Consider the following 57152-nt stretch of genomic DNA (forward strand, 5'->3'; position numbering starts at 1 on the left):
CGATCTCCGGCGCGCTCCCCAGCAGCCCGGCCACCAGCTCGTAGGGGGTGGTCCGGGTCTCGGGGGTGGCGCGGGCCCGCAGGAGCAGGGCGAAGTGCTCGCGCTGTCCGTCGAGGAAGGCCTGCATCAGGCGGGACTTGCCGCTGCCCGGATCCCCCTCGATCACGATCGCCCGGGGGCTCTCCTCCTGGCGGCAGGTCGTGAAGGCGGCGTTCACCGCGGCGAGCTCGGCGCGCCGGGAGACCAGCTCGGTGCGCTGGCCCAGGACCTCGGTGGCGACCTCGGTCTCCATCGGCGGGCGGGTCTCGACCAGGAAGGGGGTGACCAGCTCCTGCCGGCCGCGCAGCTTCACCGCCGGGAGGCGGCGGCCGGAGAAGCGGCCCTCGAGGTAGCGCCAGGTCTCCGAGGAGATGAGCACGCCCCCCGGAGGGCAGGCGGACTCGAGCCGCGCCGCGATGTTCACGGTGTCGCCGTAGACCGAGGTCTCGCGCTCGCCCTCCCGGCCGACCTGCGCCACCGCCACCCGGCCGGTGTTGATGCCGATGCGCAGCTCGACCCGCGGGATCTTCTCCGCGACCAGGGCCGTGTTCAGCTCGACCAGCCGGTTCTGGATCTCGAGGGCGGCGCGGACGGCGTTCTCCGGGTCGCGCTCGGTGGCCACCGGCACGCCGAAGAGGGCCAGGACCGCGTCGCCCATGTGCTTCTCGACCCGCCCGCCGCAGGCGTCGATGGCGTCGTCGGTGATCAGGAAGAGCCGGCGCACGACGTCGTGGACGTCATCGGGCTCGAGGGTCTCGGCCAGGGTCGTGTAGCCCTTCACGTCGGCGAAGAGCACCGTCACCGTCCGCAGCTCACCGCCCGCGGGGCGGCGCGCCTGGCGCATCACCGGCGTGCCGCACTCGTCGCAGAACTTCGCCTCGCTGCGGAGCTCACGGTGACAACGTGAGCAGCTGATCGTGTCCCCCACGAGCTCGACCGCTCTCGTCTAGAAGTGCGCCTGGACGCCGGCGTGGATGTCGAGGCGGCCGTTGGGCGCCTGAGACTTCTGACTTCTGCTGTCGTTCACGTCGCCGGTGATCCAGTAGGTGTAGTCGACGCCCAGCACGAAGTAGGTGTTCCGCACCAGCTTCTGGCGGTAGCCGACGCCCGCGAGCACGCCGGCGTCGAATTGCGGCAGGAAGACGATGGGCACGCCCGCCCGGACGTAGATCTGGGGGATGGGGTAGTAGCGCAGCCCCGGCGTGAGCCCCAGTTGGTCAATCCCGGCATCGGGCGAGAACTGGAAGCGCAGGTCCAGGTCGAGGTCGAGGGAGAGGTTGTTCACCATGAAGTAGCCGAAGCCGACGTTCCCCCGTCCGCCGATCGGCGTCCCCCCGGTGTTGGTGCCCCCGAGGTTGATCGTCCGGTTGATGTCGACCGCGGCGTTCCCGCGGACCACGAAGCGGCCCTTCTTCACCGAGTCCTCCTCGGAGACCTCTTCGGCGTGAGCGGGCGCGGCGGCCAGGACGGCCAGGGTGGCGGCCAGCAGGAAGGCCAGGTGCTTGATGTGGGTCATTCTTTCCCCCTCCTTTTCGTGACGCTTACGGGAGCGGCGCTCCCCGGGATATACCCCGAGCGAGTCTCACGGCAAGCCGATATCCAAACTCACCGCAGGGAAGCGAACGATGCACGAGATCCTCCTCGACGCCCCGGGCAAGAACGCCATCTCGACCGCAGTCCTGGAGGGTCTCGAGCAGCAGCTCGAGCAGGCCGCCGGTGAACCGGTTCTGTTGACCGGCGCCGGGGACGCCTTCAGCGCGGGCCTCAACCTGGTCGAGGTCGCCGGCTTCGACCCTTCCGGCCTCGACGGCTTCCTCTCCCTCCTCGACCGGGTCTGCGCGAAGCTCTTCGACTATCCGGGCGTCACCGTGGCCTGGGTGAACGGCCACGCCATCGCCGGCGGCTCGGTGCTCGCCCTCTGCTGCGACCACCGGGTGGGCACCGAGAACCCGAAGGTGAAGCTGGGCCTGAACGAGACCGCCCTGGGGGTGACCTTCCCGCCGCTGATCCAGCGGATCTGCGAGCACCGCCTCGGTCCCCGCCTGGCCCCGGAGGTGATGCTGGGCGCCGGGCTCTTCGGCCCCGAGAAGGCCATCGAGCTGGGCATCCTCCATCGCCTGGGCACCCGCGAGGACGCCGAGGCCGAGGTGGCGCGCCGCGCCGGTCACCCCGCCGGCGCCTACGCCGCCACCAAGGCGATCCTGCAGCGGGGGGTCACCGGGATGTCCGATGGGGACCTGGCGAAGGCCCGGGCCGACTCGATGACGCTCTGGACCGGCGACGACTTCCGGGCCCGGATCGAGGCCGCCCTGGGGCGCTAGCCGGCGCCTTGACACCCGGCCCCCTCCCCCGTACTCGATCAACCGACGAAAGGGGGTGGTAGCGACCGTTCTCATCGATTTCCAGACCGCCTTCCCGGTGGGAGTGCTGCTCGTGCTCTTCGCCCGGCGGCAGATCGAGTCGGAGCAGGTCGCTGGCTTCACCCGCTACGTGCGCGCCGGGGCGATCTTCGGCCTGATCTACGGCCTGGCCGTGGGCTACTGGTGCTTCGCCTACCCCGACTGGATGTGGGGCTACGCGGTGGACGCCGCGGCCTGGCCCACCCTCTGGTGGTACCCGGGCTTCGTCCTCGCGCTCGGCATCGTCGGCGGCGCGGGCTCGTGGATGGCTCAGGCCCTGATCGCCCGCGGTCGCTTCTGGTGGGCGCTGGGCGTCGGGCTCTTCGGCGCCTGGCTCCTGATCTCGGTCTGGGCCATGACCTTCGACGAGTACATGAACCTGTCGACCTACGCCGACTGGCACGCCATCCCCCGCGGCCCGACGATGCCGACCAACGAGGCCAGCGACTGGGCGATCGGCTCGGTGGTGGTGACGATCGCCATGCTCCTCTACGCGATCCCGACCATGGCGGGCTTCTTCCTGGAGGGGCGGCGCCTGCCGCGCCACTAGATGCGCACCGTCAACCCGGCCACCGGTGAGCCCGGCCCCGAGCTCGCCGCCTCCACCCCCCAGCAGGTGAGCGAGGCGATCGCCCGGGCCCGGAGCGCGCAGGGCGCCTGGGCCGCCCGGCCGATCGCCGAGCGCATCGCGCTGCTGAAGAAGGTCCGGCAGGCCTTCCTCGAGCAGGCGGAGGCCCTCGTCGAGGTGCTGGGTGAAGAGACCGGCCGCCCGGCGGGCGAGTCCTGGCTCTCGGAGGTGGTCCCCAACGGCGATCTCTTCGACTGGTGGCTCTCCGCCGGCGCCCGCCACCTGCGGCGCGAGCGGGTCTCGCTCAACCCGATCAACTTCCCGAAGAAGGTCGCCTTCATCGAGCACCTCCCCCGGGGCGTGGTCACCCTGATCACCCCCTGGAACCTCCCAGTGGCGATCCCCCTGCGCACCCTGGTGCCGGCGCTGCTGGCCGGGAACGCGGTGGTCTTCAAGCCCAGCGAGCACGCCCCCCGCTGCGGGGCCTTCCTGGCCCGGCTCTTCACCGAGGTCCTCGGCGAGGGCCTGGTCGAGTGCGTGCAGGGCGAGGGCGACACCGGCGCGGCGCTGGTCGAGGGCGAGGTGGACCTCGTCGTCTTCACCGGCTCGGTGAAGACCGGCAAGGTGGTCTCGGCGGCCTGCGCGACGCGCCTCGTCCCCTGCTCCCTGGAGCTGGGCGGCAACGACGCCGCCATCGTGCTGGCCGACGCGCAGCTCGAGCGGGCGGCCGAGGGCATCGCCTGGGGCGCCTGCTTCAACGCCGGCCAGAACTGCGCCGCCGTCGAGCGGGTCTACGTCGAGCGCGCGATCGCCGAGGACTTCCTGGCCAAGCTCCAGGCGGTCTTCGAGCGCCTGCGCCCCCGCGACGACGTGGGGCCCCTGACCACGGACTTCCAGCTCGAGACCGTCGAGCGCCACCTCGGCGAGGCCCGGGAGAAGGGCGCGATCGTTCGCTGCGGCGGCGCCCGCCCCGAGGGGCCCGGCCGCTACCACCTCCCCACCCTGGTGGTGGTCGAGAGCGACGACCTCTCCCTGATGCGCGAGGAGACCTTCGGCCCGGTGCTGGCGGTGCGGATCGTCGACACGGCCGAGGAGGCCGTCCGGCTGGCCGACGACTCACCCTACGGGCTGACCGCCAGCATCTGGACCGCGGACGTCTACCGGGGCTGGGCGCTGGGCAAGGATCTGCAGGTCGGGGTGCTGACGGTGAACAACCACTCCTTCACCGGCGGCGTCCCCTCGCTGCCCTGGAGTGGCCCCAAGGAGACCGGGGGCGGCATCACCAACAGCCACCTGGCGCTGGAGAAGCTCACCCGCCCCCGCACCGTGCTCCTCGATCGCAGCAAGGCCGCGCGCGAGCTGTGGTGGTATCCCTACAACGACACCCTGGTCGAGATCGCCGTGGCCCTGCGTGACGGCGCCCTCGGGAAGCTGGGATCGATGCTGAAGCTGCCGGGCCTCCTGGGCAAGCGCTTCCGCTAGTCGAAGATGCGCGAGTCCGAGCTGCACCGGGAGCTCTCCATCAGCGCCCGGGTGCTCGAGGCCTCCCTGGCGCTCGGGCAGGCCGTCTCCACCGAGCTGCAGATGGAGTCCCTCTGCGACCTGGTGGTCGAGCACCTGCAGGAGGTCTTCCAGGCGGTGAGCGTGGCCCTCCTCTTCCTCGACGAGGAGAGCGGCGAGCTGCACGAGAAGCGGGTCCGCGGACCCCGCCGCGACTGGCGGGCCCTGGTGGAGGGGAAGGCCGAGGAGATGGCCTTCCACTCCCAGCGCCTGGTCGCCGAGAGCAAGGTGAAGGGCGTGGTGGTGCTCACCTGGAGCCCCGAGAGCGGCCGCCCCACCGCGGAGGACACCCGGATGGTCGAGGTCCTCGGCGCCCAGGTGGCGGCGGCCATCGACAACGCCTGGCTCTACGGGCGGATCCACCAGCTCAACGAGAGCCTGGAGGAGAAGGTCCGGGAGCGGACCCACGAGCTCGAGCAGGCCCAGCTCCAGCTGGTGCAGTCCGAGAAGATGGCCTCCCTCGGCCAGCTCACCGCCGGCATCGCCCACGAGATCAACAACCCCCTGGCCTACGTGATCAACAACGTGGCCCTGGCGAAGGAGCGCGCCGCCCTCCTCGAGCGCTACGGAGAGATCCTGCGCACCCAGCTCGAGCTGGCCCGCACGCGCGACCCCGCCGACCGCCTCGCGCGGGTCAAGGCGCTCGCCTACCCTCTGCAAGAGGACCGGCGCTGGCGCGAGGACGTCACCGCCTTTCGCTCGGAGCTCGAGGCGCTGGAGGCGAGCGATCCGGCGGCCGCGGCGGCGCTGGGCGAGGAGTTCCTCCAGTACCTGCGGCTCTGCCACGAGGAGTCCGCCGGCGTGGGCAAGGAGAGGAAGGGCGTGGTGGGCCTCCTGGAGCGCGGCCACCAGGGCCTCGAGCGGGTCAAGCAGATCGTCCTCGACCTGCGCAGCTTCTCCCGCCTCGACGAGGCCCAGTACCAGGAGGTCGAGCTCGACAGCTCCATCGCCGGCACCCTCTCGATCGTCGAGCACCTGGCCAAGGACCGGCAGGTGCGGCTGGTGCAGGAGCGGGGCCTCGGCGGGCCCTACGCCTGCTTCCCGGCCAAGCTCAACCAGGTGGTGCTCAACCTGGTGACCAACGCCCTGCAGGCCACGCCCCCCGGGGGCACGGTGACCGTGCGCACCTCGGACGCCGGCGAGGGGCCCCTCATCGAGGTGCAGGACACGGGCAAGGGCATCCCCCCCGAGGCCCTCACCAAGATCTTCGACCCCTTCTTCACCACCAAGCCCGTGGGTCAGGGGACCGGCCTCGGGCTCTCCATCAGCTACAAGATCATCGAGGAGCACGGCGGGACCATTCGCGTGACGAGCAAGATCGGCGAAGGTACCCGCTTCTCGGTCCAGCTGCCGGCCCGGGCCGGCGCTTCGGCAGAACAGAGGTGAGCATGCCCGCGTACATCCCCTTCCGCGCCAAGGTCGTGGAGCCCATCCGCCTGCTGCCCCGTGAGGAGCGCAGCCAGAAGATCGAGGCCGCGGGCCTCAACCTCTTCAACCTCAAGGCCGAGGACGTCTACGTCGACCTGCTCACCGACAGCGGCACCGGCGCCATCAGCGCGGCGCAGCTCTCGGCGATGATGCTCGGCGACGAGTCCTACGCCGGCTCGCGCTCCTTCCTGAAGATGCAGGAGAGCTTCACCGAGCTGACCGGCGTGCCCTACCTCATCCCCTCGCACCAGGGGCGGGGCGCCGAGAAGGTGCTCAACTCGGTGCTGATCCAGAAGAACGCGATCGTGCCGGGCAACTCGCACTTCGACACCACCAAGGCCCACATCGAGTTCGCCGGCGGCCGCTGCGTCGACTGCACCATCGCCGCGAGCAAGGACAGCCAGGCGCAGCACCCCTTCAAGGGAAACCTCGACCTCTCCCTGCTCGAGCAGACGATCGAGAAGTACGGCGCGCGCCACGTCGCCTACGTGCTGATCACCGTCACCTGCAACTCGGGCGGCGGCCAGCCGGTCTCGATGGAGAACATCCGGGCGGTGAGCGAGCTGGCCCACGGCAGGTCGATCCCGGTCTTCTTCGACGCCGCGCGCTTCGCCGAGAACGCCTACTTCATCAAGGAGCGGGAGGAGGGCTACGCCGACAAGAGCGTCAAGGCGATCGTCGCGGAGATGTTCTCCCACGTCGACGGCTGCACCATGAGCTCGAAGAAGGACGCCATCGTGCCGATGGGCGGCCTCATCGGCGTCCGCGACCAGGGCCTCTACGAGCGCCTGAAGACCCCGACCATCCTCTTCGAGGGCTTCTTCACCTACGGCGGCATGAGCGGCCTGGCCATGGAGGGCCTCGCCCAGGGCCTGCGCGAGGTGGTCGAGGAGGACTACCTCGCCCACCGCATCGGGCAGGTGCGGCAGCTGGGGCAGTGGCTGGTCGAGGCGGGCATCCCCATCGTCGAGCCGGTGGGCGGCCACGCGGTCTTCATCGACGGCCGCCTCCTCTTCCCGCAGGTGCCCGAGGATCAGTTCCCGGCGCAGCTGCTCTGCGTCGAGATGTACCGCGAGGGCGGCGTGCGGCCGGTCGAGGTCGGCTCGAACCTGATCGGCCGGGATCCCGACACGGGCGAGAACATCCGGCCGGCGCTGGATCTCTGCCGCCTGGCGATCCCGCGAAGGGTCTACTTCAAGGAGCACCTCGAGCACGTCGTCGAGACGGCGAAGCGCGTCGCCGAGCTCCACCACGGACGGGACCGGGGCCTGGTCTTCCTCGAGGAGGCCCCCGGCATCCGTCACTTCGCTTCGACCTTCAAGGCACTCTAGGGGCAGGGGGAGAGGATCATGGCACCGAGCTGGACGCAGTATCGCAAGGAAGGAAAGCTCTCCGAGGACGCGCAGCTGAAGAAGCTGGGTCTGCTGGTCGTCGACGACGAGGCGGAGATCGTCGGCTCGCTGGGCGAGATGTTCGCCGAGCACTTCGAGCTCCACCGCTGCACCTCGGGGCGCGAGGCCCTGGAGGTCTTCAAGGAGCACTCGCCGAAGATCATCCTCTCGGATCAGCGGATGCCCGAGATGAGCGGCCTCGAGCTCTTCAAGGAGCTCAAGGAGATCGATCCGTCGACGGTGCGGATCCTGGTCACCGGTTACAGCGACATCAACGTGGTGATCGAGGCGCTGAACGAGGGCCTGATCTGGAAGTACGTGACCAAGCCCTGGGACCACGAGGAGTTCCGCCAGCTGGTGCTGCAGAGCGCGCGGCACTACCTGAAGGAGAATGGCCTCCCCGAGGATCAGTTCGCGCTCAAGGGCTTCATGGGCTTCTGACCGATGACAGAGCCCTCCGCCGGTCGCCGGGTGAGCTGCAGCAGCTGCGGCGCGCCGGCGACCTGGAGCCCCGGCGACGGGGCCCTCGCCTGCGAGCACTGCGGGGCCACCACGATGGTGGACGCCCCGGAGGGGGAGCTGCCCGAGCACGCCATCGAGGAGGCCCTGCACAAGGCGCGCCGGGGCTTCGACCGGGAGGTCCAGCGGCTGCGCTGCGCCGAGTGCGGGGCGGTCTCGGACACGGATCCCGGGATGCTCTCCTCGATCTGCTCCTTCTGCGGCGCCCACGGGGTGGTGGAACTGAAGGAGACCACCGATCACGTCGTGCCCGGCGCCGTCCTCCCCTTCACCTTCTCCCGGGAGGCGACCCTCGCCGCCTACCGGGAGTGGCTCGAGGGGCTCTGGTTCCGACCCGACGACCTGCGGCGCCGGGCGCGGCTGGAGGAGCTGCACGGCATCTACCTCCCCTTCTGGGCCTACGACGCCGACGTCCACTCCTGGTGGAAGGCCATCGAGCCCTTCGACACCGAGAAGGCCGTGCCCTACGACCCTGCCTACCGGCGCTTCCGGAATCCGTGTGGGTAGCAGCGTAGCATGAAGGTGGTCGCGGGAGCCTGCGGGGTCGGCTACGGTCGAGCCATGAGAGACCGAGACCTGTACGCGAGGATGCTGGGAATCGAGGCCCCCTGGAAGGTCGAGGACGTCGAGCTCGACGTCGGCGGTGGGGAGGTCGTGGTGCACCTCGTCCACCAGGGGAAGCTGACCTGCGCCGAGTGTGGCGCGGTAGCCCCTGGCTACGACACCCGCGAGCGTCGATGGCGGCACCTGGACACCATGCAGTTTCGGACGATCCTGGCTGCCAAGGTGCCTCGGACGAAGTGCGAGACCCACGGCGTGCTCCAGATGCCCGTGCCGTGGTCGGAGCCGGGGTCCGGCTTCACCGCGCTCTACGAGGCGCTGATCATCGATCTGCTCGGCGAGATGAGCTTCTCCGCGGTCACCCGGCTGACGGGGATGTCGTGGAGCCAGGTCGACGGGGTCCACGAGCGAGCGGTGCGACGCGGCCTCGCTCGGCGAGAAGCGCGACTGCCCAAGAAGCTCGGCGTCGACGAGACCTCGTTCCAGAAGCGCCACGAGTACGTGACCGTCGTCAGCGACGACCAGGGACAGGTGGTGCACGTCGCCGATGGGCGAGGCCGGGATGCCCTCGACGTCTTCTGCGAGCAGTTCGACGAGGAGGCCCTCGCAAAGGTCGAGGTCGTCGCCATGGACATGCACGCACCGTACATCCGGTCGACCGAGGACCACGTGCCCGGGGCGAAGGAGAAGATCGCCTTCGACAAGTTTCACGTGGCGAAGCACCTGGGCGACGCGGTGGACAAGGTGCGCAGGAAAGAGCACCGAGAGCTGATGGCCTGGGGAGACGACACCCTCAAGGGCACGCGCTACGACTGGCTCAAGCATCCGAAGAACGTGAGCGACGAGGCGTGGAAGGGGTACTTCGCTGAGCTCCGGCAGACGACGCTCCGGACCGCCAGGGCGTGGGGCTACAAGGAGTGGGGAATGTCGCTGTGGGACTACCAGAGCCGGGGCTGGGCACGCCGAGGCTGGCAGAAGTGGTACGCGTCGGCGATCCGATGTCGCCTCGAGCCGGTGAAGAGGGTGGCTCGGACGGTGAAGGCCCACCTCGCCGGGATCATCACCGCAGTCGTGAAGCGAGTGACGAACGCGAGGGCCGAAGGGATCAACTCGGTGATCCAGAAACTGAAGGGACGCGCGAGGGGCTACCGAAACCGGACCCGCTTCCGCAACGCGATCTACTTCCATCTCGGCGGCCTTGAGCTCTACCCAGAGAGCGTCAGGCGGTGAGCCTCAACCCACACGATTTCCCGAAGAGCCCTTTTGGGAGAGGGCTTTTGACGGAAGTTGCGTTATCAGACCCTGCGGTCGGGTCGTTCGAGACTCCAGTCTACCGTAGAATGGTGGCCTCGGGGCCTCACCAGGGGACCTGGAGCGGTGAAGTGGGTGAAGGTCTGGCAGAAGGCCGTCGAAGAGCTCCTGCCCCGCAAGACGAGAGGCTGGAGACCGCCGAGGATCACGTGGCGAGACCTCGCGAAGCGCGCCATGGACCCGAACCGAAACCGCCCTCCGATCCGCTCGAGACTGGCTCTGGAGCTGGTGCCGGCGAGGTGACAATGGGGCTTGACCGATCACGAATGCGATTGACCGCTGTGATGGCCCTCTCGGGCACGAACCAGGTTTCAGACACCTGGCTCGTGCTACCTGATCGGGCTTTCAGGTTGGAGCTCTGCCGGGATCAGGAACTAGATCCCCAGCATCCGGTCACACCGTAACCGGGAGGGTCACGGTGGGGGCCGGCCAAGTCCCTGAAATCACGGGGGCCGGCGAGGCGCGGGGCTTGCAAAGGGAAGGCGGTCGATGCGCGTCCCCCTTCGACTCCTGCTGATCGTCTCCCTCCTCTCTCCCCTCTCCCTCGCCCGGGCCGAGGCCCCCGTCGAGCGCGAGGTGCTGCTGCCCGAGGCCGATGCCCTCGCCCGCGCGGTGCTCGCGGCCAACCCCGAGCTCTCGGCCCTGGAGAGCGAGGTGGCCGCCGCCCGCTCGATGGCCGGCGGCGCCGGGCTCTGGATGGACCCGATGGTGGGCGCGGAGTACTCGAACATGGCCTTCGCCCGCCCCTACCCCGGCGGCCACGCCATGAGCGGGGTGCAGCTCAAGCTGCAGCAGACCCTCCCCTTCCCCGGCAAGCTCGCCGCCCGGCGCGCCGCCGCGGACGCGAAGATCGAGGTCGCGGCCGCCAGCCTCCCGGAGCGCCAGAACCTCCTGGTGGGTGAGGTGCGCGCCCTCTGGGTGCGCCTCGGGCTCGTCCGGCAGCTGCGGAAGATCACCCGCTCGCACATCGAGCTCCTCGCGCAGCTCACCGAGATCGCCTCGGTGCGCGCGGAGGTCGGGCAGGCCAGCCCGATCGAGCTGCAGCGCCTCACCCTCCTCGGCGACCGCCTCGAGGACGACCTGGAGGACTTCGATCGCGACGAGGCCCTGCTGCTGGCGCGCCTCGATGCCCTCCTCCACCGGGCGCCGGGCGAGGCCGTCTGGTCCCTCTCCGAGTATCCCGCCCTCCCCTCGCCTCCGGCCCTGGAGGCGCTGGTCGAGGAGGCGATCGCGCGCGACCCCACCCTGCGGCGCCTGGCGGCCGCCGCCGCTTCCGAGCAGGCCGAGCGCCGGGCGGCGAGGACCGAGCGCAAGCCGGACGTGACCGCCTGGGCGGGCTACCGCTTCCGCGCTCCGGTCAGCGGCGGCGACCCCGGCGAGGATTTCTTCTCGGTGGGCGCCTCGATACCCCTGCCCTGGCTCTGGAACGATCGCCGGCACGGCGCCCGCGAGGCCCGGCACGCCGCGAACGCCCGGAGCCTCGGCGCGCGGCTCGAGAGCCGGCAGGACCAGCTGCGGGGCGCCCTGGCGAACGCCCACGCCCGCCTGGTGCGTGCCGCGACCAAGGCCACGCGCTACCGCGAGAAGCTGGTGCCCGAGGCCCACGCGGTCCTCGACGCCACCCTCGCCGTCTACCCCACCGGGAAGGTCGGCTTCGAGTCGGTCTTCCAGGCCGAGCTCCAGCTCCTCGAGTTCGAGCGCACCCTGCGCCGCACCGAGGCCGAGGGCTGGCTGGCCCAGACCGAGCTCGAGACCCTCACCGCCGAGAACCTCCGGCTCGTGGAGACGAAGTGATGACGTTCCTCAAGGTCCTCGGCGCCGTGGGTGCCCTCTCGCTGGTGATCGCTCTTGGTGCTGTCCCCCTCGGTCAGCGTGACGCGCACGCGCTCGAGCACGCGCACGGAAGTTCCCCGGTCACCTGGACCTGCTCGATGCACCCCCAGGTCTCCGAGGACGCGCCGGGGGAGTGCTGGATCTGTGGGATGGACCTGGTGCCCCAGGGAAAAGACGGTGACGGTGACGGGGACGCCGTCGAGAAGCGGACCACCAAGACGGTTCATGTGTGTCCGATGCATCCGCAGATCGTGGAGGAGGAGGCGGGCACCTGCTCCATCTGCGGGATGGACCTGGTCGAGAAGGAGATCGAGGTCGAGGGAGAGCCCGAGGATCCGGCGCCGCCGGCCCGGGAGATCCTCTACTGGGTCGCCCCGATGGACCCGAATTACCGCTCGGACTCGCCGGGCAAGTCCCCCATGGGCATGGACCTGGTCCCGGTCTACGCCGGCGCCGAGAAGACGGCCGGCCTGGTCGAGATCGATCCGGTGGTGGTGCAGAACATGGGCGTGCGGATCGCCACCGCCCGGCGGATGACCCTCACCCGCTCGGTGCGCACGGTCGGCCAGGTGATCCCCGCCGAGGACCGCCTCTCGGTGGTGAACCTGCGCTTCTCGGGCTGGATCGAGAAGATCTTCGTCGATGAGACCGGGGGGAAGATCGCCGCCGGCGATCCCCTCTTCGCCGTCTACAGCCCGGAGCTGCTCGCGGCGCAGGACGAGCTGCTGGTGGCCCTGCGCACCTCCGGGCCCGCCTCGGGCCTGGCGCGGGCGGCGCGGCGGCGCCTCGAGCTGCTGGGGCTGCGCGGCTGGCAGATCGACATGATCGTGAAGGAGGGCAAGAGCCGGCCCACCCTCACCGTGCCCGCGCCCCGGGACGGCCACGTCCTCCACAAGAACGTCCTCGAGGGCGCCCACGTGAAGGCCGGCACCGACCTCTACCGGATCGCCGACCTCTCGACGGTCTGGGTCGAGGCCGAGGTCTACGAGCACGCCGCCGGGCTGATCGAGGTGGGCGCGAAGGTGGAGCTGCAGCTCACCTTCCAGCCCGGCGAGGTCCGCACCGGCGAGGTGGCCTACGTCTACCCCACCCTGAACGAGCGCACCCGGACCCTGCGGGTGCGCATCGAGCTGTCCAACGAGGACCTCTCCCTCAAGCCCGGCGGCTTCGCCACGGTCTCCATCGCCACCCCCGGTCAGCCGGAGACGGTGGTGGTGCCCACCGAGGCGGTGATCCACTCCGGCCGGCGCGAGCTGGTCTTCGTCGCCCTCTCCCTGGGCCGCTACGAGGCGCGCACTGTGCGCACCGGCCTCTCGGGGGACGGCTACCAGACCGAGATCCTCGAGGGCCTGCGCGAGGGCGAGCGGGTCGTGGTCAGCGGGCAGTTCCTCCTCGACTCCGAGAGCCAGCTCAAGGAGGCGGTCCAGAAGATGCTGGCCGCCCGCCTCCACGCCCGCTCCCCGGAAGGCCAGGTGCAGGGCATCGCCGACGATGACGGCTCGAAGAGCGGCGGAGGCGGCTACTGGACCTGCGGGATGCACCCCGAGGTGGTCCAGGAGGAGCCGGGCACCTGCCCGATCTGCGGTATGGACCTGACCTTCGAAGAGAACTGAGGCGCTCGATGGTAACCAAGCTCATCGAGGCCTGCATCCGAAACCGCCTCTTCGTCCTCATCGTCGCCGCCGCGGTCTCCTTCGGCGGCGCCTGGGCGCTCATGAGGACGCCGGTGGACGCGATCCCCGACCTCTCGGACGTCCAGGTGATCGTCTACACCGAGTACTCCGGCCAGGCCCCGCAGGTGGTCGAGGATCAGGTCACCTATCCCCTGACCACCGCCATGCTGGCCGTGCCCCACGCCAAGACCGTGCGGGGCTACTCCTTCTTCGGCTTCTCGATGGTCTACGTGATCTTCGAGGACGGCACCGATCTCTACTGGGCTCGCTCGCGGGTCCTCGAGTACCTGAACTTCGCCCGGGGCCGCCTGCCCGCCGGCCTCTCGCCCCAGCTCGGCCCCGACGCCACCGGCGTGGGCTGGATCTACGAGTACACCCTCTCCGACTTCAGCCCCCGGACCGGGGTGCTCAAGGCGCAGCTCGACGCCGACGGCAACGGGATGGTCGATGAGGCCGAGCTGCCGGCGATCCCCGCCGCCGAGCTCGCCGCGGCCGACCGCGAGCAGCGCGCGGCGGTCTATCCCGAGAAGACCCTGCTGGAGCTCTTCGCCGTCGCGGAGCATCCGGGGATCGGCAGCACCCTGGCCTTCGCCGAGGAGTCGGTGCGCTACCTGAAGAAGGGCTTCGACGAGGACCGCGACGAGGGCATCTCGAAGCAGGAGCTCTACCTGGCGGCGAACTTCGCCGGCATCGATCTGGCCAACCTGCGCAGCCTGCAGGACTGGTACCTGCGCTACGAGCTGATGGCGATCCCGGGCGTCTCCGAGGTCGCCAGCGCCGGCGGCTACGTGCGGCAGTACCAGATCGAGGTCGACCCGGAGAAGCTGCGCGCGCACGGGCTCACCCTGGGCAAGATCAAGCAGGCCGTGCAGCGCTCGAACCTCGACGTGGGCGGCCGCCTGGTCGAGCTGGGCGAGACCGAGTTCATGGTGCGGGGCAAGGGCTACATCTCCAGCCTGGACGACCTGAAGGTGGTCCCGGTGGGGATGGACCCGGCGACCCACACGCCGATCTACCTCTCGCAGGTCGCCGACATCCACCTGGGTCCCGAGCTGCGCCGCGGCATCATGGAGATGAACGGCCAGGGCGAGGTCGTCAGCGGCATCGTGCTGGTGCGCTTCGGTGAGAACGCCCTCGAGGTCATCGAGCGGGTGAAGACCCGGATGGCCGAGCTGGAGCCCGGCCTGCCGGCGGGCGTCGAGGTCCACGTCTCCTACGATCGCTCGGCCCTGATCCACCGCGCCGTCGACACCCTCACGACGAAGCTGCTCGAGGAGATGCTGGTGGTGGCCCTCATCTGCATCCTCTTCCTCCTGCACTTCCGCTCGGCCTTCGTCGCGATCATCACCCTGCCGGTGGGCATCCTGATGAGCTTCATCGTGATGAACCTGCTGGGGATCAGCGCCAACATCATGAGCCTGGGAGGCATCGCCATCGCCATCGGGGTGATGGTCGACGCCTCGGTGGTGATGGTGGAGAACCTCCACAAGCACAAGGAGAGGAACGACGGCCGCAGCCACCTGCAGACCGTGATCGACGCCAGCGTCGAGGTGGGCCCGGCCCTCTTCTTCTCCCTGCTCATCGTCACGGTGAGCTTCCTGCCGGTCTTCGCCCTCGAGGCGCAGGAAGGAAGGATGTTCCGGCCCCTGGCCTACACCAAGACCTTCGCCATGGCCTCCTCGGCCATCGTGGCGGTGACCCTGATCCCCGTGCTGATGGTCTTCTTCGTGCGCGGGAAGATCCGCACCGAGGCGCAGAACCCCATCTCCCGCTTCTTCATCGCCGCCTACCGGCCGATCATCCGCGCGGTCCTGCGCTTCCCCGCGGCGACGATCGCGATCTCCCTCCTGCTGCTCGGCCTCACCCTCTGGCCCTACTCGAGGCTGGGCTCGGAGTTCATGCCGCCGCTGAACGAGGGCGACATCCTCTACATGCCCACCACGCCGCCGGGGATCTCGATCACCAAGGCGAAGGAGTTGCTGCAGCAGACCGACAAGCTGATCGCGACCCACCCCCAGGTCGCCCACGTCCTGGGCAAGATCGGCCGCGCCGAGACCGCCACCGATCCGGCGCCCCTCTCGATGATCGAGACCACGATCCTCCTGACGCCGAAGGAGACCTGGCCCGAGGGCAAGACCATCGAGGACATCGCCGCCGAGTTGGATCAGCGGGTGAAGATCCCGGGCCTGACCAACGCCTGGACCATGCCGATCAAGACCCGGATCGACATGCTGGCCACGGGCATCAAGACGCCGGTGGGCGTGAAGCTGCTCGGCGACGACCTGACCCAGCTCTCCGCCATCGGCACCGAGATCGAGGGGCTCCTGCGGGGCCTGCCCGACACCCGCAGCGTCTACTCGGAGCGGGTGGTCGGCGGGAACTACCTCGACGTCGACATCGACCGAGAGAAGGCGGCTCGCTTCGGCCTCACCGTCGCCGACGTGCAGGAGGTCGTCGCCTCGGCCATCGGCGGGATGAACGTCACCTACACCGTCGAGGGCCTCGAGCGATACCCGGTGAACCTGCGCTACCCCCGAGAGCTGCGCAGCGACCTCTCGGCCCTGCGCGAGCTGGCCGTGCCCACCCCGATGGGGCACGCCGTCCCCCTGGGCTCGGTCGCGACCCTCTCCACCCGGAAGGGGCCGCCGGCGATCAAGAGCGAGAATGCCCGGCGCACCGCCTGGATCTTCGTCGATCTGAAGACCTCGGACGTCGGCGGCTACGTGAAGGAGGCCCGGGAGCTCGTCCGCAAGGAGATCGATCTCCCCGACGGGGTCTCGATCCAGTGGTCGGGGCAGTTCGAGTACATGGAGCACGCGAAGGAGACCCTCTCCGGGGTCATCCCCCTCACCCTCGCGATCATCTTCCTCTTGCTCTACCTGCACTTCCGCTCGATCACCGAGTCGCTGATCGTCATGGCCACCCTGCCCTTCGCGCTGATCGGCGGCATCTGGCTGATGTGGCTGCTGGACTTCAACCTCTCGGTCGCCGTCGGGGTCGGCTTCATCGCCCTGGCCGGCCTCGCCGCCGAGACCGGGGTGGTCATGCTGGTCTACCTCGACGAGGCCTTCACCCGCTGGAAGCGCGAGGGGCGCCTGAAGACCCTGGCCGATCTCTCCGGCCCCATCCTCGAGGGCGCCGTCGACCGGGTCCGCCCCAAGCTGATGACCGTCGCCACCACCCTCATCGGCCTCTTGCCGGTGATGTTCGGCACCGAGACCGGCACCCGGGTGATGAAGCGCATCGCCGCCCCCATGGTGGGCGGCCTCGTCTCCTCCACCATCCTGACCCTGATCATCCTTCCGGCCATCTACCTCCTCTGGAAGCGCCTCACCGAGCGCAAGGAGCTCTCATGAAGACCCTGAAGACCCTCTCCCTCTCCCTCTTCGCCACCACCCTCCTCCTCGCCTGCTCGAGCCCGGCCCTCGCCGGCGGCTCGAAGTTCGACGAGGGGATGAAGCCCATCCTCGAGCACTACCTGAAGGCCCAGGAGGCCCTCGCCGGCGACACCACCGAGGGCGTCCAGGACGCCGGGAAGAAGATCGCGAAGCTGGCGAAGAAGCTCGACGCCAAGAGCGTCACCGGCGAGCACAAGGAGCACTTCGCCAAGCTGCCGGAGAAGATCCTCGCCGGCGCCGAGGCCCTCACCGGGGCCGACACGATCGAGGCCCAGCGCGACGCCTTCAAGAAGCTCTCCCGGCCGATCTCGATGTGGACCGAGATGGCGAAGCCCGCGGGGGTCTCGGTCGTCTTCTGCTCGATGGCCAAGGGCAGCTGGGTCCAGTCGGGCGAGGACATCCGCAACCCCTACTACGGGGCGAAGATGCTGGCCTGCGGCGAGGTGATCTCGGGGGCCCCGGCGAAGGGGCACAGCCACGAGGAGATGAGCAAGAAGAAGTAGCGGTCTTGCATTCGGGGGCCGCTCGGACTTGGGTGGGGGCATGCGGGATCCAGGAAGAGCCGTGGACGTGGACGTGCACGTGCACGTGTACGTGTACGGGGTAGTTCTCCTGCTCGCGCTCGGCTCGGCCCGAGTCGCGCACGCCGCCTACCCGACCCCCGCCCGGGGTGAGGAGGCGATGGTCGTCACGGCCCGCCCCGAGGCGACCCGCGCCGCCCTGCAGATCCTGAAGGCCGGCGGCAACGCGGTGGACGCCGCGGTCTGCGCGGCCCTCGTCCTCGGGGTGGTCGAGCCCTACTCCTCGGGGATCGGGGGGGGCGGCTTCCTGCTCCTCCACCGTCCGGGCGAGGAGGCCACCGTCGCCCTCGACTTCCGGGAGAAGGCGCCCGCCGCGGCCACCCGGGACATGTACCTGAAGGAGGGCGAGGTCGTCCCCGGGCTCTCCCGGGAGGGCTGGCTCTCGGTGGCCACCCCGGGTCAGGTCGCCGGGCTGCTCCTGGCCCTGGAGAAGTGGGGCAAGCTGCCGCGCGCGAAGGTGATGGCGCCGGCGATCCGCCTGGCCCGCCAGGGCTTCCCGGTCTCACCCCGCTACCAGCACCTGGCCGGCAAGTCGCTGGAGAAGCTGCGGAAGGATCCGGAGGCCGCGCGGATCTTCCTGACGCGCGGGGAGGACGGCGCCTGGCAGGTGCCGCCCCTGGGCCACGTGGTGAAGCAGCCCGACCTCGCCCGCACCCTCCAGCGGATCGCGAAGCAGGGGAGCAAGGGCTTCTACGCCGGGCCGGTGGCCCGGGCGATCGAGGCGAGCGCGAAGGAAGGCGGCGGCATCCTGACGGCGAAGGACCTCGCGGCCTACGCGCCCACCGAGCGCGCGCCGGTGGTGGGCCGCTACCGGGGCTTCGAGATCCACTCCATGCCCCCGCCCTCCTCCGGAGGGGTGATCCTGCTGGAGCTCCTCCAGATCCTCGAGGGCCACGACCCGAAGGCCCGGGGCTGGCGCTCGCCCGCCACCCTGCACCTGATGGCCGAGGCCATGCGCCGGGCCTTCGCCGACCGGAACACCCAGCTGGGCGATCCGGCCTTCGTCGAGAACCCGATCGACACCCTCCTCGACCCTTCTTACGCGGCCAGGCAGCGGGCGAGCATCGATCCCGCGAAGGCGAGCCGCTCGGATCAGGTGAAGCCCCTGGCCCCGGAGGGCGCCAGCGGGGAGAGCGGGACCCACACCTCGCACCTCTCGGTCGTCGACGCCACGGGCAACGCCGTCGCGCTGACCACCACGGTGAACTACCTCTTCGGCGCCGGGGTGGTGGCGAAGGGCACCGGCGTGCTGATGAACGACGAGATGGACGACTTCGCGGCGGCGCCCGGCGCCCCCAACGTCTTCGGCCTGGTGCAGGGCGAGGCGAACGCCGTGGCGCCGAACAAGATCCCCCTCTCCTCGATGAGCCCCACCCTGGTCTTCGAGCCCGGCGAGGGCGGTCGTCGCCTGCGCTGGGTGGTGGGCTCGCCCGGCGGCCCCCGGATCATCACCACCGTCCTGCAGGTGCTGATCGAGGTGATCGACCACGGCAAGGACATCCAGGAGGCGGTGAGCCTGCCGCGCCTGCATCACCAGTGGTACCCGGACCGGATCTTCGTCGAGCCGGGCTTCGAGGCCGCCACCCTCGAGGGGCTGAAGGCCCTGGGCCACACCCTGGAGGAGGGCGAGCCCTGGTCGGCCGCCAACTGCATCGAGGTCGACGAGGCCGGCGTCCGCCACGGCGGCACCGATCCGAGACAGGAGGGCCTCGCCGAGGGCTACTGAGGATCGGGCTTCGAGGGCGCCTCGTCGTAGCCGGGGTGGGCCTCCCGGATCTGCTCGATCAGCGGCTCGTAGCCCCCGGCGGTCGCCACCGCCTGGCGCAGCCGCACGAAGGTGTCGAAGGGCCAGTTCTTGCTGGTGAGGTTGACGATCCAGGCGGGCAGCCAGCCGCCGGTGTCCATCTGCAGCTCGACCTCCACCCAGGTGTTCTCGGCGTCGATCACCCGCGCCTTGAAGGTCGAGAGCAGGAACTTCGCCCGCACCACGCCGTCTCGCTCGGGCTCCTTCGGGTGGACCACCGAGCGCATGATGTCGGTGACCTCCTTCTTCTCGAGGTCGAAGACGTAGGTGTCGGAGAAGACCAGGTCCCGGTTCTGGAAGGGCCATGGCAGGTGGGTCTGGTTGTAGGTGATCTGGTGCTCGAGGTCCTTCTTCTCGACGAAGTGGTTGTCGACGCAGTCGGCCAGCCAGTCGCAGGAGCGCTCGCTGTCCATGTAGACGGCGACCACCCGGTAGAAGTTGCCCTTCACCACCCCGTGGCCCCGCCAGGCCGCGAAGTTCGAGCCCGGCGTGATCCGCCGGAAGCCGGAGATGCCCTCCTTGACGTAGAGCTTCTCCCAGCCGGCCTCCTCCTCCGAGCGGGCGGGCGCAGGCAGCAGGAGGGAGGCGAGCAGCAGCGCCGCCGCCAGAAGGCCAGTGATCTCCCCGATGCGTCGAACCCCCATGGTGCCCATGGTGCGAGCAAGCCCGTCACCATTGCAAGACCCCGGACGCTGTGCTGTTGATCAGGGGTCCGTGGAGCCGCCGCAAGAAGGCCCACTTCCAAGGGGGAATCGATGCACCTCGCGCTTCGCCGCCTGCTCTCCTGCGCTGCCCTCACCTCGGCCCTCGCGCTGACCGGCTGCCCGAAGGGGCCGGTCGAGGTGCTCTTCGAGCAGCCCCTGGGCTCCCCGAGCCACTCGACGCCCGCGCTGGGCAAGAAGGCCATCGCCTTCGGCACCGAGTCGGGGAACGTCTTCTACTACGGGCGCGACGGCCGCTTCCTGGCGAAGTTCCAGGCCATCAAGGAGGTGGTGGGCGCCCCGGCCTACGACGAGGAGACCGACACCTTCGTCTTCGGCTCGACCTCCTACGTCTTCTACGCCACCTCGGGGCTGGGCAAGCAGCGCTGGAGCGTGGCGACCCGGGACCGGATCAAGGGCGATCCGATCATCGACTCGGGGAGGGTCTACTTCGGCTCCTACGACGACCACTTCTACTGCGTGGACCTCAAGTCCTCCCGCAAGCACTGGATCTTCCCGACCCGGGGTCTGCCGGCCGAGGCCGAGCCCGAGGCCGAGGCGGCCGAGGGAGAGGAGGCCGCCGAGGGGGCCGAGGCCCCGGCGGCGCCCGCCCCGAAGATCGACACCGGCGACTTCAGCTACTCCAAGCCCTTCCTGCACGAGGGCGTCCTCTACGTCGGCAACATGGACGGGCACCTCTACGCCCTCGACGCCAAGAGCGGCGAGATGAAGTGGCGCTACAAGACCGGGGGCGCGGTGACCTCCTCCCCCTGGGTCGAGGGCGACGTCGTCTACTTCGGCAGCAACGACAACCTGCTGCACGCCATCAAGACCGACGGCAAGACCAAGGTCTTCGAGCACAAGACCGGCGGCTGGGTGAACGCCTCCCCCGTCGTGCACGAGGGCGTCCTCTACTGCGGCAGCGACGACGGCAAGCTCTACGCCCTCGATCCCGCCACCGGCGCGCAGAAGTGGGCCTTCGACACCGGCGGCGAGATCAAGAGCCGGCCCGCCTTCCACGGCGACAAGGTGATCATCACCTCCGGCGCCCGCGCCTCGGGCGCGTGGATCATCAACCGCGCCGACGGCACCCTCTTCCACCGGCACGAGACCGCCGGGAAGGTCGAGTCGGATCCGGTGGTCGAGAACGGGGTGCTCTTCCTCACCACCGGCGACGGCACCTTCCTCGGCCTGAAGCTCCCGGCCGCGGGCTAGAGGGCTACCAGGTGATCGGCGGAGGCTCGGCGGCCTCCGCGAAGGGGCCGGTCGAGAGCTCGTCCCAGAGCGCGTTGTCGGCCAGGTAGGGGTAGGCGAAGAGCACGACCCCCTGGCTGCCGACGCTGCGGGCGTACTCGATGTTGCGGATCATCTCGGCGCCGGTGGGGTCGGCCTCGGAGGAGCGGCCCAGGACGTGGACCCCCATGTAGACGTGGCGGCTCCCCACGTGGGCCAGGTGATCGTCGGCCAGGGTGGCGAAGGAGGGGTCGGAGTCGATGCGCATGTAGTTCATCGGCACGATCGCGTCGACGATCCCCTCGGCCAGCCAGGCGTGGCTGTCCTGGTAGTAGTCGCGGCGGCCCCGCGAGCCGGTGACGGCCAGGTCGTTGTTGTGCCAGACGGCGGCGGTGAGCTTCACGCCGGGGTGGCCGCGGGTGATGGCCCAGGCGCCCCGGACGATCTCGGCGACCTGATCGCGCTGCCAGTCCTCCCAGGTCAGGGAGGCGTCGGCGGCCTGCGCGGTGGCGAAGGCCTGCTCGCTCGCGGCGTCGTGGGAGAAGGTCCGGCCGTAGTAGCGGATGTAGTCGAGGTGGAGGCCGTCCACGTCGTAGGAGGAGAGGAGGTCCTCCATCACCGCGAGGAGGTGAGCCCGGGCGGCGGGGATGCCGGGGGAGAGGCAGAGGTAGCCGGTGTCGCCCAGGGTCTGGGCCCGCCCGCCCTCGTCGACCATCAGCCAGTCGGGGTGGTCGAGGAGGACGTGACGGGGCGTGCTCTCGGGGGGCGCGGTCGCGCCGGTCCAGACCGGGACGGTGTTGATCCAGGCGTGCAGCTCGAGGCCGTGGGTGCGCGCCGCCGCCAGCGCGGTGGCCAGGGGATCCCAGCCCGGATCCTGGCCCAGGGTGCCGGAGAGCTCGGAGGCCCAGGGCTCGACGTTGGAGTGGTAGTAGGCGTCGGCCCGGCCCCGCACCTGGAAGAAGATCGTGTTGAAGCCCGCGTCCTTCGCCTCGCCCATGATGCGCTCGACGTCGGCGGCGCTCCCGTAGTTCCAGCGGGTGACCCAGAGGCCCCGCAGCTCCTTGGGCAGGCCGGCGGTGACGGTCAGGGGCGCGCTGCCCACCACCGTGCCCACGGTGGCGGTGACGGTGGCCGCGCCGGCGCGGGCGGCGGTGAGGCTGCCGCTGCTGGTGATGCCGCCGATCTCACCGGGCTGGACGGCCCAGTCGACCGAGGTGGAGATCACCAGATCCTCGCCGCTGGAGAAGTGACCGGTCGCGGTCAGGGCCACGCTCTGGCCCACCTCGAGCACGATCGGCGAGGGCGTGAGGGCGATGGACTCGAGGATCGTGGTGGGCGAGAGGGGCTGGCAGCGGCAGGCGGCCTCGTCGTAGGTGCCCCGCTCGCAGGTGGCGTCGTCCGCCGCGCAGGCGGGGGAGCAGGGCAGCGCCGGCGGCGCACAGACGCAGGTGCTCCCCTCGCAGATCCGGCCCTCACCACAGCCGCCGCAGGCGTCGGGGGGGCCGACCACCCCACCGTCACAGGCGGCGCCGGCGAGGAGGGCGAGGGTGAAGCCGAGGAGGGAGGCCTTCAGGATCGATCGCGTCATCGAGGGGCAGCTTGCCCTCTCGCGACGCGGAGCGCTACTCGACGGTCAAGGTGGTGAAGGTCGAGCCGTCGACGGTCACCTCGTAGCTGCCCGCGGCCAGACCCTCGGGGAAGGCCAGGGAGGCGACGAAGCTCATCCCCGCCGCGTTGCAGTCCCGGGCGCAGTTGGCGCTCTCGGTGCGCAGGGCCAGCACGCTGCCGCTCACCTCACCGAAGAGGCTCGGCGGGTCCCAGCACCCCTGCGGCAGGGAGCCGTAGACCGAGACGTCGAGGGGCTGACCGGCCAGGGCATCGACGTAGGCGAGGTCGGTGGTGATCAGCACCTGCTCCACCGAGCCGGCCGGGAGGGGCACCGGGGCGCAGGTTCCCGCCGCCACCACCTCGAGGGGCCAGGTGCGGGGGTCGCCCGCCACGGTGAGGGTCCAGCTGCCCACCGGCAGGCCCTCGACGAGGGTCTCCGCCCGCACCGGCGCGCTGGTCTGCAGCGGGGCGCAGGTGGCGCTGCACTCGCGCACCACCGGATCGATGACGATGGTCACCGAGGAGGCGTCGACGGCGATGGTGTCCACCGCGGCGCACTCGCTGGGCAGGGCGCCCTCGAGCGCGACGGCGAAGGTGGTGTGCTCCTCCACCCGGGCGGGGGCCTCGAGGGAGAGGACCTCCAGGGTGGAGAGGCGGCAGCTGGAGGTGGGGACCACCTCGACGGTGCCGAAGCTCTGTCCGTTGATCACCACCCGCCAGGAGCCCTCGGCGGGGAAGGTCAGCGGGATGCGCTGGAAGAAGGGCTGGGGTCCCTCGGGGCAGGCTGCCGGGTCGTAGGCGGTGAGCACGCAGCCCTCGGCGGCGATCTCGACCTGCACGACGTCGCCGGTGACGCCGATCGTGGGGGAGAGCAGCTGATCGCACCAGGAGGGCAGGCTGCCGGAGACGGTCAGCTCGGCGCCACCGAGGAGGTGGGTCGCCGGCGGGAGGGTGACGGTGCCGAGGGTGACCTGCGGGCTCTCCTGGCAGAGCGGCGGACCGGAGCCCGCGCCGATCACCGCGACGGTCTCCTCGAGGCGGTCGTTCACCCGCACGGTGTAGAGGCCGGGCTCGAGCGCGGCCAGGGTGGTCTGAGCCTCGAAGGAGCTCGGGGGCAGGTCGCAGTCGCCCAGAGGGCGGAAGGACCAGGCGGTGAGGTCGATCCGCGTGGAGGCGTAAGCGGTCTCGAAGCGCTCGAAGGTGGTGCAGCCGTCGGGGTGCTCACCGCGCACGGTGACGGTGAAGGACTCCCCGGGCTGGACCTGGGGGGGCACCGAGAGCTCGGTGACGCCGGCCAGGATCAGCTCGCCCAGCCCGCCGCCGCCCCGGTTCAGGGAGGCCTCGTCGGAGGCCGCCAGCCAGCACCCGGAGAGCGGGAGCAGGAGGCAGAGGGCCAGGCTGGCGAAGGTGGGTCGAGACATCATCACCTCGTCTCTAGATAGCAAGCGCCGTACCGGCCGGCCGCGCTAGCGGCATGGGCTTCAAGCCCCCGGGATCCGGAGGTTTTCTTCGAGGGGTCGGGAAAGGTGGGAGGCATCGGGATCACGAAAATCCGTCGGATCGCTCTAGAAGCGAGAGGCCAGGCCGGCCTGGAGGAGGAGGCGGCGGAAGGGGAGGACCTCGCCGGAGAGCTCGTTGGCGTAGAGCTGGGCCTTGAAGACCAGGGAGAAGGTCTTCCCCAGCATCTGGGAGAAGCGCAGGGTGAGGGCGTTCTGCTGCTCGGACTCGTCCCCCTGGAGGGAGAGCCCCCGCAGGACGTTCCCCTCGGGGTAGTGGGAGCTCTGCACCGCCACGTTGAGCACCAGGTTGGTGCCCGGCCGGAGGTTCCAGGCCAGGGAGGCGTCGAGGCGCAGGCGCCAGGCGTCGAGGCCGTAGCTGTTGTTGAAGGTGCGGGAGACGGCGCCGTTCACCGAGACCATCACCCGGCTGCGGTAGCTCCAGCCCAGGCGCAGGGTGGGCGCCCACTCCCGGCGCGGGGTGTCGGGGTCGGCCAGCACCACGGTGCCCGAGCCCGAGGGCACCAGCTGCCAGGTCACCGAGTCGGGGTGGTAGAGCCGGTAGGCCAGATCGGCGTGGGCCGCCAGGGCGTGGCGCAGGGAGATCCGCCAGCGCAGGTCGAGGGAGGTGCGCGGCGCGAGGAAGGAGAACTGCCGGCTGGGCTTGTAGTCCAAGGCCATGGCGCCGAGCCGCCAGCTCGAGCTGACGGCCTCGCTGGCGCGCAGGTCGAGGCCGGCCTCCAGGTTGGCGGCCCGGTAGTCCCGGGCGTTGCAGCGGGTGGTCTCGGTGGCGATCGAGCCCTGGGTGGTGCAGGCCAGCTCGGTGCCGAGGACGTCGTCGGGATCGTCTCCGCGCTGCAGCTTGTCCTGGTAGCTGCCGCTCACCGCCAGAACCGTGCGGCGGGAGAGCAGGTGGTCGTGAGAGAGGCGCAGCCGGCCGGCGAGCATGTTCTCCGCCGGCGTCAGCCAGAAGAGCTTGCCGCCGATCTCCAGCTCGGCGCGCAGCAGGTGACCGGGCCGGGCCATCGCCCACTCACTCGAGCCGAAGAGGTAGGCCATCAGATCCGGCGAGAGCAGGAGCGTGGCCGTGTCGGAGGACGCCCGCCGGGCGTTCGAGTCGAAGCCCAGCTCGAAGTTCAAGGCGCTCTTGCGGCTCGTCTTCCAGGAGGGCGCCTTCGCCTCCCCTGCAGCCTCACCCTCTGCCGGCGCGGCCTGGCTCGCGCCCGGCACGAGCGCGAGCGCGAGGAGCAGCACCACCAGGTGGAGAGCCGCCCGCTGCACCTAACCCGCCAGGAGCCCGTCGAGTGCCTGGACCAGGTCACCCTCACCGAGGTCGATGCGCAACACCCGCTTCCCGCGGTCGGCCAGCGCCTGGAAGTCGCCCCGCGCCTGGGCCGCGAAGAGGGTGCCGAAGTCGTAGGCGGCGCCGGGCACCGCGAAGCTCGCCGCGGGGGTGTGGGTGAGCTGGAGGAAGAGCCCGGTGTCGGGGCCGCCCTTGTGGAGCTGCCCGGAGGAGTGGAGGAAGCGCGGGCCGAAGCCCGAGGTGGTGGCGAGCCCCGAGCGCCGGGCCAGCCGCGCGCGCAGGCGAGCGAGGGCGGCCTCGGTCTCCTCGCGCATGGGCAGGAAGGCCTGGAGGCAGAGGTAGTCGCCCGCCTTGCCCCGCTCGAGGTGAGCGGCGAGGACCTGATCGACGGTCGTGACCTCGCCGGGCTCGAAGGCGGCGTCGGCGTCCAGGCGCAGGCCCTCGACGAGGTGCTCGGTCCGGCTCGCCGGCAGCGCCCCCTCGGCCTCGAAGACCTCGAGGAGCTCGCCGGTGCGGCTCTTGGCCTCCTTCACGTTCGGCTCGTCGAAGGGGTTCACCTCGAGGAGCGCCCCGGTCAGGGCCGTGGCCATCTCCCAGAGGAAGAAGGCGCCCCCGATCGACTCGAGCTCGGGCAGGTGGATCCGCAGCAGGGGCGCGCCCTCGGGCACGCCCTCCAGGGCAGCGCGGCGGGTCGTGCCCACGTCGAGGTGGACGTAGAGGCGATCGTCGCCCCGGGGGAGGCCCGCCGGCTCGAGGTCGACGGGGACGACGCCCTTGCCCTCCTTGCCGGTGGACTCGGCGACGAGCTGCTCGATCCACGCGCCGAGGCTCGTCAGCGGCTCCTCGGTCAGGAGGGTGAGCTTGTCCCTCCCCTCGGCGACGGCCGCGGCCATCGCGGCGGCGAGGCGGGCGGCGGGGCTCTCCTCGGGATCGACGCCGGGGCCGTCGGCCTCGGCCTGCGCTCGGGCGCCGGCCAGCAGCGCGTCGAGGGGGAGGCCGAGGAGCGCGGCCGGCAGGAGGCCGAAGTGCGAGAGGGCCGAGAAGCGCCCGCCGATGTCGGCGGGGTTCAGCAGGGTCGCGGCGAAGCCCTCCTCCCGCGCCCACCCCTCGAGCTGCGAGCCGGGATCGGTGATGGCCACGAAGGCCTCACCCTTCCCGACGCGCTCGAGGAAGAAGCGGTAGAGGGAGAGGGTCTCGATGGTGCCGCCGGACTTCGAGGCGACCAGGAAGCGCGTGCGCGCCGGATCGATCTGCTCGAGGAGCGCCGCGATGGCGTCCGGGTCGGTGCTGTCGAGGACGTGGAGCGGCTTCCCCTGCGCTTGATGACCGAAGCTGCGGGCGAGCACCTCCGGGCAGAGGGACGAGCCGCCCATCCCCAGGAGCACCACCCGATCGACCCCCTCGAGGAGGCGGGCGGTGACCTCGGCGAGCTCGCCCATCCTCTCCGAGAACCCGGCCGGCGCGTCGAGCCAGCCCAGCCGGCTGTCGATCGAGGCCTTGGCCGCAGGATCGCCCTCCTTCCAGAGGGTGCTGTCGCGCCCCCAGACGCGCTCGAGCGCCCGCTTCGAGCGCAAGGTCCCCAGCACCGACCCCAGGGTCGGCAGCCCCTCCACCTCGACCGTGACCGTCATCGCCTACCTCGTGCGCTGCGTGATCTCGTCGCGCCTCACGTAGCCCTTCTCCTCGAGGAGCTCCATGATGGCCCGCAGGATGATCTGACTCTTCTCGACGTTGCCCTGCACCTTCTCCACCCGCTCCCGCTCGGCCGGCGAGAGCGCCCGGATGGCGAAGAGATCGTCGATGCTGGTGGAGGCCGAGCCGAAGTCGGCGACGGGCGGCGGCGGCCGCTGCGGCGGGCCGGGCAGGGGCGGCCCCGGGGGTCCGCCTCCCTGCGCGGCGACCTGCGCGTCGTGCTGCGCCTTCAGGTCCTTCAGGCTGGTCATCACCGTGTTGCCCGACATGTCGGTGATCTTGAACTCGTCGCCGGAGGCCTGGCCCATCGAGGGATCGGTCTCGAGGTCACCCTCGGGGATCCACTCCCCGCGGTAGTGCCGCCGGATGGCCCGCCGGATCTCCTCCACGCCGGCCACCAGGGTCTTCACCCGGCAGCCGCACTGCCGGATCAGTCCGTCGATGAAGATGATGTCGGTGGGATCGGTGACGGCCACCGTCACCGTCCGGCTGTGCTCGTCGTACTCGGTGGGGAAGCAGATGTTCTCCCAGCAGAAGGCGTCCGGCAGGCGCGCCAGGGCGGTGCCGTCGGGGTTCGCCTTGTCGAGGTTGGCCACCGGCAGCTGGGTCACGCGGGCGATGGCGGCCACCAGGGTCCGCTCGGGGATCATCCGGGTCTCGATCAGGATGTGCTCCACCCGGCCGCCGTGGAGCTGCTGCTGGCCCCTCGCGCTCTCGATCTGGTCGAACTCGAGGTCCCCGGACTTCAGGAGGAGGTCGACGAGATCGCTCATGCTTCTCTCCCTTCTCGAACCAGACGCAGCCGCTCGCCCCCGGACTCGGGCTCCTCGTGGTCGATGAGGTAGTTCCCGGTGAAGCAGCCGTCGCAGTACATCTCACCCGAGTCCTGCGCCGCCTCGTGCAGCCCCTGCTGGGAGAGGTAGCCGAGGGTGTCGGCGGTGACGTAGCGGGCGATCTCCTCCACGCTGTGGGAGGCGGCGATCAGCTCCTGCTTGGTCGGGGTGTCGATGCCGAAGTAGCAGGGATCGGTCGTCGGCGGGCTGGCGATGCGCAGGTGCACCTCGCGGGCGCCGGCGTTCCGCAGCATCGCGACGATCTTCCGGCTGGTGGTGCCCCGCACCACCGAGTCGTCCACGACCACCACCCGCTTGCCGGCGAGGGCGGCGCGCACCGGGGAGAGCTTGAGCTTCACCCCGAAGTTGCGGATCGACTGCGCCGGCTCGATGAAGGTGCGGCCGACGTAGTGGGAGCGGACCAGCCCCAGGTCGAAGGGCACCCCCGACTCCTCGCTGTAGCCGATCGCCGCCGGGACCCCCGAGTCGGGGACCGGGATGACCAGGTCCGCCTCGACGGGGTGCTCGCGGGCGAGGCTGCGGCCCATGGCCTTGCGGGCCTGCCAGACGCTGCGGCCGAAGATCATGGAGTCGGGCCGGGAGAAGTAGACCAGCTCGAAGATGCAGTGGCCCTTGCGCGTCGCCCGCAGGTGGTCGGGCCGGATCGAGCGCAGCCCCCCCCTGTCGATGACCACGATCTCGCCGGGCTGCACCTCGCGGATCAGCTCGGCCTCGATCAGGTCGAGGGCGCAGGTCTCGCTGGCCAGGACGTAAGTGCCCCCCACCCGGCCGAGCACGAGGGGCCGGAAGCCGAGGGGGTCGCGGGCGCCGATGAGGACCTCCCGGGAGAGGAAGAGGAGGGAGTAGGCCCCCTCGACCTGCCGCAGGGCCTCCTCGACACGCTCCTCCAGGCTGCCGGCCCGGGAGCGGGCGATGAGGTGCATCAGCACCTCGGTGTCCATGGTCGACTGGAAGATCGAGCCCTGGGTCTCCAGGTCCCGCCGCAGCTTCCGGGCGTTGACCAGGTTGCCGTTGTGGGCCACCGCCAGCGCGCCGCCGGAGTAGTCCACCATGAAGGGCTGGGCGTTCTTCAGCTGCGACTCGCCCGCCGTGCTGTAGCGCACGTGCCCGATCGCCGCCTCGCCCTTGAGCCGGTCGAGGGTCTCGGCGCTGAAGACGTCGGCGACCAGGCCCATCCCCCGGTGGCCCAGGATCTGGCCGTTGCTCGCGGCGACGATGCCGGCGGACTCCTGCCCCCGGTGCTGGAGGGCGTGGATGCCCAGGTAGGTGAGCTTCGAGGCCTCGGGGTTGCCGAAGACGCCGAAGACGCCGCAGCGATCGCGGAAGGCGGCGCCCTCGTCCCAGTTCTCGCTCGGGCCCCGCTCACGCACGTCGACTGGCTTGCCGTGGTCGCTCATACCGAAGCCCTCATGTTCCTACTTCTTCCCGCGCTTCGCCAGCAGATCCCCCAGCGAGGTGCCGAAGGAGCCGCCGCCCTGCTTCTGCTGGAAGGTCTGCCACTCGGCGCGATCCTTGGCGCGCTCGAGCTCGTTCACCGAGAGCCGGATCCGCCCCTTGCTCTCGTCGACCTCGATGACCGCGACCTCCAGCTCGGCGCCCACCGGGTAGACCTCCTCGAGGGAGCGCTTCGAGGAGCGGTCGCCGGGCAGCTCCTTGCCGGGGACCAGCCCGCGGTGGCCGGCGAACTTCACCAGCAGGCCGTAGGACTCGATGCGGTCGACCACGGCGGTGAAGGTGTCCCCCACCCGCGGCAGGGCGCCGGGCGCCTGCCTCGCCTCGCGCATGGAGAGCGCGATGCGCCGGCGCTCGGGGTCGACCTCGATGACCCGCACGTCGACCCGCTGCCCCTCCTCGACCACCTCCTTGGGGTGGTTGATCCGCCGGTCGGAGAGCTCGGAGACGTGCACCAGCCCCTCCATGCCGCCGCCGAGGGCGACGAAGGCCCCGAAGGGCTGGAGGCGGGTGACCGTGCCCTGCAGCTCGAGCCCGGGCGGCAGCTGCTCGACGACGCTGTCCCAGGGGTCGGCCTCGAGGGCCTTGAGCGAGAGCCCGATGCGCTCGGCCTCGCGGTCGACGGTGACGACCTGCACCTTCACCGCCTGGCCCACCTTCAGCAGGCTGCCGGGATCTTCGATGCGCTCGTGGGAGAGCTCGGAGACGTGGATCAGGCCGTCGACCCCGCCGAGGTTCACGAAGGCGCCGAAGGCGGCGATGCGGCTGACCTCGCCCTCGAGGATCTGTCCGGGCTCGAGGCGCTCCCAGAGGCCGGCCGCGGCCTCGGCCCGCTCGGCCTCGAGCAGCACCCGGCGCGAGACCAGGATGTCGCGGCCGCTCATCTTGAGGATCCTGAACTCGAGCTTCTGGCCCACGTAGACGGAAGGGTCCTCGCAGTAGTCGAGCTGGATCTGGCTGATCTGGCAGAAGGCCCGCTTGCCAGCGACCTTCACCTCGAGGCCGCCCTTGTTCACGCCGGTGACCACGCCCTCCACCGGCAGGCCCGCCTCGAAGATCTGCCGCAGGGCCTCGTCCGAGCCGGACTCGGGTCGCACCCGCCGGGAGAGGCGCACGCCGTCGTCGACCGCCGAGACGAAGGCGTCGAGCTCGTCGCCGACCTTCACCGTGAGCTGGCCCTCGTCGTCCATCAGCTCGGCGGCCTCGATGACCCCCTCGGTCTTGGCGCCGAGATCGACGATCACCCACTCGGAGGAGATGGAGACCACCATGCCGGTGATCTTCTCTCCCAGGCGGGGTTGCCGGCCGATGGGCCGCTCGGCGAGGGACTGTTCGAGCAGGGCTTCGAAGCTCTCTTCGTGATCGCTCATGAGGCCCGCACTCCTATCACGACGGGCCGAAAAAGGTGCCGGGGGTACCACCCCCAATGGTGGCACCCCCGGCGTGGTGGCCCTGAAGCGGGCCGGTGGAGACGGGTCGGACCTAGCGGCGGCGCCGCGGGCGCAGGAGGCCGATGGCTCCGAAGATCAGGGCCAGCGCCAGGGCGGCGCCGGGGCCGGAGGTCGAGGTGGCGTCGGCGGAGCAGGCCATCACCATGTCGTCGCCCATCCACATGCCGCCCCAGACCCGCTCGTCGGTCCACTCGCAGGCGTAGCGGGCGGTCTCCTCGTTGCCGAGGGCGACGCTGGCGGTGGTCCGGGGCTGGTCGCGGTCGCTGACGTCGAGGCTGCGCAGCTCGAGGTCGGTGAGGGCCAGCAGCTGCCCGCCCGCGGCGAAGCTGCGGCGGATGGCGCCCTCGGCCACGACGGAGCCGCGCACCCGCAGCTGGTCCCCGTTGAGGTCGACCAGGTGGAGGGCCGGCAGGCAGGCCCAGTCCCCGCTGCCCTCGACGTAGGTCTCGGTGGCGGTGGGGATGGCGATGAGGGGCAGGGAGCCCTCTCCCAGCGCGCCCTGCTCCAGGATCTGGGCGCCGCGGAAGTCGCCGATGGCCTCGGACTGGCTCGCGCCGTCTCCGAACTCGACGGTCGCGAGCTGGGCGGGCCGCGAGGGCTCGGTCACGTCGAAGAGGGAGACGGCGATGCCCATCGAGGGGCCGCGTCCCACGGTCAGCAGGCGGCCACCCTCGCGGGGGAAGATGAAGTCGGACCAGCCCGGGATCTCCAGCTCGCCCATGATGCTCGGGCGGGTGGGGTCGGAGAGGTCGATGACCCAGAGGGGATCGACCTGCTGCCAGGTGACGACGTAGGCGCGCTCGCCCACGAAGCGGGTGGCGTGGAGGTTCTCGCCCTCGGCGAGGCCCTCGAGAGTGCCGACGACCTGGAGGTGGTCGGGGCGGCTGGCGTCGATGACGTGCAGGCTGCTGGACCAGGCGGACTCGTCGAAGGTGACGATGCGGAAGGTCTGCTGGTGGGCGTCCATGTGGAAGCGGCCCTGGGGGCTGCCGGGGAGGCGCACCGAGCCCCGCTCGCGGATCTGGCCGTCGAGGCGGGAGATGTCGATGAAGGTCACGAGGGTCTCGGGGGCCCAGCCCGAGTCGTTCTCGGGGGCGGTGGCGCGGGCGACGTAGAGGACCTGGTCGTTCAGGAAGATCTCGCGGCTCTCGCCGGGCAGCTCCACCTGGCCGGCCAGCCGCGGCTCGCGGGGGTCGGCGAGGTCCAGTGAGAAGGCGAAGGTGCGGTCGCGGTCGCTCTCGCCGGTGACGGCGTAGAGGACGTCGCCCCGCAGGCGGGTGTCGGTGAGGCGGCCGGCCAGGCAGGTCCGGCTCTCGACCTCGAGCGCGTCACCGCGGTCGCTGAGCACCACGATCTCGCTGCCCTGGTACGAGGCGGGCATCCCCTCGGGGGCGATGCAGCCGATGCTGGCCTGCTCGAGGACCACCACGAGCTTTCCGTCGTGGGCGTAGAGCTCGCCGGCCGGCCCGAAGATCTCCTGGTGGGCGCGGATCATCGGCACCTGGGGATCGGAGAGGTCGAGGGCGTAGATCCCGGCGGTCTCGTTGTAGACGTAGAGCTGATCCGCCACGAGCCGGTAGAGATCCGACTCCAGGATCTCCTTGATCGGGCGGGTGCCCCGGGGCTCCTCCCCCTCGGAGGGGGTATCCCGGGCGACGCCGGTATCGTTGACGCCGGACTTCGCGTCGGCACAGCCCGTGGTGAGGGCGAAGAGGCTCGCGAGGAGCGGGGTGAGCAGCCGGATCGTCGTGGACTTCATGGTCTTCCTCCTGGTCCCATGGGACATCGTTGTCACTCGGGTCAGCGGAGAGAGCAAACACCGATCCAGATCTGGCTAACAACAAATACATGTACTTACAGACCGTATGTCGCGATACCTGGTGACAACTGTGTCATACCCGCCCTCCGGGACCACGAATTCCCGAGCTGCTCACGGGGCTGTAGCTGAGGGCTGATAGCTGATAGCTGACAGCCTTCGACGATGAAGTCCCTCCCCCGCCGCCTCGGCCTCGGCGCCGGCCTCCTCCTCTTCGCCTACCTGGTGGGCTCCCTCGACTGGCGGGGGGAGGTCCCCGACACGCCACCGGTCCTGGAGCGGGTGGAGAGCCGGAGCCGCCTGCGCGCGGGGGTGGCGAGCGTGGACTTCACCCCGGACCACCCGGTGCCCCTCGGCGGCTTCGCCCGCCGGGACGGCGCCTTCACCGAGGTCCTCGATCCGGTGAAGGCCCGGGCCCTCGTCTTCTCGGCCGGCTCGCTGGATCTGGCCCTGGTCTCCCTCGACCTCCTGCTGATCCCCGACACCCTGGCCGCCCGGATCGCCTCCGACGCCCAGGGGGCGGGCATCGACCGGGTGATCGTCACCGCGACCCACACCCACGGAGCCCCGGGGGGCTACTGGGACAACCTGGTCGCGCGCTTCGGGGGCCTCGGCAGCCACGACCCCGAGCTCGAGCAGGCCATCGCCGACGCCGCGGGCACCGCCCTGCGCGCCGCCCGGGGCAAGCTCGAGGAGGTCGAGCTCACCCTCCGGGAGGGCGAGGGCCCCGAGCTCTGCCGCAGCCGGGTCGAGGGCCGCGCCCCCGACCGCCGCCTCACCCTCCTCACCCTCCGCCGGATAAGTGCCAGCCACTTGGCAGAAGACGCTCCCGAGGGCGGAAGCGAGCGAAGGCGGCGCCCAGCCGGCGAAGCGGAAGCGGTCCCGGGAGAAACCTCGCTGGAGCCGGGGGCTCGGGGGAGCGGACGCTCCCCCGCTCGAGAGGTATTGGCGCGGGTGGTGGTCTTCGCCTGCCACCCGACGGTCCTCGGGCACACCGACCGCCGGCTCTCGGCCGAGTGGCCCGGGGCCCTGGCGGCGGCCCTGGAGGGCACGACCCTGCTCCTCCAGGGCAGCCAGGGCGAGGTCACCCACGGCGAGGTGCCCGGGGTCGAGGCGGACGCTCCCCGGGAGGAGAAGATGCGAGCCCTCGGCGCGGCCGTCGCCGAGGCGGTGCGCGCCCTGGAGGCCAGCGAGGGCCAGCCGGTGGAGCGGCTCGCCCACACCCGCGCGACCCTCGCCCTGCCCGGCCCGAGCGCCCGGGGCTTCGCGCCCACCGGCCTCGAGGGGATCACCAGCAACCTCCTGATGACCCAGGTGCCGGATCGGGCGACGGTCTCGGTCCTGGAGCTCGGCCCCCTCGACCTGCTCCTGGTCCCCGGCGAGGTGGTCTCTCCCCTGGGCGCCCGCTGGGCCCGGGAGGCCGCCGACCGCCGGGGCGGCCAGGCCCGGGTGGTGAGCCTGGCCGACGGCTACCTCGGCTACCTCGAGACCCCCGAGGCGCTCGAGGCGGGGCTCGGGGAGTCGAAGCGGGCCTTCTTCGGCGCGGACGCCGTGCGGCGCCTCGAGGAGGCGCTCGTCGCGGCTTCGCCGCCTCGCTGATCGATTCGTCTAGCGCGTCACCGCGCTCAAGATCTTCTTCGCCTTCTTCTTGTCCGAGTCGAAGGTGAAGGCGCCGTAGATCTTGAACTTGTTCTCCAGGTCCACGATCTGCGGGGCCATGATCTCCAGGGCCTTGAGCTTGCCCGAGCCGAAGGAGAAGACGTCGAGGACCTGCTTGACCTGGGCCACGGTGTACCAGGCGTGATCGGTGGCGTCGCGCAGCACGTCGAGCTTGCCGCTCTCGAAGTCCTCGGCGCGCACGGCCGCGAGGATCTCGTGGAACTGCGGGCCGTCCATCGCGATCGGGCCGGCGGGCACCGGCGGCGGCAGGGGCTCGGGCGCCGGCATCGGCGGCGGCGGGGCCGCGACGGGGCCGCGGGTGTCGATCCCGGGGGCGGCGCGCAGGTCGTCGATGAGCAGGCGGATCGAGCTGCGCAGCGCGCTCAGATCACCGGAGGCCCGGCGGCAGGCGTTCCGGTCGCCGCCGGCGGTGACGCCCTGCAGGCGGGCGAGCTCCTCGTTGAGGTCGCCGAGGGTGGTCAGCAGCCGGGCCCGGTCGATGATCACCGCGTCACCGTAGCCCTCGATGGTCCGCATCGTCACGTCGGCGCTCTCGCCGGAGGTGGTGACGCTCATCGACATGCCGCCCGCACCCATGTCGATGCGAACGCTCTCGGTCTGGGCCAGGGCCGGGCCGATCGTCAGGGCCGCGAGGAGGGCGAGGGGGCGAAGTGACTGCAGGGACTTCATGGTGGTTCTCCTGATTGGAGGGAGCGGGGTGACCTCGAGGTGTTCCTGGAATAGCAGAGACCCGGCTGGCGGAGGAGGCGGCCCGATCCCGCGTCTCTTGCTCGCAGACGCCCCCCCTTCCGGGGTATTCACCCAGCCCACATGAACCGCACCTCCCCCACCCTGGCCGAGGCCCTCGCCGCCGAGCCCTTCACCCTGGCCCTCGGCTCGGGCTTCTTCGGCTTCTTCGCCCACCTCGGCATGGTGCAGGCCCTGGCCGCCCGGGACCTGAAGCCCCGGCGCCTGGTGGGGGTGAGCGCCGGCGCGATCATCAGCGCGGCCTGGGCCAGCGGGACCCCCCTCTCGAAGGTGGAGGAGACCCTGCTCTCCCTGCGCCGCCAGGACTTCTGGGATCCCTCCCTGGGCCTGGGGCTGCTGCGCGGCCGGCGCTTCCGCCGCCTGCTGGAGGAGACCCTCTCGGCGCCCGACTTCGAGGGCCTGGAGGTCCCGCTGGCGGTCACCACCGTGCGGCCCTTCACCGAGGGCATGACGGTGATCGACTCGGGCGACCTGCCCTCCGCGGTCCACGCCTCCTGCGCCGTGCCCTTCCTCTTCCAGCCGGTGCGCCGCGAGGGCCTGCTGCTCTGGGACGGAGGCGTACGCGAGCGCTCGGGCGCGGCGGCGCTGGCGCCCGATGAGCGCACCCTCTTCCACCACCTCGCCTCGCGCTCCCCCTGGCGGCGCAAGGGCAGCAGGTCGATGGACGTGCCCACCGGCGAGAACCGCTGCGCCCTGGTCATCGAGGGCCTGCCCCGCCTCGGACCCTTCCGGCTCGAGGAGGGCCCCGAGGCGATCTCGCGCGCCCGCGCGGCGACCGAGCGCGCGCTCGATCGGCCCTTCGAGCCGATCGTCCAGGTCTAGGCGACCCTCCTAGTCGAGGCCGAGCCCGTGGGCGAAGCCACTGCCGTGGACCTCCTCGAGGAGCCAGACCGGCAGCTCGATCACCGTCTCGCCGCCGACCGCGAGGGTGAAGGCGCCGGCCTGCGACTCGCCGAGGGAGAGGAAGGGCACCCCGGCCTGGGCCGCGGCGGCCTCGATCGAGGCCTGGTGCTCGGAGAGGCCGGCGACGAGGATCCGGGAGGGCGCCTCGCCGAAGAGGAGGGAGGCGAGCCCCGAGGTGGCGCCCGGCAGGCGCACCGAGAGGCCGACGAGGTCCTCGTCGAACTCGCCCTCCTCGCCGCGCACCGCGGCGTTGCGCCCGGAGAGGCAGAGCTCGGCGAGCGCGACGGCCAGGCCCCCCTCGCTGCAGTCGTGGGCGGTCTCGATGAGGCCGTCGGCGATGAGCTGGCGGACCAGCGCCTGCAGCCGCGCCTCGAGCTCGAGGTCGATGGGCAGGGGCCGGCCGGCGGTCTGCCCGTGGACGTGGTGGAGGAAGAAGCTGCCGCCGAGCCCGCCGACGAAGGGGCCGAGCAGGAGGATCGAGCGGCCCGGGCCTCGCAGCTGGGCGCCCACGCCCTCGACGCCCTCGGGGAGGAGCCCGACCATTCCGATGGTCGGCGTGGGGAAGATGCCCTCGCCCTCGGTCTCGTTGTAGAGGCTGACGTTGCCGCCGGTGACCGGCGTGTCGAGCACCCGGCAGGCGTCGGCGATGCCGTCCACCGCCCGGGCGAACTGCCACATCACCTCGGGCTTCTCGGGGTTGCCGAAGTTCAGGCAGTCGGTGATGGCGAGCGGCTTCGCCCCGACGCAGGAGACGTTGCGGGCGGCCTCGGCGACGGCCTGCCGCCCGCCCTCCTCGGGGTCGAGGTAGGTCAGCCGGGAGTTGCAGTCCACCGAGAGGGCGATGGACTTGTCGGCCTCGACGATCCGGAAGAGGGCGGCGTCCCCCTCCCCGGGCCGGATCTGCCCGCCGAGGCGGACCATGTGATCGTACTGCTCGTAGACCCAGCGCTTGGAGGCCTGGTCGGGGGTGTGGAGGAGGCGCAGGAGCACCTCGCCGGCGTCCTCGAGGGGCGGGAGGCTGGCGGGATCGAAGGCCCAGCGCTCGTCGAGCCAGGCCGGCCGGGCCTGGGGCCGATCGTACCTCGGCGCCTCGTCCGCCAGCGGCGCCGCCGGCAGGTCGGCCACGACCTCGCCGTGGAAGATCACCTCGACCCTTCCTGTGTCGGTGACCTCGCCGACGACCTCGGCGTCGAGGTCCCACTTCTCGAAGATGCGGCGGACCTCGTCCTCCTTCCCCTTCTTGGCCACCATGAGCATCCGCTCCTGGGACTCGGAGAGCATCAGCTCGTAGGGGGTCATCTTCTCCTCGCGCTGCGGCACCCGATCGAGGTCGAGGCGCAGGCCGGTGCCGGCGCGCCCGGCCATCTCGAAGCTCGAGCTGGTGAGCCCCGCGGCGCCCATGTCCTGGATGCCGACGATGCAGTCGGTGGCGAAGAGCTCGAGGCAGGCCTCCAGCAGCAGCTTCTCGGTGAAGGGGTCGCCCACCTGCACGGTGGGGCGCTTCGACTCGCTCTCCTCGTCGAAGGACTCGGAGGCCATGGTGGCGCCGTGGATGCCGTCGCGGCCAGTCTTGGCGCCGACGTAGAGCACGGGGTTGCCCGGCCCGGCGGCGTAGCCGCGGAAGATGCGGTCGGCCCGCAGGAAACCGGCGGTGAAGGCGTTGACCAGGCAGTTGCCGTCGTAGGAGGCGTCGAAGGCCACCTCGCCCCCGACGGTGGGCACGCCCATGCAGTTGCCGTAGCCGCCGATGCCCGCGACCACCCCGGAGACGAGGTGAGGGGTCTTCGGATGATCGGGGCGTCCGAAGCGCAGGGAGTCGAGGTTCGCCACCGGCCGGGCGCCCATGGTGAAGACGTCGCGCAGGATGCCGCCGACCCCGGTCGCCGCGCCCTGGTAGGGCTCGATGTAGGAGGGGTGGTTGTGGCTCTCCATCTTGAAGCAGACGGCCCAGCCGTCGCCGATGTCCACGATGCCGGCGTTCTCGCCCGGCCCCTGGAGCACCTGCGGCCCTTCCGTGGGCAGGCGCTTCAGGTGCACGCGGCTGCTCTTGTAGGAGCAGTGCTCGGACCACATCACCGAGAAGATCCCCAGCTCGGTGTAGGTGGGCAGCCGGCCCAGGATCGCCCGGGCGTTCTCCCACTCGGCCTCGGTGAGGCCGTGGGCGTAGGCCAGCGCGTCGTCGATCGGCGGGTCGGTGGGGAGGGCCTTCGGGGTGCTGGAGGCGGGCATGGCGCGCACCATGCCCGCGCGCCGCGGACAGGACAAGGCCAGGGCGGCCACCCTCCCCTTTCGAAGCCAGGGGTGGCTGTTCTAGGGTGAGCGGCGATGCGTCCCTTCCCGATGGTGGCCCTGGCGGCCCTGCTGGTGATCGGCCCGGCGAGGGCCGAGGAGAAGCCGGCGCCCGCGGCCGAGGCCGAGGCGCCCGCGACGAGGCCCCCCCTGCCCGACGCCGACGCCTTCTACCGGCGGGCGCGGGAGCGGCACGCGCCGATGTTCGAGCGCTACGCCGGCACCGAGACCACGATGTGGCAGCGCGTGGCGCGCCGCCACTCCGAGACCCTCGAGCTGCGCTCCCACTCGAAGATCAAGGTGATCGTGCGGGACTTCTACTTCGCCCCCCGACAGATCGAGGTCCTCGAGTACTGGGAGGACGGGGAGAAGAAGGACCCCTCCGACTACACCGATCGCGGCGGGAAGGAGCCCCGCCACCCCCTCCTGCACTCGAGCGCCCCGGAGAACTACCGGGTCTCGATGATCGGGCGGCGCAAGAAGGCCGGCCACGACTGCATCGCCCTGAAGATCGAGGGAAGGGAGAAGACCCCCCGGCACCTCGAGGGCACCCTCTGGATCGACGAGGAGACCCTCGATCTGGTCGCGGTGGACGTGCACCCGGCCAAGACGCCCTTCGGGGTGAAGTCGATCGAGGTCGACATGCGCTTCCGCCAGGAGGGCGACGCGATGCTGTCGATGGGGGGCGAGACCCGCGTGCACGTGCACGTCCCCCTGGTCTTTCCGAACAACCTCCTGATCATCACCGACGAGGTCCTCGCCGCCCGCGGCATCCCGAAGTAGGCACTGCCGGGCGCCGGCCGTAGAATGAAGCCATGCGAAGGCTTCAGGTCCTCGGGCTGCTCGCGGCCCTCCTCCCCTCCCTCGCCCTGGCGCAGTCCTCGGTGATGCTCTGGGAGCTCTCCCCGGGCTCCCCGGACGTGGGCGACGCCGACTACGTCGTGCTGCGGGTGAGCGACGCCTGCTCCCTCGACGGCCTGGCCCTGGTGGTGGAGGACTCGAGCGGCGCCTCCCAGGGCTGCTACCTGCGCTTCGAGGGGCCCTCCCCGGTCGCGAACGGCTACGTCCTGGTGGGCGGCGCTGGCCTGGAGGACGCGATCTCCCTCGCCCCCGACTTCCTGGCGGAGTGCGCCGCGCTCTCCCCCGAGAGCGGCCGGCTCTGCCTGGTGGACGGCTCGGGCCTCCTCGACTGCGTCGCCTACGGCCAGTTCACCGGGGACAACTCCGGCTTCGGCGCCCCCGCGGACGGCATCCTCTCGGGGCAGGCCCTCCAGCGGGTCCAGACCACCGGCTACAACGCCACCGACTGGCTGCGCTCGCCCTCGGCCGATCCCTCCCTCCTCTTCCAGGGCCGGGTCCTGCCCCCCGGCGGCCTCACCTGCAGCACCGACGGCGGCAGCGGCGGCGGCGACGGCGGCACCCTCGACCCCACCTACCTGGAGTTCCCCGGCGGGGGCCTCTGCCCCACCACGGCCCTCGGCCAGGGGGGCACGAGCACCGACGGCGGCACCAGCGACGGCGGCACGACCAGCGACGGGGGAGGCGGGGGCGGCCCGCCCTCCGGCGGCGGCGGCTCCATCCCCTACGAGCGTTCGGGCTGCGGCTGCGGGGCCGATCGGAGCCCGGCGGCGGCGCCCCTCTGGGCGCTGGGGCTGCTCTTCCTCCTCCCGCTCTTCGGCCACCGCCGCCGGCGCGCCTAGGCGCCCCGGTTGAAAGCGGGGGTTGGGCGTGGCATGAGGGCGCCATGCGCGCCACCGTTCACGTCTCCCTCAAGGAAGGTGTCCTCGATCCCCAGGGCAAGGCCGTGGGCCAGGCCCTCGGCCGGCTGGGCTTCGACGAGGTCAGCGAGGTGCGGCTCGGCCGCACGGTGAACCTCGAGCTCGAGGCCAAGAGCGAGGCCGAGGCCCGCGAGCGCCTCGTCGAGATGTGCGAGAAGCTCCTCGCCAACACGGTGATCGAGGACTACCGCATCGAGCTCGGCGAGGACTGAAGGCCATGAGCACCTTCGGCATCGTCGTCTTCCCGGGCAGCAACTGCGACCACGACGTGGCCCACGTCGTCGAGGCGGTCGCGGGCGCGAAGACCCGGATGCTCTGGCACAAGGAGCCCGACCTCCACGGCGTCGACGCCGTGATCCTCCCGGGCGGCTTCTCCTACGGCGACTACCTGCGCGCCGGCGCGCTCGCCCACCTCTCCCCGGTGATGGACGAGGTCGTCCGCTTCGCGAAGCGGGGCGGCCCGGTGCTGGGGATCTGCAACGGCTTCCAGGTCCTGTGCGAGTCGCGCCTGCTGCCGGGCGCCCTGATGCGCAACGAGCAGCTCACCTTCGTCTGCAAGGACGTGACGGTGCGGGTCGAGCGCGGCGACACCTCCTTCACCCGGGGGCTCGCCGCCGGCACCGAGCTGATGATGCCCATCGCCCACAACGAGGGGAACTTCGTCATCGACCCGCCGGGGCTCGAGCGCCTCGAGGGCGAGGGCCAGGTGGTCTTCCGCTACCTCGAGAACCCCAACGGCTCGATGAACGGCATCGCCGGCATCTGCAACGCGAGCGGCAACGTGGTCGGGCTGATGCCCCACCCCGAGCGCTCGGCGGAGGGGGCGCTGGGCAGCACCGACGGCGCGGCCCTCTTCCGGGCGGCCCTCACCCACCTGGAGAGCGCGGCCTGAAGATGGCGTCCGGCGAGCTCCACCTCGCCGAGTGCCTGGCCTTCCTCGCGGAGCAGCCAGCGGGCCGCTTCGATCTCGTCTACGTCGACCCGCCCTTCAACACCGGCAAGCGGCAGCGGCAGCGGCGGCTGAAGACCGTCCGCGACCCGGAGGGGGATCGCCAGGGCTTCGGCGGCGCGCGCTACCGCACCGAGGTCGCGGGCGAGGAGCGCGGCTACGACGACGTCCACGAGGACTACCTCGCCTTCCTCGAGCCCCGCCTGCGCGAGGCCCACCGGGTGCTCGCCCCCGAGGGCGCCCTCTTCGTTCACCTCGACGACCGCGAGGTGCACTACGTGAAGGTGCTCCTCGATCGCGTCTTCGGCCGGGACTGCTTCCAGAACGAGATCATCTGGGCCTACGACTACGGCGCCCGCAGCAAGAAGCGCTGGTCGCGCAAGCACGACTCGATCCTCTGGTACACGAAGCACCCGGAGCGCTACTGCTTCGACCACGAGGCGATGGACCGCATCCCCTACATGGCCCCGGGCCTGGTGGGGAAGGAGAAGGCCGCCCGGGGCAAGACCCCCACCGACGTCTGGTGGCACACGATCGTCAGCCCCACCGGCAAGGAGCGCACCGGCTACCCCAACCAGAAGCCCCTGGGCATCCTGGAGCGGATCGTGAAGGTGCACTCGCGGCCGGGGGAGCTCTGCCTCGACTTCTTCGCCGGCAGCGGCTCCTTCGGGGAGGCCTGCGCGCGCAACGATCGGCGCTTCGTGCTGGTGGACCAGAACCCCGAGGCCCACGAGGTGATGCGGACGCGCCTTTCGGAGCACCTGACCGCCGGGTAGACTTCAGGGGTCATGCGGACCGCCCTCTCGTCGCTCGTCGCCCTCTCGCTCCTCCTGCCCGGCGCGCTCTTCGCCTCGCCGGCCGCCGTGAAGGCCGCCGAGGTGGCCCTCGGGACCGGCCGGGCCGAGGAGGCCTTCTTCGCCCTCGAGGACGCGCCCCCGGAAGGAGCGGCGGAGAAGAAGCAGTACGCCGATTTGCTCCTGCGCGGCGCGGAGCTCCTCCTCGAGGTGGAGGACGCCGTCTTCGCCCTGCAGCTGGGCAAGAAGGCGCTGGGCCACGATCCGGGGCGGGCGGACGCGCGCCTGATCTGCCTGCAGGCCGCCCTGGAGGCGAACAGCCTCGACGAGGCCGGCGTCCACCTCGCCGCCCTGGAGGAGGCGCGGCCCGACGATCCGAAGATCGTGCTGTGGCGCGCGCGCCTCGCCGCCGCCGACGCCGAATGGGAGACGGTGAAGGCCGCCGCCACCCGGGTGGAGGGCCTCGAGGGCGCCACCGCCGAGCAGAAGGGCGAGGCCAGGACCCTCGCCCGGCGGGCGGAGGTCGCCACCGAGGGCGAGCAGAAGAAGCTCGCGGCCCTGGCCCAGGAGGAGCGGGCCCTGCAGGGCAAGCAGGAGGCCGCCAGCAAGGCCATCGCCCGGGATCGCAAGAAGGCGGGCGCGAAGCCGGGGCGCACTCCCCCGGAGGTCCCGCCCGGCTTCGAGGAGCTCCTCGGCCGGCGCGGCGGCGACGAGCCGAAGGTCGAGCGCAGCGCCCTCGACGCCGGCAAGGTCTTCCTCTACTGCGACGAGTCCTACTACTGCGGCCGGGTGCGGCGGCACCTCAAGCAGAAGGGGGTCGACTTCGTGGAGAAGCGGGTCGACCGCGGTGGCTTCGCCGTCGACGAGCTGGAGAAGCTCGGCTACTCCGTGGCCAGCGTGCCGGTCTTCGAGGTGGACGGGCGGGCGACCCAGTCCTGGAAGGAGGCGGTCCGCTGGGCGAAGTGAGCGGGCTGCGAGCTGTCAGCTATCAGCTTTCAGCTCTGCCGTGCCGGCGCCGAGCTCCTCGACTGACGGCCACTGGAATCGCCTGCCGGAAGTTGCGCACCTGCTTCGACCAGGCTGATAGCTGATAGCTGACAGCCAACGCCCCGAAGGCGGACCGACCAGACGGTCTCGCACCGAGCCGAAGCCCGCCCGGAGCGCCTTTCAGCCCCGAGGATCCGGGTGATCGGGATCCGAGAGGATCCACGGCCCCTTCTCGGTGATCGCGATCGAGTGCTCCCAGTGGGCCGAGGGGCGGCCGTCGGCGGTCACCGCGGTCCAGCCGTCGTCCAGCACCTTCACGTCGGCGGTGCCGGCGTTGACCATCGGCTCGATGGCGATGACCAGCCCGGGCCGCAGGCGCAGGGCGCTCTCCCTCCCCGAGGTGCGGAAGTTCGCCACCTGCGGGGCCTCGTGCATCTTGCGGCCGATGCCGTGGCCCACGAAGTCACGGACGATGCCGTAGCCGTGGGGGGTGACGACGTCCTCGACGGCGCCGGAGACGTCCCGCAGGCGGTTGCCCGACTGGCAGGCCTCGATGGCGGCGTAGAGGGAGTCCCGGGTCACCTTCACCAGGGCCCGCTTCTCCTCGTCGACCTCGCCGATGAGCAGGGTGCGGGCCGAGTCGCCCACGTAGCCGTCGACGATGGCGCCGAAGTCCACCGAGAGGATGTCGCCCTCCTTCAGCACCCGCTCCTTGCTGGGGATGCCGTGGACCACCTCCTCGTTCACCGAGGAGCACAGGACCTTGGGGTAGCCGTGGTAGCCCAGGAAGGCGCTGCCCGCGTTGCGCTCGAAGAGATGCGCCTTGGCGAGCTCGTCGAGGTCGAGGGTCGTCGCCCCCGGCACCGCCGCCTCGGAGATGAGGTCGAGGACCTCCGCCACCACTCCGTTCGCCCGACGCATGATGTCGAGCTCCCGGTTCGATTTGAGCATGACCTGGCTCACGGGCAGGTTGTTAGTCCCGCGAGCTGGAGAAATCCAGCCGTTTGGCAGGGTCTTCCCTCGAGCGGCTCGAGGAACCTGGGTAGATCAGAACCCGGGTGCTTTCTCTCATTTTCGGGTTCGGTTCTTGATCTCAATCCACAGCAGCACCCATAGAATCAGAGCCCATCCGGGGGTGGCCACACCACCTCCAGTGGAGTCGCAGCCTCCCTTTGCGACAATTGGAACCGCCGAGGGCGCAGCCCCCTCACCACGAGGCGGCAGGTAGACCTCGCACAACCCCATCCCGACCCCCTCATCGAACTCCCACACCTCTCCCTGGACTGGCTGCGCCAGCTCCAGGCCCCCAGGAGTCGTGAAGGAGCCGATGACTCGAAGCGCCGCGATTTCTGGGCGACCGGGGCAATCGAGCCCCATCCCGGGGCCCCCACCGACGAACTCGGCTGTCCCTGTCCCCGAGGTATTGGCCCACGATGTCGAACAGGAAACTCGATCCAATCCTGGAGAGAGCATTTCGATCAGAGACTCCGGATCTTGGTCACCGTAGTCCACGCCCTCCGAGAACATGATGGATACGACCCGGAAGTCCTTTCCCTCCGGATCACAGACCTCGACCCTACGAATACCGGGGTCCGAGATGCCCCACCCCACGTCTGCTCCCCAGCGATCTCCAAGATCCCGAAACGAGTGCTGAGAATCGGCGACGAACAACTCATCACTCGTTGGAATGGTGAGATGAGCCCAGCCCGCGTAGCCACCGAGATCCACCCACAGGACATCTCTGGCCCCACCTGGCCAGCCCCCATCGGTCCTCACCACGGGATCGGGTTCGAAATTCGTTTCGAATTCCAGGGGATGACCCTCTCTCCTGCGGGGAAGCGAACCGAAGGGAGCGTGACAGGTCGGTGTGGCGCTCGAAGAAGAAGTCCCCCCGCCCACTCGCGGATCAGTCTAGGCGATCGGGGATCGCCCTGTCGCTGTGGGAGATGTGGGGAAAGGTCGGTGCGCTACCAGCCCGCGCCGATGGTCAGGCCCCCCTGGGGGTAGAGGACCATCGCGCCGTCCCCGCTGACCTCGCCGTCCGCGTCGGTGTAGTTCGCGGCCAGGTTGGGTCCGGCCTCGAGGCCCGCGCCCAGGGAGATGCGGAAGCGGCCCGCGGTGAGGATGGCGGCCACGGTCAGCCCACCGCCGAGGGCGGGCCAGTGAGCCTTGGCCTGGATGGCCCCCGAGGAGGTGTTGTCGTCGCGCTCGGCGAAGACGTAGAAGGCCCGGAAGAAGGCGGTCCCCGAGAGATCGAACCACTCGACGGGGCTGTAGGTGAACATCACCGGGAGCTCGCCGCCCGCCGCATGGACCTTGGTCTCGGTGCGGTAGTCGTTGATGCCCGAGGAGATGTAGACACCGTTGGTCCAGATGCCCCGGGGGGAGAGGTGCAGGGCGATCCCCTGCTCGGGCTTCTCGAGCAGCTCGAAGATCGGCGCGAGGGTGAAGCCGTTGGGCATCGGGAAGGGGAAGGGCACCAGGAAGCTGGTCGTGATCCGCGCGTCGAGGCCGATCTGGTCGGTGAGGCCGTAGCGGAAGGCCAGGTCGAGGCCGAGCCACATCGGCGGCTGATCGTTGTCGGGCTCGGGCTCTCCGTCGGCGCCGACCTCGACCCCGTAGGAGGGGTTGCGGCCCAGGGGGATGTCCACCCCGAAGTCCCCCTGCCCCTTCTCCATCGGCGGGACGTAGCGCCCCGGCGGCGCGGCGTTGGCCGAGTAGAAGAAGACGCAGCCGGTGGAGGTGAAGAGCAGCACCCCCAGCGCCGCGAGAGGTAGGAGCCGCCCCAGCAGGCGTTGGAACCTTCGCATGCGGAGGATCGTAGCCGACCCGCGACCGGCGCGCGACTTCGCGGCCCCTCCCCCCGCCTTTGCGATAGGCTTCCGGCCATGCCTGCCGCGCTGATGACCCTCGAGGGCCTCGACGTCCGCCTGCCCGGCGGCGAGGCGATCCTCGAGGACCTCTCCCTCACCGTGGCGGCCGGCGAGATCGTCGCGATCCTGGGGGCGAGCGGCGCGGGCAAGTCCACCCTCCTGCGGGCCCTCTTCGAGCCCGATGTCCTGGGGCGCCTGGGCTTCTCCCTCTCGGCCGAGAAGCTCGAGATGACCCCCGCGGCGCTGGTCCCCCAGCAGGGGGCCGTCCTCGATCACCTCTCGGTGCGCGGCAACGTCCAGCTCGCCCGCCGCTGGCAGGGGGTGGAGAACGATCCGCCCGAGGCGTGGCTCGAGCGGGTGGGCCTGGGCAAGCTGGCGAGGCGGCCGGTGGCCGGCCTCTCGGGGGGACAGCGCCAGCGCCTGGCGGTGGCCCGGGCCCTCGCCGCGGGGAGGCAGCTCCTCTTCCTCGACGAGCCCAGCGCGGGCCTCGACGCCCACTCGGTCCACGAGATCGCCTCCCTGTTGAAGGAGCAGGCGCGGGACGCCGGCGTCGGCATCGTGCTGGTCACCCACGACCCCACCCTGGTCGCCCTGGCCGCCGACCGGGCCCTCTTCCTCGATCCGGCGAAGAAGAAGTTCGAGGTGATGCCTCACGAGACCTCGGAGGAGGACGAGCACGGCTTCGAGCACCGGCTGCGCGAGCGGCTGGCCGAGGCCAGCGGGGATCGCGGCGGCAGCTCGAGGCGCCGGCCCCTGAAGGCGCTGGCCGCCGACCTCTGGCAGCGCAGCTTCGCCTCCCTGGAGGTCCCCCTGCTGGCGCTCGCGCCGCTGCTGCGCACGCCGCCGCGCCAGTGGGCCGATCTGATCCGCGTCGCCCTGCGGGTGGGGCGCCAGGCCATCAGCCGCCCGGCCCCCTTCTACGCGGTGGTCAGCACCCTCCTGGGCTTCACCATCCTCTACGTCCTGGTGCGGGCCGCCCCGGCGGGGCTCTCGACGAAGAAGCTGCTGGAGATGGTGGGCGGCCTCTACATCCTGGCCCTGGCCCCGCCCCTCTCGGCGCTCCTCTTCGTGGCCACCAGCGGCGCCGCCGTCTCGGCCTGGCTGGGCAGCCTGCAGCTGGGCAAGCAGGTCAGCGCCCTCTCGGCCCTCGGCATCACCCGGGAGCGCTACCTCTTCCTGCCGGGCTTCCTCACGATGGTGCTGGGCTTCGCCCTCTGCGCGGCGCTCATCAGCGGCGGCCTCGCGCTGGGGGGCGCCATCCTGCACGTGATGGAGGGCGCCTCGAGCGAGGTCTGGCCGGCGCTCTGGCGGATCCTCGGGGATCTGCTCGACCCCCTCCCCGAGCGCGCCCGCCTCCAGGCCCGGGCGGTCTGGCTCCTCGCCCTCTACGCCCCGGGGATCGCCGCCGACGTCATCGCCCGGGGCAGCGACCTCAAGGAGCGCAGCGACGACGTCACCCGCGCCATGACCGGCAGCGTGGTGGCCTGCACCCTCTGGGTGGTCGTCCTCGAGCTGGGCTCGGCCCTGATCCTCTTCGCGGAAGGGGGGGCCGACTTTTGAAGCGGCGCATCCCCCTGAAGCGCCCCGGCCACGGCGGCGCCGCCGGTCGGATCGTCGCGGCGCTGGGCAGCCTGCTCCTCCTCTCCGGCGCCGCCCTCGGGCTGCAGCAGTGGCTGCGCGCCCTCTCCGGCGAGCGCCCCCGGGTGGAGGTGACGCCGCCGGGGCCGGTGCTGCAGCTGCCCACGGTGATCGTCGCCCGGGGCGAGGCACGCAAGGGGAGCTTCACCCTCGACGGCGCGCCGGTGCCGGAGGGCCTCCAGAAGGATCGCCGGACGGTGATGCTCGGCCCCGCCGACCTCACCCCGGGGCTCCACCAGCTGGCCTGGAAGCAGACCTTCGTCGGCCAGCGCGAGCGGGGCGTCTCCCTCGGGATGATGGTCGGCCCCTTCCGGGAGGCGGGCGAGGCGACGCCCTGCGCCCTGAAGGCGACGGTGCGGCAGGCCGCCCTCGACACCTTCTCCCCCGAGCTCTCCCTCCTGGTGCGCGAGAAGGCCGCCGCGGTGAAGGGCCTGCCGAAGATCGTGCGCTCCGAGGCGCGGCTGCTCCTGGTCGAGGGCGGCCTCGACGCGCAGACCAAGGTCACCTTCGCCGACGGCTCCGAGCTGCAGGCGATCGTGCCGCTGGCCCTCGCCCCGAAGCTCGACGCCCCGGTGCAGGTGAAGCTGCGCGGCGACGTGAAGGTCGACGTGAGCGGCGCGGTGGGGGCCATGGCCTCCCTCAAGGGCGGCGGCCTGCTGGCGGCCCTGGCCGAGGTGGTGCAGCGGCCGGAGCGGGGGCTGGAGGGCGCGCTCTCGGCGGCCCGCCAGGCGGGCAACGAGGTGGTGCGCGCGGAGGTGCAGGGCGCCCTGGAGGGCTGGCTCTCGCGCTTCGACGAGGAGCTGAAGGAGCTCTTCCCGACCGAGCTCTCGACCGAGCTGCTCGGCGTGAGGGCGCGGCTGACGCTCACGCCCTGCGGCACCCCGAAGGTGAGGCCGGGCAAGGCCCTGATCCTGCGCCACGGGATCGGCCTCGCGATCGACGCCGAGGGGCTGGCGCCGCCGTCGGCGGCCGCCGACCTCCCCGGGCCGGTGCGCCGGGAGGGCGCCGAGCTCGACGGACGGACGGGGCCGGGCGCGGCGCCGATCTCGCTGCAGCTCTCACCGGCGGCGATCGACGCCTTCCTCGACGCGGCCTGGCGCAGCGGCGCCCTCTCCCTGCTCGGCGCCGACCCCGAACTGGTCAGGCGCACCAACGCCCGCCTCGCCGGGCGCGTCTCCTTCCGCCTGCGCTCGGTCGAGCTGCGCCTGCCGCCGGTGCTGGAGCTCGGGGGCGCGCAGAGCCTGCTGCGCGCCTCGGAGGCGACGCTCCACCTCGAGGAGCAGGAGGCCGGCCCGGTGGACCTGGTGCTCTCGGGCGCGGCGAGCCTCGAGGCGAAGGTGGGCGAACGGACGATGGTGCTCACGGCCCGGGCCACCGGCGTCGAGGGGAGCTGCCGCCGCGACGACGGCGACACCGAGGTGCGTGAGCCCTGCTACCCCGAGCTGCTCTCGGCCCTCTCCGACGTGCTGGTCACCCAGGGGACCTTGAGCCACGAGCGCGGCAGCGCGCTGGGCCTCTCCCGGGCGAGGGTCTGGGTCAGCGGCGTCGGCCTCGATCCCGAGGGCCTGAAGGTCGACCTGCAGGTGCAGCCGACGCCCTGACGGGGTCAGACCCCGACACAAGACATTTGGACCGGGTCACTTTCCGGGCCAGGAACACAAATGTCATGTGTCGGGGTCTGACCCCATCTGGAGGTCGCGCTCGAGGGAGGCGACGACCTCTCGGAAGGTCTCGCGGTTCTCCTCGCTCATCTCCATGAGGGTGCGGTGGGCGGCGAGCATGACCCGGCCGAGCTCGGCGGGATCGATCGCGCCCGCCTCGACGTGCTCGTCCGCGAGGGCGGGCTCACCCCGCTTGGTCTCGACGATCTCGAAGAAGTCGCGAAAGCCCATGCTCTCGAGGAGCTCGAGGAGCTCGGCCCGATCGCAGACCAGGGTCAGCCGGCCGCCGCGCTGCCTCGCCAGCCGGTTGCCGAAGCGGGCCAGCATGCCGAGGTTCGTGCTGTCGATGCTGGTGGTCTCGCAGAGGTCGGCGACCAGGCCGACGAGCTCACCCTCCTCGAAGAAGGTGCTCATCAGCTTCGTCACCGCCGGGGCCAGCGGGTAGCGGATCTCGCCGACGAAGCGCAGGACGTGGACGCCCTCGTGGGCGCCGTGCAGGACGCGGCCGCTAGGCATGCTGCCCTCGCTGGATGAGCAGGAGGCAGGCGTCGTCCCGCAGCTCGACCGGCTGGGCCAGCCCGAAGGCGCGGATCAGGGCGTCGGCCGTGGTCTCGGGCCGCGAGATCGCCGCCTGGAGCAGGACGCTGCGCCCCTCGTGGACCTCCTCGGGCAGCACCTCGAGGACTCCGTCCGAGACCAGGAGCAGGCGCGCCCCTTGCGGCAGCGAGAGGGTCTCGCTCTCGAAGCGCGCCTCGGGGAAGAGGCCCATGGCGTGGCCCGGCCGCTCGAGGACCTCGACCTTCCCGCCGGCCGCGAGGAGCGGGTAGGGGTACTGCCCGCCGCAGGAGAAGGTGAGGCTGTGCTCCTCGTGATCGAGCACGCCGTAGAACATCGTGACGTGCTTCTCGAGGGGCCGCTGCTGCAGCTCGCGGTCGATCCGCCCGAGGACCCGATCCGGGATGAGGATCGCCGGGTCCCCCTCGTGGAGGTAGGCCTGGCGGTACTGCCGCACCAGGGTGCGGATCATGACGGTGACGAAGGCCGAGGCCGCGCCGTGCCCGGAGACGTCGGCGAGGTAGAAGCCCGCCCGGCGCTCGTCGATGGGGAAGTAGTCGATGAAGTCGCCGGAGAGGTAGATCGAGGGGAAGAGCCGGCGGGTGAAGGTGTAGTCGCCGAAGACCTGGTCGTCGGGGGGCAGGAGCTGGAACTGGATGCGCTTGCCGGCCTCCTGGTCCTCGCGCAGCTGCTTCAGCGCCCCGGCGAGCTTGCCGTTGAGGTGCTCGAGGTGCTGCTGGTGCTCCCGGTTCTGCCGCAGCAGGCGGGCCCGCTCGATGGCCCGGTCCACCGCCGCGGTCAGCAGGGCGATGTCGCTGATGGGCTTCTGCAGGAAGTCCCAGGCGCCCCGCTTGAGGGCCTCGACCGCGTCCCCCATGGAGCCGGCGGCGGTCACCACGATCACCGGCAGATCGGGGAACTCGGTCTGGACCACCGAGAGGAGCTGCAGCCCGTCCATCTGGGGCATGCGCAGGTCGCAGAGGACGACCTCGGGGTGCTCACGGCGGATGACCTCGAGGCCCTCGGCCCCGTTCTCGGCCTCGAGGGCCTCGTGGCCGGCGTGGCGCAGGACGGCCACGAACATCTTCCGGACCATCTCCTCGTCGTCGATCGTGAGGATCCTGCTCGGCTCGCCCATCGAATCGTTCCCCCTGGGGCTCACTCCTCGGCCCGCTGCCCTCAACTTAACAAGGTCGGCCAGGAGCGGCCACGAGACGTTCCAACACAGTAGTCGATCTCCCCGGGGAGTGGTTTAAGGTGCGACCAGGATGTCGGGCAAGCGACCAGAGGCCTTCGGCAAGTACCAGGTCGAGGACCTGATCGCCGAGGGCGGAATGGCCGAGGTCTTCCTCGCGGCCACCCCTCCGCCCGTCGTGCGCCGGGTGGCGGTGAAGCGGATCAAGCCCCAGCACTCGGCCGAGCAGGGCTTCCTCGAGATGTTCGAGGACGAGGCGCGGGTGGCGGCCTGCTTCGATCACCCGAACGTGGTGCGGGTCCTCGACTTCGAGCCGGGTCCCCCGCCCTACCTCGTGATGGAGCACGTGGACGGCCCCGACCTGCGCCGCCTCTTCTGGGAGGCCGCCACCAAGCAGCAGTGGATGCCGGTGCACATCGCCGCGGCCATCGTCGCCGAGGCCGCCCGGGGCCTGCACTACGCCCACACCTGGAAGGACCCGGAGGGCACCCACCTGCAGGTGATCCACCGGGACATGAGCCCGCAGAACATCATGCTGACCCTGGCCGGGGCGGTGAAGGTGCTCGACTTCGGCATCGCCAAGGCCGCGGGCCGCAACACCAAGACCCAGGCGGGGATCATCAAGGGCAAGTACGCCTACATGGCCCCGGAGCAGGTGCGCGGCGAGACCCTCTCCCCCCGCACCGACGTCTTCGCGCTCGGGATCATCCTCTACGAGTCGGTCACCTACAAGAACCCCTTCCGCAAGGACCGCGACGAGCTGACCCTGATCGCGGTGGGCGACGAGACCCCCGAGCCGCCGCGGCAGCTGCGCCCCGACCTGCCCGAGGACCTCGAGGCGATCATCCTCAAGGCCCTGGCGAAGAAGCCCGAGGAGCGATTCCAGTCGGCCCTCGAGCTGGCCGAGGCCATCGACGTCTCCATCGCCAGCCGCCGCCGGCCGGTGCGGCAGGAGCACATCGCCGACTTCCTCCGCGGCATCGACGCCCTGCCCCTGCCCGGCGAGGCCGAGGTCCCGGTGCGCGAGGACGACCGCGAGGTCAGCGAGGCCGACGTCCGCGCCGCCTCGGGGATGATCTCCCAGGACGCGATCGCGAAGGCGGTGGCCGAAGCCGAGGCGAAGAAGGCCAGCGCCCGGGCCGAGGCGCAGGCCGACGCCCTCGAGAAGGAGGCGACCGCCGACGACGCCGCGCCGGCGGACGCCCGGGCCCGGGGCCTGAACGACGAGGACGGCGACACCGGCGCCACCCGCAGCACCGAGCCGGGAGAGGGCGGCGCCTCGCCCGCCGACGCCGACGCCCTCCTCGAGAAGGCCACCCGCATCCAGCAGAAGTACGAGGCGCCGGCCGCCGACGACGGGGAGTACGACGGCTACGGCCCCCTGCGCCCCCTGACCATGCCGGCGATGGCCGTGCCCAAGATCCCCAAGCACCACCGGGACGCGCACATCCCCAAGATGGGTGAGACCGAGGAGGAGTTCGAGGAGGTCGAGGCCTCGCTCCACGATCACCCCATCCCCGAGGACGCGGCCCTGCTCGAGAAGGCCACCCGGATCCAGGAGCGCTACGAGGCCCCCACCCCGGATCCCGAGCCGGGGCCCGAGCCCGCTGGCGAGCTGCCGGCCGAGTTCGCGCCCGCCTCCACGCCCCACGTCCCCCGCCTCGACGCCGTCCGCGGCTCCTACCCCCAGGCCCTGCCCCCCGACTGGAAGCTGCCGGTGATGATCGTGGTCGGCCTGGCCCTGCTCGGCGGGGCGATCGGCGCGGCGCTGGCCTTCCTGGCCGGCTGAGCGCGGACGGCCGTCCCCCGCGGGGTCGATGGTTCGGGCGCGCGGTTCTTCCTGGGTTATGCTCTGCAACTCGTCATGTCGCTGAAGATCCTACTGCTCCAGGCCCGCCGCGCCGACGACCCCATGCGCGAGCAGGAGGTCGGCTGCTTCGTCGCCCAGTCGGGGATCCCCCGGGAGGGCTACACCCCCTGGAACCTCACCGAGGGCCCGCCCACCCTGGCCGAGGTGAGGCGGCACGACGCGGTGATGGTCGGGGGCAGCGGCGACTTCTACGTCTCGAAGCGGGACCTGCCCCACTTCGAGCCCCTCCTCGAGCTGCTGCGGGAGATCGTCCAGGCCCGCCACCCCACCTTCGCCTCCTGCTTCGGCTACCAGTGCCTGGTCGAGGCCCTCGGCGGGAAGATCATCCACGATCCGGACAACCTCGAGGTGGGCACCTTCGAGTGCACCCTCACCGAGGCCGGCCGCGCCGATCCCCTGCTCTCGACCCTGCCCGGGCGCTTCCAGGCCCAGATGGGCCACAAGGACCGGGCGCAGGTGGGGCCCCCCGGGACCGCGAACCTCGCCTCCAGCGAGCGCTCGCCCAACCAGGCCTTCCGCATCCCGGACGCCCCGATCTGGGCCACCCAGTTCCACCCCGAGCTCTCCGGCGACGCCAACCTCGCCCGCTACAAGCACTACCTCAACGGCTACGCCGGGCACCTCACCCAGTCCGAGGTCCAGGCGACCTTCGAGCGCTTCCGGCCCAGCCCCGAGGCCTCGCACCTGCTCAAGGACTTCGTCGACCTGGTCTTCGGCTAGAGCTCCAGCACGAGCTTGCCGGTGGTCCGCCCCGACTCGAGGTCGGCGTGGGCGCGGGCGACCTCCTCGAAGGGGTAGGTCGTCACCGGCGGCGGGCGGATCTCGCCGGCCTCGAGCCAGCCGATCAGGTCGCCCAGGGCGAGCTCGGCCAGGTCGAGGCGGTCGAAGAGGAAGGAGAGGTTGAAGGCCAGCACGCTCTTGTTCTCGGTGGTGAGGTCCAGCGGGTTGAAGCGCGGGGTGCGCAGCCAGTCCGCGGCCAGCTTGGGCCAGCTGGGCTTCGCCTTCCCCTTTGGCAGCATGGTGTGGAAGCCGTAGACCACCAGCCGGCCGGTGGGCCGCAGGTGGGCGTAGCTCGCCCCGAGGGTCTCGATCCCGTTGGCGTCGCAGATCACGTCGAAGCCCTCGGGGGCGATCTTCCGGGCTTCGGCCCAGAGATCCTGGCTCGACTTGTCGATGCAGTGGTCGGCGCCGTGCTCGCGCAGCGCGGCGAGCTTCTCGGGGCGGCCCACCACCCCGGTGACCTCGCAGCCGGCCCGCTTGCCCAGCTGCACCAGGCAGCCGCCGACGCCGCCGGCCGCCGAGTGGACCAGCAGCCTCGCGCCGGGCCGCGGATGGGCCAGCTCGTGGAGGGCGAACCAGGCGGTGACGTAGACCGAAGGGAAGCCCGCGGCCTGGGCGAAGGAGAGGTCCCCGGGGATCGGGCGGGCGAAGACCTCCCGCACCACCACCTGGCTGGCGTAGCCGTCGAAGAGGGTGACGGCGAGGACGCGGTCGCCCACGGCGAAGGCCTTCACTCCCTCGCCCACGGCGCCGACGGTGCCCGCGACCTCGAAGCCGGGGGTGATCGGCCAGCCCACCAGCTCCTTCGCCGAGGCGTAGAGGCCCATCCGTACCATGACGTCGGCGTAGTTGATGCCGGCGGCCCGGACCTCGACGAGGACCTCCCCGGGGCCCGGCGTGAGCGCGGGCGCCTCCTCGAGCTTCAGCCGGTCGTGACCCCCGGCGGCGTGCACCACCACCTTGCGCATCCTCCCTAGATGCGCCCTTCCGGGTCGGATGGCCAGTGCCGGACGGCCCGGGTAGATTCCCGGGGCCTCGAAGATCACGAAAAGGGAGAGCCTCGTGACCCGCAAGACCATCACCCTGAACGTCAACGGCGACGCCTACGAAGTCAGCGTCCAGCCCTGGCAGTCCCTGGCCGAGGTGCTCCGGGAGGAGCTGAACCTCACCGGCACCAAGATCGGCTGCAACCAGGGTGACTGCGGCGCCTGCACCGTCCTCTTCGACGGTCGCCCGGTCAGCTCCTGCCTCACCCTGGCGGTGGAGGCCGACGGAAGGAAGCTGCTCACCATCGAGGGGCTGGCCCGCTCGCCCGCCGAGCTCACTCCTTTGCAGGAGGCCTTCGGGGAGAAGGGGGCCGTGCAGTGCGGCTTCTGCACCGGCGGGATGATCCTCGCCGCCCACCACCTCCTCGAGACCAACGCGTCGCCCAGCGAGGCCGAGATCCGCGAGGGCCTCTCGGGGAACATCTGCCGCTGCACCGGCTACAACAAGATCGTCGACGCCATCGACCACGCCGCGAAGGTGATGGGCGGCGAGAGCGGAGGTGCCGCGTGAGCGTCCTGCCCCGCTTCGAGCACCACGCCCCCACGACCCTCGACGAGGCCCTGGAGCTGAAGGCCTCCCTGGGCCAGCACGTCTGGGTCCTGGCCGGCGGCACCGAGATCATCCCCAAGCTGCGGGCCGGCCGGCCGGCCCCGGATCACCTGATCAGCATCAACGGCATCGAGGATCTGCGCCCGGTCACCTTCGGCCTCGAGGGCGAGACCGACGAGCCGGGCCTCTCCATCGGCGGCGGCGCCCGGGTGCGGGACGTGGCCGATCACCCGGCGGTGCGGGAGCGCTACCCGGCCCTGCTGGCCGCCTGCACCCAGATGGCCACGGTGCAGATCCGCAACATGGCCACCGTGGCCGGCAACCTGGTGAACGGCTCTCCCTGCGCCGACACCGCCGGTCCGCTCCTGGCGAACGACGCGCGGCTCACCCTGGCGGCGAAGGGGGGCGGCCGGGTGGTGGCCCTGAAGGACTTCTTCACCGGCCCCGGCCAGGTCGACCTGCAGGAGGGCGAGATCCTGGTGCGCATCGGCCTGCCGGTGCCGCCCGCGCGCTGCGGCGAGGCCTTCCTGCGCCTCTCGGCGCGCTCGAAGGTGGACATCGCCGCGGCCTCGGCGACCGCCCGCCTGGTGCTGGCCGAGGACGGCCGCATCGAGGAGGCCCGGGTCGTCATCGGCGCGGTGGCCCCCACGCCCCTGCGCTGCCGGGACGCCGAGGCCTCGCTGGTCGGCGAGGTGCCCGGCGACGAGGCCTTCCGGGAGGCGGCCCGCCTGGCCCGGGACGCCGCGCGGCCCATCGACGACGTGCGGGCCACCGCCGCCTACCGCAAGGCGGTGGTGCCGGTGCTGGTGAGGCGAACCCTCGAGAAGGCGCTCGAGCGCGCCCGGGCGGGAGGTGCGGCATGAGCAAGACCAGGGAAACCCCCCCGACGCCAGAGCTTATTGGCGAGTCCATCCCCCGCCTCGACTACCGGGAGAAGGTCAGCGGCCGCACGATCTACACCGACGACCTGAAGTTCCCCGGGATGCTCTACGGGGCGCTCTTGCGCTCGCCCTTCGCCCACGCGCGGATCAAGTCCATCGACGTCACCCGCGCCCTCGCCTTGCCGGGGGTGAAGGACGTCATCACCGGCGCGGACACCCCGCAGGTGAAGTTCGGCAACTGGCGGCTCTTCCCCGAGACCCAGGACGAGCTGCCCCTGGCGGTGGACAAGGTCCGCTTCGTCGGCGACGAGGTCGCGGCGGTCTGCGCCATCGATCGTGAGACGGCCGAGCGGGCGGTGAAGCTCATCGACGTCGAGTACGAGGAGCTGCCGGCGGTCTTCACCGTCGAGGACTCCCTCGCCGAGGGGCACCCCGTGATCCACGAGGAGACGCCCACCAACGTCAGCATCGACCGCACCATCGAGCACGGCGACGTCGAGGCCGAGCTGGCGCGGGCGGACTACGTGCGGGAGGACACCTTCCGGCTGCACGCGGTGAGCCACGGCTACCTCGAGCCCTGCTCCTCGATCGCGCTGCCCGACGAGGGCGGCCGGGTGACCCTCTACACGAGCACCCAGACCCCGTACATCGTGCAGTGCCTCCTCGCGAGCACCCTGCAGCTGCCCGAGAACCACGTCCGGGTCATCAAGACCAACGTCGGCGGCGGCTTCGGCGGCAAGATGGAGCTGCGCAAGTGGGACTTCGCGGCGGCCTTCATGGCGCTGCGCACCGGGCGGCCGGTGAAGTTCACCCTCGAGCGCAGCGAGGAGCTCGCCTTCGGGCGGCGGCGCCACCCGATGGTGATCACCTCGAAGATCGGCTTCACGAAGGACGGCCTGATCACCGGCCGGATCTTCGACGTGCTGCTCGACGGCGGCGCCTACAACGCCATGGGGCCCACCGCCTCCTTCCTGTGCGGCAACTTCGGCGGGATGCTCTACCGCTTCCCGGCCTACCGCTACATCGGGCGGCACGTGTACACGAACAAGACCCCGGCCAGCGCGATGCGCGGCTTCGGGGCCCCCCAGGCGCTCTTCGCCGGCGAGACCCAGATGAACCTCGTCGCCGAGGAGCTGGGGATCGACCCGATCGAGCTGCGCCTGAAGAACGCCGTCGAGCCGGGGCACGTCATCCCGGGCGTGGCCAAGATCGAGAGCTGCGGCTTCAAGGAGAGCCTCGAGCGGGTGCGGGAGATGTCGGGCTGGGAGGAGAAGCGCGCCGCGAAGAAGCCGGGCCGGGGCCTGG

Annotated in this window: 48 protein-coding genes (2 of these 48 only partly in view); 29 read left to right on the forward strand and 19 right to left on the reverse strand. The window is 71.2% G+C overall.

Going from position 1 to position 57152, the window contains the following annotated elements; translation table 11 throughout:
- Window positions 1–967, reverse strand: partial view of an adenylate/guanylate cyclase domain-containing protein gene (locus P1V51_05035; protein ID MDF1562385.1) — the start only. The gene continues 2066 nt to the left of window position 1, outside the view; 967 of the gene's 3033 nt are visible here — the first part of the coding sequence; its start codon is at window positions 965–967; its stop codon lies beyond the left edge, outside the window.
- Between the two features lie 18 nt (window positions 968–985).
- A complete protein-coding gene (locus tag P1V51_05040; protein ID MDF1562386.1) occupies window positions 986–1555 on the reverse strand; it encodes a hypothetical protein in 570 nt (189 codons plus the stop codon).
- A 109-nt stretch (window positions 1556–1664) separates the two neighbouring features.
- Here P1V51_05040 and P1V51_05045 point away from each other — a divergent pair, with 109 nt between their 5' ends.
- From P1V51_05045 to ggt, 13 genes are all read left to right on the forward strand, one after another.
- Window positions 1665–2360 (forward strand): enoyl-CoA hydratase/isomerase family protein, encoded by a 696-nt coding sequence (locus P1V51_05045; protein ID MDF1562387.1) that lies wholly within the window; start codon window positions 1665–1667, stop codon window positions 2358–2360.
- A gap of 55 nt (window positions 2361–2415) precedes the next feature.
- A complete protein-coding gene (locus P1V51_05050; GenBank protein MDF1562388.1) occupies window positions 2416–2988 on the forward strand; it encodes a hypothetical protein in 573 nt (190 codons plus the stop codon).
- Window positions 2989–4488: an aldehyde dehydrogenase family protein gene (locus tag P1V51_05055; GenBank protein ID MDF1562389.1), complete on the forward strand. Its 1500-nt coding sequence runs from the start codon at window positions 2989–2991 to the stop codon at window positions 4486–4488.
- A gap of 6 nt (window positions 4489–4494) precedes the next feature.
- A complete protein-coding gene (locus P1V51_05060; protein MDF1562390.1) occupies window positions 4495–5952 on the forward strand; it encodes an ATP-binding protein in 1458 nt (485 codons plus the stop codon).
- A gap of 2 nt (window positions 5953–5954) precedes the next feature.
- The gene (locus P1V51_05065) at window positions 5955–7325 is read left to right on the forward strand and encodes a tryptophanase (protein MDF1562391.1); all 1371 of its coding nucleotides are present in this window, start codon (window positions 5955–5957) and stop codon (window positions 7323–7325) included.
- 18 nt (window positions 7326–7343) lie between these two features.
- Window positions 7344–7826 carry a response regulator gene (locus P1V51_05070; GenBank protein MDF1562392.1) on the forward strand — a complete coding sequence of 161 codons (483 nt, stop codon included), beginning with the start codon at window positions 7344–7346 and terminating at the stop codon, window positions 7824–7826.
- Window positions 7827–7829: 3 nt separating this feature from the next.
- Window positions 7830–8411 (forward strand): hypothetical protein, encoded by a 582-nt coding sequence (locus tag P1V51_05075; GenBank protein ID MDF1562393.1) that lies wholly within the window; start codon window positions 7830–7832, stop codon window positions 8409–8411.
- 9 nt (window positions 8412–8420) lie between these two features.
- Complete coding sequence (locus tag P1V51_05080) at window positions 8421–9695, forward strand: ISL3 family transposase (GenBank protein MDF1562394.1); 1275 nt, start codon at window positions 8421–8423, stop codon at window positions 9693–9695.
- 570 nt (window positions 9696–10265) lie between these two features.
- Window positions 10266–11570 (forward strand): TolC family protein, encoded by a 1305-nt coding sequence (locus P1V51_05085; protein ID MDF1562395.1) that lies wholly within the window; start codon window positions 10266–10268, stop codon window positions 11568–11570.
- Window positions 11570–13222, forward strand: a complete 1653-nt coding sequence (locus tag P1V51_05090; protein ID MDF1562396.1) for an efflux RND transporter periplasmic adaptor subunit — start codon at window positions 11570–11572, stop codon at window positions 13220–13222. Before P1V51_05085 ends, P1V51_05090 begins: the two co-directional genes overlap by 1 nt.
- Window positions 13223–13230: 8 nt before the next feature.
- Window positions 13231–16638, forward strand: coding sequence for a CusA/CzcA family heavy metal efflux RND transporter (locus P1V51_05095; GenBank protein MDF1562397.1), 3408 nt, complete (start codon window positions 13231–13233; stop codon window positions 16636–16638).
- Window positions 16635–17183: a DUF3347 domain-containing protein gene (locus P1V51_05100; protein ID MDF1562398.1), complete on the forward strand. Its 549-nt coding sequence runs from the start codon at window positions 16635–16637 to the stop codon at window positions 17181–17183. Before P1V51_05095 ends, P1V51_05100 begins: the two co-directional genes overlap by 4 nt.
- 40 nt (window positions 17184–17223) lie before the next feature.
- Complete coding sequence (gene ggt, locus P1V51_05105; protein MDF1562399.1) at window positions 17224–18987, forward strand: gamma-glutamyltransferase; 1764 nt, start codon at window positions 17224–17226, stop codon at window positions 18985–18987.
- On the opposite strand, the gene P1V51_05110 is transcribed toward ggt, so the two are convergent.
- On the reverse strand, window positions 18981–19709 hold the full coding sequence (locus tag P1V51_05110) for an START domain-containing protein (protein ID MDF1562400.1): 729 nt from the start codon (window positions 19707–19709) through the stop codon (window positions 18981–18983). The two genes, ggt and P1V51_05110, sit on opposite strands and share 7 nt — an antisense overlap.
- A gap of 111 nt (window positions 19710–19820) precedes the next feature.
- Here P1V51_05110 and P1V51_05115 point away from each other — a divergent pair, with 111 nt between their 5' ends.
- Complete coding sequence (locus tag P1V51_05115; GenBank protein ID MDF1562401.1) at window positions 19821–20981, forward strand: PQQ-binding-like beta-propeller repeat protein; 1161 nt, start codon at window positions 19821–19823, stop codon at window positions 20979–20981.
- 4 nt (window positions 20982–20985) lie between these two features.
- Here the strand turns inward: P1V51_05115 and P1V51_05120 are convergent, their stop codons facing one another.
- The 8 genes from P1V51_05120 to P1V51_05155 all read right to left on the reverse strand — a co-directional run bounded on the left by P1V51_05120 (window position 20986) and on the right by P1V51_05155 (window position 32614).
- The gene (locus P1V51_05120) at window positions 20986–22587 is read right to left on the reverse strand and encodes a family 10 glycosylhydrolase (protein ID MDF1562402.1); all 1602 of its coding nucleotides are present in this window, start codon (window positions 22585–22587) and stop codon (window positions 20986–20988) included.
- Window positions 22588–22621: 34 nt separating this feature from the next.
- On the reverse strand, window positions 22622–24031 hold the full coding sequence (locus tag P1V51_05125) for a hypothetical protein (GenBank protein MDF1562403.1): 1410 nt from the start codon (window positions 24029–24031) through the stop codon (window positions 22622–22624).
- Window positions 24032–24172: 141 nt separating this feature from the next.
- Window positions 24173–25384 (reverse strand): hypothetical protein, encoded by a 1212-nt coding sequence (locus P1V51_05130; protein ID MDF1562404.1) that lies wholly within the window; start codon window positions 25382–25384, stop codon window positions 24173–24175.
- The gene (locus tag P1V51_05135) at window positions 25385–27037 is read right to left on the reverse strand and encodes a glucose-6-phosphate isomerase (GenBank protein MDF1562405.1); all 1653 of its coding nucleotides are present in this window, start codon (window positions 27035–27037) and stop codon (window positions 25385–25387) included. It lies immediately after the preceding gene.
- A 3-nt stretch (window positions 27038–27040) separates the two neighbouring features.
- Window positions 27041–27871, reverse strand: coding sequence for a hypothetical protein (locus P1V51_05140; protein MDF1562406.1), 831 nt, complete (start codon window positions 27869–27871; stop codon window positions 27041–27043).
- Window positions 27868–29349: an amidophosphoribosyltransferase gene (gene purF / locus P1V51_05145; protein MDF1562407.1), complete on the reverse strand. Its 1482-nt coding sequence runs from the start codon at window positions 29347–29349 to the stop codon at window positions 27868–27870. The genes P1V51_05140 and purF overlap by 4 nt, the downstream gene beginning before the upstream one ends.
- A gap of 18 nt (window positions 29350–29367) precedes the next feature.
- The gene (gene rpsA, locus P1V51_05150; protein MDF1562408.1) at window positions 29368–30774 is read right to left on the reverse strand and encodes a 30S ribosomal protein S1; all 1407 of its coding nucleotides are present in this window, start codon (window positions 30772–30774) and stop codon (window positions 29368–29370) included.
- Between the two features lie 112 nt (window positions 30775–30886).
- A complete protein-coding gene (locus tag P1V51_05155; protein MDF1562409.1) occupies window positions 30887–32614 on the reverse strand; it encodes a beta-propeller domain-containing protein in 1728 nt (575 codons plus the stop codon).
- 222 nt (window positions 32615–32836) lie between these two features.
- Here P1V51_05155 and P1V51_05160 point away from each other — a divergent pair, with 222 nt between their 5' ends.
- On the forward strand, window positions 32837–34270 hold the full coding sequence (locus tag P1V51_05160; protein MDF1562410.1) for a hypothetical protein: 1434 nt from the start codon (window positions 32837–32839) through the stop codon (window positions 34268–34270).
- A gap of 9 nt (window positions 34271–34279) precedes the next feature.
- Here P1V51_05160 and P1V51_05165 read toward each other — a convergent pair whose 3' ends face one another.
- Complete coding sequence (locus tag P1V51_05165) at window positions 34280–35020, reverse strand: DUF4476 domain-containing protein (GenBank protein ID MDF1562411.1); 741 nt, start codon at window positions 35018–35020, stop codon at window positions 34280–34282.
- A gap of 141 nt (window positions 35021–35161) precedes the next feature.
- On the opposite strand from P1V51_05165, the gene P1V51_05170 reads away from it, so the two are divergent.
- Window positions 35162–35920, forward strand: a complete 759-nt coding sequence (locus P1V51_05170) for a patatin-like phospholipase family protein (GenBank protein ID MDF1562412.1) — start codon at window positions 35162–35164, stop codon at window positions 35918–35920.
- A gap of 9 nt (window positions 35921–35929) precedes the next feature.
- Here the strand turns inward: P1V51_05170 and purL are convergent, their stop codons facing one another.
- Window positions 35930–38230 (reverse strand): phosphoribosylformylglycinamidine synthase subunit PurL, encoded by a 2301-nt coding sequence (gene purL / locus P1V51_05175; protein ID MDF1562413.1) that lies wholly within the window; start codon window positions 38228–38230, stop codon window positions 35930–35932.
- Between the two features lie 96 nt (window positions 38231–38326).
- Here purL and P1V51_05180 point away from each other — a divergent pair, with 96 nt between their 5' ends.
- From P1V51_05180 to P1V51_05205, 6 genes are read left to right on the forward strand one after another with little or no spacing between them, the layout of a single operon-like run.
- Entirely contained in the window at window positions 38327–39073 is a 747-nt protein-coding gene (locus tag P1V51_05180) for a hypothetical protein (GenBank protein MDF1562414.1), read from the forward strand.
- Between the two features lie 32 nt (window positions 39074–39105).
- Complete coding sequence (locus P1V51_05185; GenBank protein ID MDF1562415.1) at window positions 39106–39990, forward strand: hypothetical protein; 885 nt, start codon at window positions 39106–39108, stop codon at window positions 39988–39990.
- Window positions 39991–40034: 44 nt separating this feature from the next.
- Entirely contained in the window at window positions 40035–40280 is a 246-nt protein-coding gene (purS, locus tag P1V51_05190; GenBank protein ID MDF1562416.1) for a phosphoribosylformylglycinamidine synthase subunit PurS, read from the forward strand.
- Window positions 40281–40285: 5 nt separating this feature from the next.
- Window positions 40286–40960 carry a phosphoribosylformylglycinamidine synthase subunit PurQ gene (purQ, locus tag P1V51_05195; protein ID MDF1562417.1) on the forward strand — a complete coding sequence of 225 codons (675 nt, stop codon included), beginning with the start codon at window positions 40286–40288 and terminating at the stop codon, window positions 40958–40960.
- Between the two features lie 2 nt (window positions 40961–40962).
- Window positions 40963–41793: a site-specific DNA-methyltransferase gene (locus P1V51_05200; GenBank protein ID MDF1562418.1), complete on the forward strand. Its 831-nt coding sequence runs from the start codon at window positions 40963–40965 to the stop codon at window positions 41791–41793.
- Between the two features lie 12 nt (window positions 41794–41805).
- Window positions 41806–42777, forward strand: coding sequence for a hypothetical protein (locus tag P1V51_05205; GenBank protein ID MDF1562419.1), 972 nt, complete (start codon window positions 41806–41808; stop codon window positions 42775–42777).
- 201 nt (window positions 42778–42978) lie between these two features.
- Here the strand turns inward: P1V51_05205 and map are convergent, their stop codons facing one another.
- From map to P1V51_05220, 3 genes are all read right to left on the reverse strand, one after another.
- Window positions 42979–43749: a type I methionyl aminopeptidase gene (map, locus tag P1V51_05210; protein ID MDF1562420.1), complete on the reverse strand. Its 771-nt coding sequence runs from the start codon at window positions 43747–43749 to the stop codon at window positions 42979–42981.
- Between the two features lie 117 nt (window positions 43750–43866).
- Entirely contained in the window at window positions 43867–44526 is a 660-nt protein-coding gene (locus P1V51_05215) for a hypothetical protein (GenBank protein MDF1562421.1), read from the reverse strand.
- A 239-nt stretch (window positions 44527–44765) separates the two neighbouring features.
- A complete protein-coding gene (locus P1V51_05220; protein MDF1562422.1) occupies window positions 44766–45608 on the reverse strand; it encodes a hypothetical protein in 843 nt (280 codons plus the stop codon).
- 78 nt (window positions 45609–45686) lie between these two features.
- Here P1V51_05220 and P1V51_05225 point away from each other — a divergent pair, with 78 nt between their 5' ends.
- Both P1V51_05225 and P1V51_05230 read left to right on the forward strand, forming a co-directional pair.
- A complete protein-coding gene (locus P1V51_05225) occupies window positions 45687–47231 on the forward strand; it encodes an ATP-binding cassette domain-containing protein (GenBank protein ID MDF1562423.1) in 1545 nt (514 codons plus the stop codon).
- Window positions 47228–48910: a hypothetical protein gene (locus P1V51_05230; GenBank protein MDF1562424.1), complete on the forward strand. Its 1683-nt coding sequence runs from the start codon at window positions 47228–47230 to the stop codon at window positions 48908–48910. The genes P1V51_05225 and P1V51_05230 overlap by 4 nt, the downstream gene beginning before the upstream one ends.
- Window positions 48911–48973: 63 nt before the next feature.
- Here P1V51_05230 and P1V51_05235 read toward each other — a convergent pair whose 3' ends face one another.
- Together P1V51_05235 and P1V51_05240 are read right to left on the reverse strand one after the other, a co-directional pair.
- A complete protein-coding gene (locus tag P1V51_05235) occupies window positions 48974–49486 on the reverse strand; it encodes an STAS domain-containing protein (GenBank protein ID MDF1562425.1) in 513 nt (170 codons plus the stop codon).
- A complete protein-coding gene (locus P1V51_05240; GenBank protein ID MDF1562426.1) occupies window positions 49479–50663 on the reverse strand; it encodes a fused response regulator/phosphatase in 1185 nt (394 codons plus the stop codon). The genes P1V51_05235 and P1V51_05240 overlap by 8 nt, the downstream gene beginning before the upstream one ends.
- Before the next feature lie 130 nt (window positions 50664–50793).
- Between P1V51_05240 and P1V51_05245 the strand changes: the two genes are divergently transcribed.
- Entirely contained in the window at window positions 50794–52509 is a 1716-nt protein-coding gene (locus P1V51_05245) for a serine/threonine-protein kinase (GenBank protein MDF1562427.1), read from the forward strand.
- A gap of 75 nt (window positions 52510–52584) precedes the next feature.
- Window positions 52585–53310: a type 1 glutamine amidotransferase gene (locus P1V51_05250; protein ID MDF1562428.1), complete on the forward strand. Its 726-nt coding sequence runs from the start codon at window positions 52585–52587 to the stop codon at window positions 53308–53310.
- Here P1V51_05250 and P1V51_05255 read toward each other — a convergent pair.
- Complete coding sequence (locus P1V51_05255) at window positions 53307–54338, reverse strand: medium chain dehydrogenase/reductase family protein (protein ID MDF1562429.1); 1032 nt, start codon at window positions 54336–54338, stop codon at window positions 53307–53309. The two genes, P1V51_05250 and P1V51_05255, sit on opposite strands and share 4 nt — an antisense overlap.
- Window positions 54339–54432: 94 nt before the next feature.
- Here P1V51_05255 and P1V51_05260 point away from each other — a divergent pair, with 94 nt between their 5' ends.
- The 3 genes in view from P1V51_05260 to P1V51_05270 are tightly spaced (each overlapping or abutting the next) and all read left to right on the forward strand, a layout consistent with a single transcriptional unit that may run on beyond the window.
- Entirely contained in the window at window positions 54433–54927 is a 495-nt protein-coding gene (locus P1V51_05260; protein ID MDF1562430.1) for a (2Fe-2S)-binding protein, read from the forward strand.
- Window positions 54924–55829: a xanthine dehydrogenase family protein subunit M gene (locus tag P1V51_05265; protein ID MDF1562431.1), complete on the forward strand. Its 906-nt coding sequence runs from the start codon at window positions 54924–54926 to the stop codon at window positions 55827–55829. The genes P1V51_05260 and P1V51_05265 overlap by 4 nt, the downstream gene beginning before the upstream one ends.
- Window positions 55826–57152 carry the 5' portion of a xanthine dehydrogenase family protein molybdopterin-binding subunit gene (locus tag P1V51_05270; protein ID MDF1562432.1) on the forward strand. The gene runs 971 nt beyond the window's last position, so only the first 1327 of its 2298 coding nucleotides appear in the window; it begins with the start codon at window positions 55826–55828; the stop codon falls past the right edge of the window. The genes P1V51_05265 and P1V51_05270 overlap by 4 nt, the downstream gene beginning before the upstream one ends.

Source organism: Deltaproteobacteria bacterium, from assembly GCA_029210625.1.
Classification (GTDB): domain Bacteria; phylum Myxococcota; class Myxococcia; order SLRQ01; family SLRQ01; genus JARGFU01.

Excerpts from the sequence above, each read along its gene's own strand:
- P1V51_05040 (MDF1562386.1), bottom strand. The coding sequence starts at position 1,555 with ATGACCCACATCAAGCACCTGGCCTTCCTGCTGGCCGCCACCCTGGCC.
- P1V51_05045 (MDF1562387.1), top strand. The coding sequence starts at position 1,665 with ATGCACGAGATCCTCCTCGACGCCCCGGGCAAGAACGCCATCTCGACC.
- P1V51_05055 (MDF1562389.1), top strand. The coding sequence starts at position 2,989 with ATGCGCACCGTCAACCCGGCCACCGGTGAGCCCGGCCCCGAGCTCGCC.
- P1V51_05060 (MDF1562390.1), top strand. The coding sequence starts at position 4,495 with ATGCGCGAGTCCGAGCTGCACCGGGAGCTCTCCATCAGCGCCCGGGTG.
- P1V51_05065 (MDF1562391.1), top strand. The coding sequence starts at position 5,955 with ATGCCCGCGTACATCCCCTTCCGCGCCAAGGTCGTGGAGCCCATCCGC.
- P1V51_05070 (MDF1562392.1), top strand. The coding sequence starts at position 7,344 with ATGGCACCGAGCTGGACGCAGTATCGCAAGGAAGGAAAGCTCTCCGAG.
- P1V51_05075 (MDF1562393.1), top strand. The coding sequence starts at position 7,830 with ATGACAGAGCCCTCCGCCGGTCGCCGGGTGAGCTGCAGCAGCTGCGGC.
- P1V51_05080 (MDF1562394.1), top strand. The coding sequence starts at position 8,421 with ATGAAGGTGGTCGCGGGAGCCTGCGGGGTCGGCTACGGTCGAGCCATG.
- P1V51_05085 (MDF1562395.1), top strand. The coding sequence starts at position 10,266 with ATGCGCGTCCCCCTTCGACTCCTGCTGATCGTCTCCCTCCTCTCTCCC.
- P1V51_05090 (MDF1562396.1), top strand. The coding sequence starts at position 11,570 with ATGACGTTCCTCAAGGTCCTCGGCGCCGTGGGTGCCCTCTCGCTGGTG.
- P1V51_05095 (MDF1562397.1), top strand. The coding sequence starts at position 13,231 with ATGGTAACCAAGCTCATCGAGGCCTGCATCCGAAACCGCCTCTTCGTC.
- P1V51_05100 (MDF1562398.1), top strand. The coding sequence starts at position 16,635 with ATGAAGACCCTGAAGACCCTCTCCCTCTCCCTCTTCGCCACCACCCTC.
- ggt (MDF1562399.1), top strand. The coding sequence starts at position 17,224 with ATGCGGGATCCAGGAAGAGCCGTGGACGTGGACGTGCACGTGCACGTG.
- P1V51_05110 (MDF1562400.1), bottom strand. The coding sequence starts at position 19,709 with ATGGGGGTTCGACGCATCGGGGAGATCACTGGCCTTCTGGCGGCGGCG.
- P1V51_05115 (MDF1562401.1), top strand. The coding sequence starts at position 19,821 with ATGCACCTCGCGCTTCGCCGCCTGCTCTCCTGCGCTGCCCTCACCTCG.
- P1V51_05120 (MDF1562402.1), bottom strand. The coding sequence starts at position 22,587 with ATGACGCGATCGATCCTGAAGGCCTCCCTCCTCGGCTTCACCCTCGCC.
- P1V51_05125 (MDF1562403.1), bottom strand. The coding sequence starts at position 24,031 with ATGATGTCTCGACCCACCTTCGCCAGCCTGGCCCTCTGCCTCCTGCTC.
- P1V51_05135 (MDF1562405.1), bottom strand. The coding sequence starts at position 27,037 with ATGACGGTCACGGTCGAGGTGGAGGGGCTGCCGACCCTGGGGTCGGTG.
- P1V51_05140 (MDF1562406.1), bottom strand. The coding sequence starts at position 27,871 with ATGAGCGATCTCGTCGACCTCCTCCTGAAGTCCGGGGACCTCGAGTTC.
- purF (MDF1562407.1), bottom strand. The coding sequence starts at position 29,349 with ATGAGCGACCACGGCAAGCCAGTCGACGTGCGTGAGCGGGGCCCGAGC.
- rpsA (MDF1562408.1), bottom strand. The coding sequence starts at position 30,774 with ATGAGCGATCACGAAGAGAGCTTCGAAGCCCTGCTCGAACAGTCCCTC.
- P1V51_05155 (MDF1562409.1), bottom strand. The coding sequence starts at position 32,614 with ATGAAGTCCACGACGATCCGGCTGCTCACCCCGCTCCTCGCGAGCCTC.
- P1V51_05160 (MDF1562410.1), top strand. The coding sequence starts at position 32,837 with ATGAAGTCCCTCCCCCGCCGCCTCGGCCTCGGCGCCGGCCTCCTCCTC.
- P1V51_05165 (MDF1562411.1), bottom strand. The coding sequence starts at position 35,020 with ATGAAGTCCCTGCAGTCACTTCGCCCCCTCGCCCTCCTCGCGGCCCTG.
- P1V51_05170 (MDF1562412.1), top strand. The coding sequence starts at position 35,162 with ATGAACCGCACCTCCCCCACCCTGGCCGAGGCCCTCGCCGCCGAGCCC.
- purL (MDF1562413.1), bottom strand. The coding sequence starts at position 38,230 with ATGCCCGCCTCCAGCACCCCGAAGGCCCTCCCCACCGACCCGCCGATC.
- P1V51_05180 (MDF1562414.1), top strand. The coding sequence starts at position 38,327 with ATGCGTCCCTTCCCGATGGTGGCCCTGGCGGCCCTGCTGGTGATCGGC.
- P1V51_05185 (MDF1562415.1), top strand. The coding sequence starts at position 39,106 with ATGCGAAGGCTTCAGGTCCTCGGGCTGCTCGCGGCCCTCCTCCCCTCC.
- purS (MDF1562416.1), top strand. The coding sequence starts at position 40,035 with ATGCGCGCCACCGTTCACGTCTCCCTCAAGGAAGGTGTCCTCGATCCC.
- purQ (MDF1562417.1), top strand. The coding sequence starts at position 40,286 with ATGAGCACCTTCGGCATCGTCGTCTTCCCGGGCAGCAACTGCGACCAC.
- P1V51_05200 (MDF1562418.1), top strand. The coding sequence starts at position 40,963 with ATGGCGTCCGGCGAGCTCCACCTCGCCGAGTGCCTGGCCTTCCTCGCG.
- P1V51_05205 (MDF1562419.1), top strand. The coding sequence starts at position 41,806 with ATGCGGACCGCCCTCTCGTCGCTCGTCGCCCTCTCGCTCCTCCTGCCC.
- map (MDF1562420.1), bottom strand. The coding sequence starts at position 43,749 with ATGCTCAAATCGAACCGGGAGCTCGACATCATGCGTCGGGCGAACGGA.
- P1V51_05220 (MDF1562422.1), bottom strand. The coding sequence starts at position 45,608 with ATGCGAAGGTTCCAACGCCTGCTGGGGCGGCTCCTACCTCTCGCGGCG.
- P1V51_05225 (MDF1562423.1), top strand. The coding sequence starts at position 45,687 with ATGCCTGCCGCGCTGATGACCCTCGAGGGCCTCGACGTCCGCCTGCCC.
- P1V51_05235 (MDF1562425.1), bottom strand. The coding sequence starts at position 49,486 with ATGCCTAGCGGCCGCGTCCTGCACGGCGCCCACGAGGGCGTCCACGTC.
- P1V51_05240 (MDF1562426.1), bottom strand. The coding sequence starts at position 50,663 with ATGGGCGAGCCGAGCAGGATCCTCACGATCGACGACGAGGAGATGGTC.
- P1V51_05245 (MDF1562427.1), top strand. The coding sequence starts at position 50,794 with ATGTCGGGCAAGCGACCAGAGGCCTTCGGCAAGTACCAGGTCGAGGAC.
- P1V51_05250 (MDF1562428.1), top strand. The coding sequence starts at position 52,585 with ATGTCGCTGAAGATCCTACTGCTCCAGGCCCGCCGCGCCGACGACCCC.
- P1V51_05255 (MDF1562429.1), bottom strand. The coding sequence starts at position 54,338 with ATGCGCAAGGTGGTGGTGCACGCCGCCGGGGGTCACGACCGGCTGAAG.